This window comes from Arthrobacter sp. K5 (assembly GCF_040448525.1).
Taxonomy (GTDB): domain Bacteria; phylum Actinomycetota; class Actinomycetes; order Actinomycetales; family Micrococcaceae; genus Arthrobacter; species Arthrobacter globiformis.
The window spans coordinates 229,440-287,110 of sequence record NZ_CP159280.1; the positions used below are offsets into that span (position 1 = coordinate 229,440).

A 57,671-nucleotide genomic window follows, 5' to 3' on the forward strand; every position below is an offset into this window, starting at 1 on the left:
AAACAGGCTGCCGGGGGACAGGTCGCCGCGACTCCGGCGGCCCTACTGGAACAGGCCGCCCGGCTGGCGGGGGCGTGCTGGGCTGAGGCCTCCACTCTGGCCAACGAGCGGCATGCGGCCGCTGAAGCGGTCTGGGCGCAGGAGAAAAAGGACCTGAACACCGAGGTCGCCGAGCTCGTCGCCGACCTGGACAAGGCTGTCGCCGAGAAGGACGCTGCGGTCACCGAGCTCACGGCACGGATCACGGCCCTCGAACGCGAGGCCGCCGCCGCGGCTGAGCAGCTGGAACGCGCGCAGGCGGCCGAGCGCGAAGCGGCCGGGACGGCGGCCGCGGCGGCGACCAGGGCGGCGGCCGCCGAGGCCCGCGCCGGGGCCCTGCAGGAGGCCCACGACGCGTTGCTGCAGCGCATCACCCCGGAGGCGCCGCCCGAGGCCGGAACGGAAGGTCAGTCCGGTGCCTAGGAAGCCGGCGAGGATTGCCGCGTTCACGCCGTACTTCACGGAAGAGGAAGCGGACCAGGTCCGGGCCGCCTACCTGGTGGCGAAGGAACACGAGGACGGCGTGGCCAGCGCCTCGGACTTCATCGTCCGTGCCACCATGAGGGACGTCAAAAGGATCCAGCGCAAATACAACGGCGGCAAAAAACTCGACCCGGTTCCCGCCGGCGCGCTGCGCCGCGGGCAGCGCACCCGGGACGAACTCCAGCACAGGAACGAGGACAGCTGAGCATGGCCGGACAGGCAGAGAAGAACACCGCCGCGCCGGCCCAGGGGCCGGCCCGCTTCCCGAGGATGCTGACGCTGGAACAGGTCCAGGAGATCCTGAACGTGAAAAGTTCACTCGTGTACGCACTGGTCCGCAACGGTGAACTGCGGGCGGCCCAGTTCGGCGGCCGCGGCGTCTGGCGGGTACGGGAAGATGACCTCACGGCGTACATTGACGCCGCGTTCGACCGCACCGCCGAGCGCATCGCTTCGGGACAGATCCCGGACACCGAAGCCGCCGCCGACGACTGACCACCATCTGCACAAAAGCGAAGGGCCGGCACCTGAAAAAGGTGCCGGCCCTCACTGCGTCACGGTCCTTCACTGTGTCACGGGCGTTCGACGTGGGGCGCTCGAAGAACGGCTGGGATCCCCTTGGCCAGCCGGGGGAGGAAAGCGACCAGCCACGTTCACTGCCCGTGACAGGGGCGCGGCAGCGGACGCTCCACAAGACCACGGGGACGCCCCCCGGTTTCTTAGGCCTGGTTGCCCGTGCCGTTCGGGGATTCGGTGTGGCCGGCGGCTGGGTTGCCTGTGGAGTTGTCGGTGGAGGCGCTCCGGACGGCCGCTTTGCGGCGGCGGCCGGCGGCTGCTGGTTCGAGCCCGAGTTTCTTCAGTTCCTCGGCGCTCCAGCCGTCCCTGGTGGCGCGGACGTAGGCGCGTTTGTCGTCGCGTTCGGCGTCGGCGAGCTGTTCTTTGAGGTCGGCGATCCGTTGCCGGCTCTTGACGAGGGTGGTGACGGACTCGATGCGTGAGTCGAGGAGTGCTCGGGCCTGGTTACGTGTCTGTTCGATGTCGATGGTCGCCATGGTTTCAACCTTAATCGTGGGGGGATGACGTTCTCGTGTTTGACGCGGCCGGGACCGGTCAGTGATCCAATCCGATCCCGCGCGCGGGAGCGGCCAGGGTGTTCGTGGGCCGGTGCTCGGCCGGCAGTGCACCGGCCTCTGGAATGTGTTGTTGAGTGCTTCGCGCGGGTGCCGGGGGAAGTCCAGTGTGACGGTGTCCGGCGTCCGGTCCCGCACGGCCGGGTCTTTAGACCAGTAGTCGAGGTACGCACGGTGTTCTGCCTGGATTTCAGTGACGGAGGTGCGCTGGTAGGCGCGCAGCACGTCGGCCTGGGAGGGTATGTCCTGGGCGAGCAGGTGTGCGAGGTCGGTGGTGTATGGCTGGTACGCGGCGGGGGTGACCTGCCCGAGGGCGGCCGCCAGTTTGGGAAGCATGGCGGCCTGGGCTGCCGTCAGTTCCCGTTGCTGCCCGTCGGGCAGGTAGGGGTAGGGTCCGCCGTACATGGGCGGGAGCTCGGTCAGGGGTACGGGGGGCTGCAGGAGCACTTGGAAGCGCTGCGCATCGTCGGTGATTCTCCGGTGGTTCCGGTCCTCTCTTGAAGGTGCCTGAGGTCGACAGCGTCGAGGTGCCGGGGCAGGCTGTAGTCGCGGTCGGTGGTCTCTGCCTGGACGGCGTTGAGGAGGTGCACTCGCGGGGCGACCCGGTCCAGGGTGAGCTCGAGCTGCAGGAACCCCCGGGAGTCCCCACCGTCGTAGCTGATGGTCCGTAGCTGCATGATGTTCTCCTTCATTGTTTGAACCCGCTCCGGGGCACCCGGTTGGTGCCCCGAAGCGGGAGGTGCTGTCCGGTTCCGGTGCCGGCTGGAATGGTGCGGGGGGAGCAGCGCGGTGACCTCCCGGTTTGGTCCCCCTGCCCCGTTCCTTTCGGCGCGCTTTACAGCACTTGGCCGGTGAGGGAATTGGCCAGTCGGAGGCGCCGGTCCGTGGAATACCGGAGCGGAGCGAGGATATGCCGCGAAAGCCGGCGGCGCAGACTTGCCAAGGAAGGACCGGGCAGTAGCCTCACCAGCCGAAACGGAACGACGCAGTCGTTGTCAAAGACCCGGGCGCGAAGCGTCCTGCAGGGCAGTACCCGCCCCCAGACCAACCCGGAGGAACCCCTGCGACCATAAGCGGCGGAGTAAGGAAGGACCGGGCAGTAGCCTCACCAGCCGAAACGGAACGACGCAGTCGTTGTCAAAGACCCGGGCGCGAAGCGTCCTGCAGGGCAGTACCCGCCCCCAGACCAACCCGGAGGAACCCCTGCGCCATAAGCGGCGGAGCAAGCTATACATTTACACGGGTGTAAATGGTGTGTCGCTGCACGCCCGGTGGTTGTTTGCTTGGCACACTGGGTCGTGTGGGCCCCGGTTTCCGGGGTCGCTGCGCTGGGCTTTTTGGGTTTGGGTTCGGTTGCTTAGTCTGGGGGCGTTTGAGGGGATGGGGGTGTGCGTGCCGAAGGAAAATCTGTCGGGGGAGGGTGTTCCTGAGGGCAGTATTTCTGAGAAGAGTGTGCGGCGGTCCCGTCTTTCCAAACAGCGCCGTCCGAATTCACCGGCGGGGACGAAGAAGCGCCGCGAGGTGTGGGTGACCGCCGAGGAGGAAGCGGCCCTGATTGCCCGGGCTGCCAGGGAGAACCTCACGGTCCCGAACCTGCTGATCACCGCCGCCCTGTCCGAGGGGTCGGAGACGCCGACGCAGCGCAAGGCCGCGATGGCCGAACTGATGGCGCTCCATACACTGTTGGCGCGGGTGTCGAACAACGTGAACCAGATCGCCAGGCACGCAAACGCCGGCGACGACTTCCCGCAGGACGCCACGGCGGCACTGGCATATGTGCGCGAGGTCGCGAAGCGGATCGATGCGACGATCGAGGGGCTGATGTAACCGATGATTCCGAACATCACCCGCGGTTCCCGGATGGCCGGCCTGATGGTGTACCTGGCCTCGACGGATGCGGATAAGACGAAGAACGCGCACACGGACCCGCACCTGGTGGCGGGGGACGCGGCGATCATGGCCTGGTACGACGACGGAGTCCTGGACAAGGACGACGCGGTCGCGATCGCGAAGCATCTGGACCAGCCGCGCGAGGCGTTCGGCGTCGAGGTCCGGGTCAAAGACATGCGCTGGGATCCGGTGAAGAAAGAGCGTGTTTTCGCCGGGTACAAGGACGCCGGCGTCTGGCACTGCTCGCTGAGTCTGCGCGCCGAGGAAGGCGCCCTGACGGACCAGCAGTGGGGCGATATCGCCAACGACTTCGTGAACGCGATGGGCTTCACCGAAGCCAGCGGAAAAGCCCAGTGCCGGTGGGCCGCCGTGAACCACGGAACGAGTGAGAACGGCAACCACCACATCCACATCGCGGTGTCCCTGGTCCGCGAAGACGGCACCAAAGCCTCCACCCACGGCGACTACGGGAGGGCGCAGAAAACCTGCCGTGCCCTGGAGGCTAAGTACGGGCTGGAAGAGCTCTCCAGTGTGCACGCCAGCCGCGGCTACGACCGGGCCGAAAAGGCCACAGCGGCGCGGGATGAACGTGAAATGCACCGGGCATCCCTGGCCAGGAAAGTTCGTGCCAGCGCCACCGCATCCGGCAGTGAAGCGGCGTTCGTCCGCCGCGCCCGGGACACCGGACTGCTGGTCCGCCCCCGGTACGCGAAAAACACCACCGACGTCATCGTCGGCTACTCCGTGGCCGAACGGCCGACGCCGGGGGAGCGGCCCATCTGGTTCGGCGGCGGCACCCTCGCCAGCGACCTCCGCCTCGGCCAGCTTCGGAATGAATGGGCAGACACGCCACACGCCGCGACGGAGGCCGCGGCCGAATGGAACGCCGCCGCGAGGAACAAACGCAAGGCCAACACCCGCGGCCCAGAAACCGCGATGCCGGATCCCCAGTTGTGGGTGGATTACACCCGCACCGCGACCGAGCTGGCGGAGCGGCTGCGGGCGGTGCCGAAGGATGATCACGCCACGTGGGCGAAGGCCGCCCGAGACACCGCAGGAGCTTTCGCTGCCTGGTCCCACCGGCTTGAACCCACGCCCGGGCCGCTGGCCGCCACGGCCGCTGAACTGTCCCGCACCGCCCAGCTCCGCGCACCGAAGGACCACAGCAAACCGGTGCCGCTGCCATCCATCACCGGGGCAGCGATGCTGTTCCTGGCCGCGTCGGGCAAGGACAAAACGGCAGCCCAGGCCGCGCTCATGCTGCAGCTGGTCAACACCGCCTTCGCCATCCACGAGATGCACCAACAATCCGGACGAACCAGGGAAGCACAACGCATCCGCACCGTCGTCACCGAACAGCTCAAACCGTTCGCCGCGACCATGCCCACACCTGTCACCGCCGGCGCACCGGCCCGCACGGCAGCCGAACATGCACCCGTGCAGACCGCCGTCCCGAGACCGGTGGAACTGGGGCTTCGCGGCATGGCTCCCATCCGCCCCGGCTCACCTGTCCCGTCCACGCCAACACCGGCACGAACCCGCCAGCACACCGGCCCCGATTCCGGGCCCGGCATCGACCGCTAACGACCCGGCACCAACTGTAGAGGGGAACACCATGAGTGAATCAGACGGAATGGATGACGTCCTGGACAATGGGCTGCGGCAGTCGCTGCTGATCGCCTCCCGCATCGCCGAAACCCTCGCCCGGCACCGGCAGGAATCCCTGCGCCAGCGCGAACACCAGGACGCCCAGGCAACACACGAGAACCAGGCCCGTTACGAGGCCGAACGTGCAGCGATGCAGGGAACACTCGCCCCGGTCCACCGGGACCAGTGGTGGCACGAGGCACAGCCCACAGACATCAGCGCTGCGTACGCCCTGTCCGAAGCCTGGAAGGACCACGACCCCGCCGCCCTGGCCGCGGCCGACCGGATCCGCTCCGAGGTTCACCGCCGCTACGGCATCGACACCCGCAACATCGGCGCCGACGCCGCTTATCTGGAATCCGGTGTCGAAACAGTCAGCGCAGAACAGGCACGCCTCGCAGCCGTCCGGGAGCATGACAAGGGCATGGCGCTCATCGCCGCGGCACAGGCCGAAGACCTCCGCGCCACGGCCGAAAAGCTCGCCCCCGTCATGGAGCGGCACCAGGTCCCCGCCGGGTACCTGACCAACCAGGCACTGGTCGCGGCACTGCAGACAGCACAGGACGCCACGACCCCCGAGGCCATTGAAGCGGCCGACACCCTCGTGAAGGAACGCCTGTACCTGATCGGCAAAGACGGTCTCAACGGCCCCACCATCGACCAGCTCCGCGAAGAAACCACCGCCAACTTCAACGGCGCCGCCGCAGACCACTTTAAAGACGCCACCTTCGTGAACGCCGCCAAAGACTGGCACGAAGCCAAACTCCTCGCCGAAGCCGGCTTCACCGGCACCCACGACCAGCCCCTCGAGCAGCGCTACGAACGCACCGAATCCGAACTCTTCGCGCGCATCGAGGCCCTGGGGCGCGACATCGAAAACCGCGTCACCCGCGCCGACAGCCAACGACTTCAAAGCGAGGGTGACAGGGCCGAAAGCAGCCCAGCCGCTGAGTACGGCTCCGAAGCCCATCACCAGGCGTTCGCGGCGTCCCTTGCCGGCACGGCCACCGACGGGCAGATCAAGGGCAGGCTCGCGGCAGCACGCAGCGAAGGCACCCACCCCCGCGCAGCCTTGGCCAGCAAGGCGCCGGCCAAGGCGCGGAAGACAAGCACCGGCGCTGCGCTGGGCGCCCAGAAAACGAAGAACGGTCCCAGCCGCTAAGGCCTGTTTGCCTGGCATGGTGCCTGCCGTGCCAGGCAAGCCGTGATCGATAGGATCGAACCCATGGCTGACTCCCGCGACCTCGCCCTTCCCACCGGCTACACAGAACTCCTCGGTGAGCTCAAGAACCGGGTCAGGGCCGCCCGCACCCAGGCCATCCGCACCGTCAACACCCAACTCATTGCACTGTATTGGTCCATCGGCAAGACCATCCTGGAACGCCAGGCAACTGAAGGGTGGGGGAGTGGGGTCATCGGGAGGTTGGCCGAAGACCTTGGCGCTGAGTTCCCGGACATGAAGGGCCTATCACGGTCGAACCTGCAGTACATGCGTAGCTTCGCCGAGGCGTGGCCGGCGTTCGACGCAAATGTCCCACAGCCTGTGGGACATTTGCCGTGGGGCCATATCCGCACCATCCTCGACAAACGCCTCGAGCCGGAGGGGAGGGACTGGTATGCCGCCGCTGCCGTTCAGCACGGCTGGTCCCGCAACGTGCTCATGAACATGATCATGAACAAAACTCTGGAACGCACAGGTACCGCCCCATCAAACTTTGTGCAACACCTTATTGCACCAGATTCCGAACTTGCCCAGCAGATCGCCAAAGACCCCTACAACTTCGAATTCCTGGGACTCTCGGGCGAAGTAGCCGAACGCGATCTCGAGAGCGCCCTCACCAGCAGGATCACTGAGACCCTCCGCGAACTGGGCCCCGGATTCGCGTTCGTCGGCCGCCAAGTCCACTTCGACGTCGATGGAGACGACTTCTACGTCGACCTGCTCTTCTTCCACATCGAACAATCCCGCTACGTCGTCATCGAACTCAAGACAGGGAAATTCCAACCCGAATACGCCGGCAAACTCAACTTCTACGTCGCCCTCGTCGACGACGTCCTCCGGCGGGACCATCACCACGAAACCATCGGCATCCTCATCTGCGGCACCAAAAACGACCGCAGCGTCCGATACAGTCTCGGACGCTCCACCTCACCGATGGCCGTGGCCGCCTACACCTATGACAAGCTCCCTGCCGAGGAGCAGCGGGCGCTCCCGGATGAAACCCACCTGACGGCCGCCCTGGAGTGGGCCGAATCCCTCGACGAATAAAGTCGACGGTGAAGGGGGCAACAAGCGGCAATCGTGACCTCACTGCCAGTGGCCAGCCCCGCCAGACCGTTTCCGCGGAGGAACCTGGGACACACAGACTTGTGGACGGAGCAGGGCCATCGGCGGCCAGCTGCAGGCGTAGGCTGAATCAGGGATGTTTCCAACACCCAGGACGCCCCGCCAACATGTCTAAGGCAGCACGCCGGATAATTGTCCAAAGTTCTCTGGACTATTAGTCCGCAGGCTCTTCCCGACGAAGGGCACCTCGTAGCCGTCCTAGAATGGGCCGGACCCGACGGGAGGGCTGGGGTGGGCCGGGGAACGACCAAGGCTTGAGTGACATGCCACGCGTCCTGGTAGATGACGGGACTTGTCGCTGGCATGGGCCCAGGCTTTCAATACCTGGCGACGTAGGCGTATGGGGTCACCGGCCGGCCGCTGGTGTCCAGCAGTTGGTTGATCGGCAGTTCCAGTATTCCCACGGCCGGGTTCAGTGCGTTGACCATCTTTCCGTTGCCGGTGTAGATGCCGACGTGCCAGAAGTTGCCGGGGGTGCCAAAAAACACGAGGTCGCCAGGCTGGGCCTGGGCCAACGGGATCTTATTGGAGGTGCCTGCGTATTGCTGGGTGGCTGTCCGCGGCACCGAGATGCCTCCGGCGGCGAAGGAGAACTGGACGAGACCGGAGCAGTCGAAGCCGGTTGGACCCGTGCCACCCCAGACGTAGCTTCCGCCCGAAATTTTGCTGCGTGCAACGGCGATCGCAGTGGCCGCACCACCGGAAGGCGGGGGAACTGCTCCGGCGCCGGCGCCATCCGAACGCGTCCAGACGGCTTTGCCAGCCTGGTAAATCACCAGGTTACCGTCGGTCTGAACGTGGAGTTCCCCGCCTGGCAGACCCGCGGTGCGGCTGTCCCAGACGGGTTTGTTAGTGGCGGTGTAGACGACGAGGTTTCCGTCGCTTTGCATGATGGCCCAATTGCCTGCCCCCGTCGTGGCAGTGGCCCAAAGGGCGCCGTTCGGGCCGTACATAACGAGGTTTCCGTCTCCCTGCATGATGAGCCGGAAGCGCCGGTCAAGGGAGAGCCGCCACTGGTTGGCTGTCAGTGTCGTATTGGGTGCCAGCTTGAAATACAGCGCGCCCCCATGTCTGGCCCAGGTCGGGTAACCGGCGTGGTAGATCACAAGGTTCCCGTCGCTCTGCATGACCAGTGAGGACTCACCGAGCCCGTCTGTTCCGGAACCCCAGAGGGACTTCCCGGCCGCCGTGTAGACAACAAGATTTCCGTCGCCCTGCATGACAGCCCAGTTGCCCGCCCCACTGGTGGCGGTTGCCCATACAGCGCCCGTGGGGCCATAGGCGACCAAGTTTCCGTCGCCCTGCATGATGAGCCGGAACCGGCCGTCGGTGGAGAGCAAAGAGTTGTTGGCGCGCAGTACGGCGCCGGGCCCGAGCGTGTCCGTGGATGTGGCCAGAGCCGTGCTGGTCTTAGTGAGAGGGGCATAGCCGGCTTTGGCACCGGTGACCCTGACGCTGATGGATTTGCCCGCGTCGGCGCCAGTCAGCATGTACGACTGCCCGGTCGCTCCGCTAATCGGGGTCCCGGCCCGAAGCCATTGGTAGCTCAAGGTTATTGGCGCCGGACCCCAGGCCCCCGGGTTGGCTGTCAGCCGGAAACCTTCCCTTGCCGTGCCGGTCACTGTCGGTACCGTGCCCATGAGCGTCCCTGCAGCGACAAGTCCAGCCGTTCTGCTGGTGCGGGCAACGGTGCCGTAGCCGGTCTTTGATCCGGTGACCCGGACGGAGAGCGCCTTGCCGCTGTCCGCGGCCGTTTGCACGTAGCTTGCGCCGGTTGCCCCCGGGACAGCAGTGCCGGCGCGTAGCCATTGATACCGCAAAGTCACTGGCGCCGGTCCCCACGTGCCGGGCGAGGCCGTGAGCCGGGAGCCGACTTTGGCCGACCCGGTCACAGTTGGGACGGCGGCGGCTAGTGTCCCGGCTGCGACCGCAGCAGTGGCCCTGCTCGTCCGGGCCACACTGGTGTATCCCGTCTTGGACCCGGCAACGCGGACGGAGAGCAGTTTGCCGCGGTCTGCGGCCGTTCCGATGTAGCTGGCGCCGGTCGCCCCGGGAATCGCCAGACCGGATCGGAGCCACTGGTACCGCAGTGCTACGGGCGCCGGACCCCATGAACCTGGGACGGCCGTGAGCCGTGCGCCGACTTTGGCCGTGCCAGCCACGGAAGGCACCGGGGCGGTCAGAGTGCCGGCAGCTGTAGCACCCGGCAGCCCCACCAGCCCCATCATGATAGCCAGGGTGATGAAAAGGCCTACGACACGACCCAGGCGGCCAGTACCCACGAAGCTTCCCCCAAAATGTTCGACCAGTTGCTCCTGCCGAACCTATGGGGACGCCATGGTGCTGTCCATGGGACACGGCGGTGCTGTGTCAATGCTGCGCCAATCTTGATCGGCGGTATCACAGACGGAAAGTGCCGGAATCAGGAAGCCCGGAATAGGCTGCTGGGCGACCTAGGATCCCCGACATGGACGTGACATAGTTCTTTCAGTTGAAAGTCAAGGTACTTGAATAATTGGGGGACAGGTGCACGGGTCTATTCGTGCTGCAGGCACGTCACGCAGCCACCGTTTGGCGGGAAAGATCGCCAGAAGCGTCGCCGCAGTTCTTACGGTGGCCGTGCTGGCCTCGGGAGCCAGCATCACCGGAGTCCTCCTGGAAGCACAGCCTGCCTTAGCCGCGTCAACACAACCGGAAATCGATGCGGCAATAGCGCAGATCCTCCGCGAGACGAACGCGGAACGCGCCAAGGCGGGGTTGAATCCACTGGTCCTCACGCCGAAAATCAACGCTGTCGCTCAAAGCTGGAGCGAACAGATGGCTGCCAAGAAATCCATGACCCACAATCCTGGCTACTCTTCGGGCATACCGCAGCCGTGGCTTCGCGCGGGAGAAAATGTCGGCCACGGCTACACGACCAGCACCATTGTCGGGGCGTGGATGGCATCCGAAGGACACCGGAATAACATCCTTGGCGACTTCACTCATATCGGTCTCGGCTACTGGGTGGACGCGACGGGCCGTGCTTGGTTCACGCAGAATTTCGCCAAGTACGTAATTCCTGATCCCACGATGATTAACGATCCAGTGACCACGGTCGGGAAGGTCGATTTCACGTCAACGTGGCCTCTCAAGTGGTGGGAACCCAAGTATGACTATTACGTCGAGCTTCACTCGCCGGATGGGTCCCTGCTGCAGACGCAGACCGTAACGCAGCCCACCGTTTCATTCACCGGGCTCGCCGGGGATACAACCTACACCGTGGAAATCACTGCCCGTGCCGTCGACCCGCCAGGGCAGACATACCTTTCCCCTGTGAAAAGTTACAGCATCACAACCCTCAAGGACTGGCCGGACATTACGCCCCCAGCGGTCACCTTCAGGGACGCCGACGGCACCGAGGACGATACCTTCACCATCCCTGCGGTGGTCGGCGTTGACTATCTGGTGAACGGGACGATCACTCCGCCGGGAACCTACCCTGGCAAGGACAGTGTCACCGCGACTGTGAAGGCCCAACCGGGCTACGTGCTGACCCAGGACGCTGACACGACATGGTCAGCCACATTCAAGGTCACCCCGTACACGGCAATTCCCGCGGCGGTGACCTTTTGATTGTGTCAACGTGATCGGAGCCCACTAGGACGGCCCGAACGGTACCCACCCGTCGGACGTCCGGGGATGATGTTGTGAGGGTGTCTAGGGGTTCTTGGCGTGGTTTCTGGGTCTGTGAAAACACTGCCGCGGGTTGGGACGATACCCGGGGTCCCGGTTGTTGGAAGCTGGCGTCTGGCGGAGTAGTGCGTCAGAGGTAGCTGCAGATTTGTTCGGGATCGCAGCTTGCGTCGGTCCCGGACGCGGCAGTGGCGTGAAGGCCGGCGACGATGGATCGCAGCGCCATTAGTTCAGAAATCTGGTGGTCCAGTTCGGCCAGCTGGTTGGAGAGAAGGTCTTGGACGTGGGCGCAGGGGGCTTCTCCGGCGTCACGGAGGCTAAGAATTTCGCGTATTTGGGTCAGGGCGAGGCCTGCGGCCCGTCCGCGGCGGATGAATTCGAGCCTGGCCACGGAGTCGTCATGGTAGTCCCGGTAGCCGTTAGAGGATCTTTTCGCTGCCGGGAGAAGCCCGCTGTCCTCGTAGAAACGCAGCGTCTTGGTTGTCATCCCTGCCGCTGCCGCGGCCTCACCGATACGCATCATGAACTCATTTCTTAGCAGGCGGCCAGGACGGCGATTCCTTGACATTCCAGTGTAGGGGAAGGTTGAGAATGGGATGCAGAGCTGGTCTTCGGTTGAAGGCTGCACATGGCGGTCGGTTGAGCAACAGGTGTGCTGGCGGCTGCTTCCCTTCCATCTTCAGGAGTCCCTCGTGTCGGCAGCATCTTTCGATTATGACCTGGCCATTATCGGTTCCGGCGGGGCTGCTTTCGCTGCGGCCATCCGGGCAACCAGCCGTGGCAAGCGGGTGTTGATGGTGGAGCGCAGCACTGTGGGAGGCACGTGCGTGAACACGGGCTGCATCCCGTCCAAGGCCCTGCTGGCCGCCGCGGAAGCCCGCCATGTCGCCCTCGATGCTTCCGGACGGTTCCCCGGTATCAGCACCTCCGCAGAGCCGGTGGATATGCCCGAACTGGTCGCCGGGAAGCGCTCACTGGTCGAATCCATGCGGTCAGAGAAGTATGTGGATCTCGCCGCGGGCTATGGATGGAACCTGCAGCGGGGGACGGCGGTGTTCGCCGGAACCGCAGCCGCACCGGTTTTGAACATCACCGCCCCGGGCGGAACCACCGAGACAGTCAGCGCGGAACACTACCTGGTCGCGACCGGCTCCACCCCCTGGATCCCTGAAGTGCCGGGAATGGACGAGGTGGATTATCTGACGTCCACGAGTGCGATGGAGCTGCAGGACGTTCCCGCTTCGATGCTGGTGGTGGGCGGCGGGTATGTGGCGCTGGAGCAGGCGCAGCTTTTCGCCCGGCTCGGCACGGAGGTGACCATCCTGGTCCGGTCCAAGCTCGCCTCGGCCGAAGAGCCTGAAGCCGGGCATGCCCTCGCCGGTGTCTTCGCCGATGAGGGCATCCGGGTCGTCCGTCGAGCGACAGCGTCCTCGGTCCGGACCGATGAGGTGTCGGGGGACGTGGTCGTGGATGCTTCCGTCTCAGGAGGAAACGAGGAATTCAGGGCCGCGCGCCTGCTCATGGCAACAGGCCGGCGCCCGGTCACGGAGGATTTGAACCTTTGCATGGTCGGCGTTGAAACCGGGGACCGCGGGGAAGTCCTGGTCGACGGGAGCCTTCGCAGTACTAATCCGAGGATCTGGGCCGCGGGTGATGTGACGGGTCACCCGGAGTTCGTTTATGTCGCCGCCGCGCACGGGGCCCTGATGGTGGAGAACGCCTTTGAGGGTGCCGGGCGTGAGGTCGATTACCGGCACCTGCCCCGGGTCACGTTTACCAGCCCTGCCCTGGCCGCTGTCGGGATGACGGACAAGGAAGCGAACCAGGCAGGGATCCGGTGCATGTGCCGGGTTCTGCCGCTCAAATTTATCCCTCGCGCGCTGGTGAACCGTGATACCCGCGGCTTCATCAAGATCGTTGCCGACGCGGACACGGGTCGGATTGTAGGGATCACTGTCGTGGGTAAGGACGCCGGGGACATCGCCGCCGCAGGGATTTACATTCTGGAGGCCGGGATGACCGTTGATCAGGTCGCGAATCTCTGGAGCCCCTATCTGACCATGGCCGAAGGCATCAAGATAGCAGCCCAGTCCTTCACTACTGACGTCTCCAAACTGTCCTGTTGCGCGGCATGAAGTGGTCAACGACAACCTATGTGTTCGTGGGGCGGGCGGCCGCGGCTACCTTTTAGTGCGCGTTCCTTGTCAGGCTGTGGGCGAGGCGGTAGGAATCGGTGCCGGTTTCGATGATGGTGCCGTTGAACGTCAGCCGGTCAACGATCGCGGCGCAGAGGCGCGGGTCGGTGAATGTCTTGGTCCAGCCGGAGAACGACTCGTTGGAAGCGATGGCGATGGAGTTCTTCTCTTCGCGTTCGGTGAGGACCTGGAAGAGGAGTTCGGCGCCGCGCCGGTCCAGTTCCATATAGCCGAGCTCGTCAATGCAGAGCAGGTCCACTCGGCCGTATCTGGCGATGGTCTTGGCGAGGACTTTGTCGTCGGCGGCTTCGACGAGTTCGTTCACGAGCCGGGTGGCCAAAGTGTATTTGACCCGGTATCCCTTCTCCGCCGCGGCGGTGCCCAGCCCGATAAGCAGGTGGGATTTGCCGGTTCCGGAGTCCCCGATCAGGCATAGCGGTGCACCTTTTCGAATCCATTCGCCGGTAGCGAGGGTATGGATGGTAGCGGGGTTGATGTTCGTGTTCGCGTCGAAATCGAAATCACCGAGCCATTTATCCCGGGGAAAGTTCGCGGCTTTGACGCGTCGGATTGAGGAGCGACGGTCCCGGTCATCGCATTCGGCCAGCAGCAGCTCGGCCAGGAAGCCTTGGTAAGAGAGTTGTTCCTTCCCCGCGACGGTCAGAGCTTCGTCCAGAACCGCCCGGATGGTGGGCAGGCGCAATCGGCGGCATGCTTGGTCCACGGCCGCGACCGCGGCCTGCTCAGTCAGACCGCGGCGCCGTCGCAGGGTTGGGGTGATGGTGGTGGCCGGTGCGGTGGGGCTCATGAGATGTTTTCCTTCGACGCGGTTCCTGCGGAGTGTTCGGTGCGTTTGGCCAGCAGCTCGTCATAGGCGCTGATCGCCGGGAGCGGCCGCTTGTCTGGAGGGAGCCCGGCGATGACCGCCGCCGGGTCCATCAGCCGGCGCTGGGTCAGGCTGACAACTCGTTGCACTTTCGCTTCAGCATGAGCACCGCGATGACGGTCAGGACGGGACCCACCAGCAGGGATGCTGGAGGCATGTCGGCGGCCTTCAACCGCCACGACGTCGGCACTGACGGCACCTACTCCAAGGGCTGCGGTGATCCCTGCCTCGATGTCTTCGGCTTCCATCGATCGGTGCAGCAGCAGGACGTCAATCAGTTCACGGGTCCCCGCGGCATCACCGTTGACCCTGCGCGAGGCAGACCAGAAGGCGTCATGGGCGCTGGTGAAAGCACCCGACTCCCGCGCCCTGGCCAAAGCAGTGGAACCAGGCAAAGCGCCGGGCTTGGTCTTGAGGACCTCCAGATAATGGTCCAACTGGACCGACTGCCCGCCCTTGGCAATAATCCGCTGGTGCCGGGCCGCCACCGCGCGGCCGTCGAACACCACAACTTCGGATGCCCGCAATGAAACCCGGACCCGCCGACCGATGAACCGTGCTGGCACCGAGTACTTCACCATCCGCACGGTGATCATTGAGGACCGGTCCACTCTCGGGTTCAACACCAGACCGGGATCGAACTCGTCGGCCGGCAACGGTGCCAGGAACGGGCGCTCGGCGGCGAAGTCCTGGCCGATAGTGCGGATCCTGCCATCAATCCGCCGCTGATCGTCTTGAACCTCCCGGCTCCGGATCCAGTCGTTGAGCTCATCAAGGGACCTCGCCACGGGCATCGGGGTCAGCCGGTTCCGGCGGAACCAGCCCACCTCGCCCTCGACCCCGCCTTTCTCGTGAGCGCCGGCAAGACCTGGCTGGCAATAAAAGGCATCAAATCCATAGAACGAGCGAAACAACACCCACCGGTCATTCTCCAGGCGGTTCCGCCCCTGACCGAACACCACGGCCCTGACGGCACTGGTGAGGTTGTCATAGCGGATATGTTTGACCGGCACGCCGCCGATCTCGTTGAACGCCTCGACGTGGCCTTCCAGAAACGCTTCCTGGGCCTGGGTGGGGTAAATCCGGTGGATGGCTTTGCCGGAGTGAGAAAGCCGGAAGATGAACATGTGGCATTTCGTCTTTACCCCGTCCAGCACGATCCAGACTTCACCGAAGTCCACTTCCGCTTCCGCGCCCGGGGCGTGCTCCTGAGGAACAAATACCTCAACCCGGCGGCCGGCCTCCACATCGATCTGCGCCCGGCGGACCCGAACGTAGTCACGCACCGTCGAATACGACAACTCGTCCGCTCCATGCTCCTCGATGAGCCGGGCAAGAATCCTCCGGGCAGTGTGACGCTGCTTCCTCGGCGCCGTCGTGTCCTCGACGAGCATGGCGTCGATCGTCGGTTTATAAGGATCAAGCCGCGGCGAGGACCGTACAGGAGTTTTACGCTCTGGCGGGACCGGGGAACTTAACGCCTTACGCACGGTTTTCCGCGCCACCTGGTGCCTGCGGGCAAGCTCCCGGATTGACGCGCCCTCCACCCGGGCATCCCTCCGAATCTGCGCGAACAACTCCACTCTTGACCCCATCCCGGCCCTCCCGTCGTCGATCCAACACTGGATGGATCAACGTTCACAGGTGGGTACCATTCAAGCCGTCATTAGGTTCGGCATGTCCGGCTGGTGGGTACCGTTCGGGCCGTCCTAGTGGGCTCCGATCAGACTGTCATACTCACCTTTACAGACCCGGAGGGAACACAGCACGACACCTTCGCTATCCCTGCGGCCACCGGCATGGAATACCTGCTGGACGGGAACATCATTCAAGCGGGAACCTACGTTGGGGAGGGCACTGTCACGGTGACGGCCCGGGCGCAGCCGGGCTTCGTCCTGGCCCCGAACCTCCCCGCGTCCTGGTCCGCCACATTCAAGGCAACCCCCTACACGGCAGCGCCCCCGCCGGTCACGTTCACGGACCTGGACGGAATGCAGCACGACACTTTCACCATCCCCGCGATGGCCGGCGTGGAGTACCTGCTGGACAGCAACGTTGTCCCGGCTGGGACCTACCCTGGCGAAGGCACTGTCACGATCACGGCGCGGGCGAAAACAGACTTCGTCCTGGCCCCGAACGTACCCACGTACTGGTCCGCGACGTTTAAGGCAACGCCCTACACGGCAACACCCGTAGCCGTCACCTTCACGGACCTCGACGGCACTAACGGCGATGCGTTCACCATCCCATCGGTGCCCGGCATTGAGTACCTCAAGGACGGAAACGTCATTCCAGCCGGCACCTACCCCGCAACCGGCACGGTCACAGTTACAGCGCGGGCTGCGGTGGACTTCGTCCTGTCGACGGGCGCACCCTCGACGTGGTCTGCGACGTTCCGCGGTTCGTTGAGCGGTGCCACTCCCACAATCACCGGCACGGCGAAGGTCGGCTACATGCTCACTGCCATCCCCGGCACCTGGAACCCGGCCGCCGTCGCCTTCGGCTACCAGTGGTACCGGGCCGGGGTCGCCATCGACGGCGCCGCGGCCACCACCTATAGCCCCAACGCCTCTGACGTAACGAAAACCCTGACGGTCCGGGTCACCGGGTCCAAAGCCGGCTACGCAAGCATCACGCAAACCTCCGCTGCCACAACACCAGTCGCGAGCGGTTCACTTGCCGGGGCCGTCCCGAAGATCACCGGCACTGCCAAGGTCGGATACACGCTCACTGCCAGTCCCGGCACCTGGAGTCCGGCGCCCGTCACGCTCAGTTACCAGTGGTACAGGTCAGGCGTAGCCATTACAGGTGCTACCGCATCCAGCTACCGACCCGCTCCCGCCGACATCGCCAAGACCCTCACGGTGCGGGTGACAGGTGCCAGAATCGGCTACGGGAGCAACACCCAAACCTCCGCCGCAACGGCAGCAGTCGCAAGTGGCTCGCTGGTGGCAGCCTCTCCCCGGATCACTGGCACCGCCAAGGTCGGGTACACGCTCACGGGGACCCCGGGTATCTGGGGTCCGGTCCCGGTCACCCTTCGCTATCAGTGGTACCGGTCAGGAGTGCCCATCGCCGGTGCCACCGCCGCCACGTACAGGCCTGCCGCGGCCGACATCACCAAGACACTCACGGTCCGGGTAACAGGCTCCAAAGTCGGCTACACCAGCGTGGTCAAAGCCTCCCCCGGAACAACGGCCGTGGCCCGGGGCACGTTAGGCGCCCCGGCTCCCAGGATCACCGGCACCGCCCGCGTCGGATACATGCTCACCGTGGTCCCGGGCGCCTGGACGCCGGCCCCCGTCACGCTGCGCTACCAGTGGTACCGGTCCGGAGTGGCCATCGCCGGGGCTACCCGCTCCACTTACAAGCCCGCCGCCGCCGACCGTGGAAAGACCCTCACGGTCCGGGTGACAGGCGCCAAGGCGGGCTACGTGAGCATCACCAGAGGCTCGGCCCCCACGACCTCAACGTTGCGATAGCGGCAGGAAGCAGCGAGCAGATCGACCAGGCACATCAAGAAAGGTGACGGCGGCCTGGCGCCGGAACGGCGTCACGTCACTGACATTCGGATCCTGGCCTGCGGAACGAAGCAGGAGGCGTCGGCGCGGGCCCGAAATGGGGGCAGCACCTGACACCGCGGCGGACTTCCGGACGTACAGGTACACAGTCTCCCCGCTGATCCCGTAGTCCCGGGCCAACATGACTGGAAGCATGTGCCGTTGGCTTCTGCCGGCATGGGCCGTCCCTCGGGAGGCGTGCAGGGTCGCCATTCGAACATATGCGCTGTTATCGGCGTTAAGTTCCGCTGAAGCGACCTTGAGGAGATCTGACCCTAGTTCCAGCAGCCGACAACTGTGCGAGTAAGGCCAGGGAGTAGGCATGAAAGACGTTCCGCAATCCCCGGGCGTTTGAGGTGCAGGAGTAACGCCGTCCTCCTCTCAGCCCGACCGTCCCTTCAAGGGCTGCAATCCGGACGACGGACACCGCGCAAAACTAGCCGCACTGCCCTCCGAACGACCGCCAACAGGCCTGTTCTGACTCAGCCTCGATTAGAGCAGCTGCATTGTCTTCAGAGCCCTCAGCATTTCGCGAGCGAACTGAGTCTCAGGTGCGTGCGCACGCTCCTGCCTGCTTTTGACTGAATACCAACCGGCACGTCGAACGAGGCCAAGACATGGGACCCATGCTCACTTCAGTACAGCCAGGTTCCGGAGCTGCATTGCAGATAGACATGCGGCCGTCACATTTCCAGAAGGAAAGTTAGATTTTTAGTTGACTTGACTGACTGGAGCGCCACTTCGGTACGCGCAAGTGCATGGAGGGGATCTTCGCGTCGAAGGTGCGCAGCGACTGCAAGTCTGTCCAACAGAGCTCCAACCAGTGGCCCGGTAGTTCGTATGGTCGCGGAGAGGGCAACGGGCGTAACTCTCCGCCGTGCATTACGAGATTTCTATGACGATACAACCGACGAAGCGCTCCACCCATGTATCCTTCAACGCGGTTCAAGACAGCTTGGGGATTTTGCTTGAGCTCGGCAATTCTCTGCACCGCAGCTTGGTCCCCAGGGCTTAGATCTGGAGTGTTCGCGATTTGGTCCCAGTGCTGGAGCAGGAGAGCGCAACGAAGGACGTTATCATCGCCGAGTTCATCGAGCCCTGCTCGAATTTTGGTGTCGAGCGAGGGTGACTTTTGCAGACGGTAGCTCATACGAGTGAATTCTGCTCGAGGCCAGGCAGCGGCTAATATCTTGGCCGCCCGGGTTGCCACGATCACTCTCCCTCCCACAGCCTGGTCGGACTCCCCAGGGTCAATCAGAAGGGACTCCAGGGCGGCCCATGCATTGGAAACTGCCACTGGAGCGGGTGATCCGATCAGATGAGAAGCCAATTCGAAGGCATCGTCGATTCTGCCGTGTGCATCGCCAGCTAGACGGTCCTCATATAGCAGTCCCGACTTCGCCAGGGACATCGCATTGATGGCTGGACCACGGGCTCTGAGGGAAACAGCTTTCCCTTCTTTACGCCACCACTTAGGGACGTACGATAGCGGCTTCGGCACTCGGAGAAAGCGGGTCCTACTCAGCAGTCTCTCTAATTGGGCCCTCACCTCTTCAGCCGCGGCAATTTCGTCCCTTGCGCAGACTTCGAACCAAAGCCCCCTGACTGATTTCGAGGTGGTTGCTCGCCAATGCTGCGCATGAGTCGAGCCATCTCCGTCGGATCGATCCACGAGGATCGTTGTTCCATCAGCTCCCGTTCAGGTACATCCAACAGGAGGACCCAGCCTTTGAACGTTGCGGCCGGACGGGCAGCCAAACGTCGGAGCTCCTCGATCAGTTCCTCTTCGGTCGCCTCGGAGTGTCTGGCAATGACCTTCCGTAAGTATTCAGGGTGGAATCCCAAGTCAAGCGCGTAAGACGCCATGTAGCGGGAGCCCCGCTCAAGATGAACTGATCCTTTCTTCGCCGCCTCCAGCCAACCGTCGAGATAATGCCCGGCCACGTACTCGGTAATTCGCTCAAGTTGTCGTCGTCGCTGGCTGGCGTAGCTCAGTGGATGCTTTAGCACTGTCTCAAGCTGCGTTCGGATCGCCGGGTTTGCTAAACCATGGTCACGTCCTAGCTCTGGCAAGAGGCTAGAACGCAACCACTGCACGGCTGAGTCAGAGAGCGCACCCCTTACGGACCAACTGGATGCCTCTACGAGCTCTTGCAGGGCCAGTACTGTTCCCGTGTGCCATACACGCCGATCCCATGGCGTCCACGCCTCTATCTGCTCCACCACACGTGCCTGCAGCAGGTTTACCACCATTGCACCCCTCAAACTTTGATATGGCCTCTAACGCGCGCTACTATCGTGTCAGGTCCAAAGGACCGAAAGCTAAGGCCGGGGAGCCGCGTCCAACGACGCCGCTCCCCATGCCTCTTTAAACGCCCCCAAGCGCGCTAACGACGCTGTAGGCCGAGAGCCAAATACCGGGTGGCCGGTAGTTCGCCTTCTCCTCGAACATAGCCAGCGTTGGCTACCGGAGAGGCCGGGGCTGGAAAACTGATGAAGGGAAACGTTGGCACGTATGACCCGCAAGGCACGGGAACAAGAGGGTGGCAAGGTTGGAAACATTAAGGGTAGCTGGATATCGGAGCGACCCCTGTTGTTCGTCTCATTGCTGGCGGTCGTCATAGGGACGGTTTACGTTGGCGGTTTTGCCGGATGTCGTACTCCTGCCCTCAGCGAAGTGACCTTGTGTAAGAACTCGTTGACGCAACCTTGGGCGACCCTCATTGCAGGAACCCTGGTTCTGCTAGGTGCCATCCTTACCTACCTTTCAACGGAAAAGACACGCGGTCTCACTCGTCAAGAGTTGAACCACACCCAGGATGAAGCTGAGCGTGTTCACCAGCGACAGATGGAGTCCGCACTAAATGACAGGTTCGTAACGGCAGTAGAGCAATTGGGCAATAAGGAACAGGATCCGGTCAAGCTGGGAGGAGTCTATTCACTCATGGCTCTGGCTGAGGACTGGGTGGCCTTCGGCGAACAATCGAATCTCCGAGAACGCGCTAGAAAGCAAGCGCAAGTGTGCGTGGACGTCCTGTGTTCATATGTGAAGTCCAACACCCACGTGCGTGCAAATCCAAACGGGGCCGGCATAGTTGCGGGTGCCAAACTGAAGTCCGTGTCGAGGCCGGAGTCGGACCTGAGGGCCGTGATATTCAGGGTCCTGATGTCCACACGCCAGCACGTCCGTCCTCGAACGATCCCGCACCCTCTTAGTTGGACACGTCTGAACTTCGACGGCGCCGATATGACTGACGTAAATATGAGCTCCGTTCAGGGCGAAAACATTTCCCTCATTGGCGCGAACCTCTCGCGAGCAGACTTGAGCCACTCCATGTGGTTCTTCGGTAACTTTCAACGCACTCAACTGCGTCGAACGAACATGTCGCAGACTGACCTGAGTGGTGCCTGCATGGAGTGGGCCGACTTTGAAGGCGTGGATCTCATGCACGCCAAGGTTGAGGGTGCCCATTTCCATCATGCGCACCTAAGGGGAGCTGACTTCTCCAAGGCGGTGGGCTTAACACATGAACAAATTGAAGAAGCTCATTGCTGGGACGATACGACTTCTTGGCCCGAAGGATTCCGGCCCTCGTGGGCGATAAAACGGCCTGAGGATGAATGTCGCTGACGGCGGTATTGGAGGCGACAGCGCCTTGATCTTCCAGCGGGTAAGCGCCCGATGGTTTGAACGGAATGCTAAAGTGCGTCCTCGCAGAATCAGATCGATACTGTTGGGTGGCTCGCTGTTGCTAGGTTGCGAAAGTGGCAATCAAATTGAACGGTCAGTGGGGCGTGTACGGTCTCAATGTAGTTGGTAACGCCTACATGGGCTTTCGCCAACTCCGTCAGATAGATCCGGCGTCCGGCGTCTCACTCAAGGCTGCGATTTCGTAAATGTTTGGCGTCGGGTCGGGCCGAGACTTGGCAGTCTATGGATCAACGCCATCCGTCTGACTGAAGTTGGCGTCTCCGGATCTATAACTGACCCGGAACCGTGGGCTTAGTAGTCATCTAACTTGCCCGCCATAGGCTTCGGTTAGTGGCATCCAGTTCGAAGTTGGGGTGCACGTCCCTACATCCTTCTGCAGCGCTCCCGGGCCCGGTGTGGGACAGGGGCACGTCTGGGCAGCTCCTCCCCGAGGGCGGGTTTCCTTGCTAGGGCTCGTGGGTACCTTTGAGAAGATGCCGCTGGCAAGTAACACTCCCGCTGCAGCCATGGAGAGTCCGCCAATACTCAAGACCCCAGAGCCGGTGTTATGCAAGGTGCTGGCCCCAGCGATCAACAGATCCTTGTCCTCAATTTCTACTCCGTACGGCCAATTGGGCCGTTGCCGCAGTAGTTCAGCACATCCGGGCGGGCCGGACGGAATGCACTCGGTATTGTATGTGACACGAGAAAGCCATTTTCCCGCCTCTTCATAGGCAAGGTAGGCGCTGAAGAAGCAGAGGCATCCGATGAGGAAGGCGACTGTGGCTGCGGCGCCGAAGGTCCGACGGAGGATTCTCTTCATAAAGAGGCCTTCAGCCCCGGCCTGTTGCAAGCTTGAATATTGTCTTCTCGACCTGGACGGGGTTCGTCCATATGGCTTCCCCCAATCGTTCAGTGTTTCCAGATACTCGGCGTATGAAGCGGACTTATTGGGATTCAGGTCGATAAGGGCGTGTTCGCGAAACCAACGGGCTATTTGTTTATCAAGGATCGGGGCAGCGGTAGCGTCGTCAGGCCCTTGCAATGATGAACAGAAATACAGCCATTTCGTGAAGTACGACGGACCCAGATGTTTAATTTTCCCGTCGTTATTCATGAGCCTGAAGGCATCTAAGGGCCCCTTCTTACGCACTATCAGCGAACCAGCCTCCATGCGCTCGGCGACTGACGTTTGAACTGATAGACGGAAGGCGGGTGCACTCCTATCGTTGGTTTGGGTCAGCACCCACCGGGTGCGGAGTGGACCTAAAGCGGTCGTGCCCCATCCCCAGACCATGGCCGGGACGAAGGCAGACAGCACACGCCCCCGAGCAAGTTCGTGCAACACAACGTCGCGCGTGGACTGGCGGTCAACTCGATCCGGAAGTTCATCCAAGGTCTCGAGCACCTCAGGTAGGTCATGTAGTTCCTGCCTCCACTTGTCGCGAAGCCAGGGAAAGGACTCTTGCGGCTTTGGTTCTTCTGTCAGTAGTTCATCAAGGACAGAGGGAACATCAGGACTCATGGTGACAGTTTTGCGTACAGTGACCATGGACCCGAAGAGCGCCACGGCAGAAGGCTAGACGTTCTGGCTAGAAGCCGGGGCGTTTCTTGTTATCCGCTGAGTGTCGCGATGAGGCACCGCCAGCGAGCAGTATCTCGGGCAGGGCGTGTGCACACCGAGAGGACAGCATGCCCACGAAAAGCTGCCGCCAAGGATCCACTCGAAAAGCGTCGCGATGAAGGACCGTCATAGGGCTGGATGTGTCAGGTTGAGATCTAGGACCTTCGCCGGGCTGCGTCAGATAATGCGAAATCTGACCCTACTCTGACACCTTTTAGGCAGTTGCCTGATGTCAGGTTGGGTGTATGCCAAGCCGACAAGAAAGGGCAACGTGTGCCGAGGGGTGGCGATCCAACGTCGTGGGGGTTTAGGGCGGGCATGGACACGGACGCGGCGGGGCCTTCGCCCGTTAGGCGGCCGCGGCCGCGGTCTGCTCTGCCGTGTTGAGGTGGTCCTTGAGTTCGGTGATGAAGGCTTTGAGGTTCGCGGACCGGCAGTCTCGCCGCCACATCAGCCACGTTTCCGCTGTGCCGAGGCTGCCTTCTATCTCATGCACCTGAACGCGGCTTGCTCCGGGCAGCGTCTCGAGGAGGGATTTGGGAATCATGCAGATACCGCCGCCGGCCGCGACGCACGCAAGCATGCTGTAGTACGAGGAGATTTCGACGATTCGTCCCGGGACCATTCCCTGAGACTCGAGCCAGTCCTCAAAGCGCTGGCGGTAGGAGCAGATCGTGCCGAACATGAATGCGGTCGGGTGGGATGCCTTGAAGTCGTCGTTGATCTCTGTGACCGTCTGCGGGGTGAGGATTACGAGATCCTCCGCGAAGGCCCTAATGCCGGTGAGTGAAGGTACAGCTGGCTTTCCATCAGAGAATGCTGCTGTGAGTTGACCATTCAGCAAATGGTCGAACAGCACTCCTGAGGAGCCTGCTTCGAGTTCGACGTCGACCGCGGGGTAGCGGAGATGGAAGCTGGCTAGGATCGGTGGTATTCGGACGGCCGCCGTGCTTTCTAGGGCGCCGAGACGGAACTTGCCGCGGGGTTCGCCTTGGGCCGTGAAGGCTTTGGCGTCGTTGCACATGTCGATGATCTTTTGGGCATGCTCGCGAAAGACCTCCCCATCGGCTGAGAGGGAGCTTTGCCGCTTGTCCCGGACCAGGAGTTTGACACCAAGTTCTCGCTCCAGCTGCTGAATCCGCGTCGAAACGTTCGACGGAGCGCGTAGAAGTTTGTTTGCGGCTTTGGTGATGCTGCCTGTCTCCGCCACGGCAAGAAAGATTTCCAGCTGTGAGATCTCCATTGTCCTCGTTCTCTCTGAGTGAAGTGATCATGTTGAAACATCACGTTTAGAGAATGATGACAGCCTCTGCGCGTCATTACAACCGCCCGGACACGCCTCCCCGGTCTGCGGGTCACGACGCGTCTCACCGGGCAAGGAAGGAGGCGGGGAGAACCCAGCCATCCTTCGATCGTTCTGTTTTTGAGAAGTGAAGCTTCGGGAACTTCATATTTATAAAGGTGACAGCGGCTTCTAGAGTCATTGTTAGCCCCATCACAAACGAACTTGAAGGAACACCATTATGGGCACCATCGAAGTTGCCGTCGCGAAGTCGACGAACCCGGCTACCGGCGAGGAAGTCGCGGCCTACCCCTACCTGGATGAGCGGGGCGTAGCGGGCATTGTCCAGACCGCCGCCGAAGGTTTCGCCGTCTGGCGCGACACCACCCCTGCAGCGAGGGCCGAGGTTTTCCGCCGGCTTGCCGGGCTGCTGCGCCGCGACACGGCCAAGGTTGCCAGTGTGATCACCGCCGAAATGGGCAAACCCGTCACGCAGGCCCAGGCGGAGGTTACCAAGTGCGCAAACATGCTTGACTGGTACGCCGAACATGGGCCGGCCATGCTGGAAGACACGGCGACGACCATCGGTCCGGAAGCCTACGTCTCCTACCTGCCCACGGGTACAGTGTTGGCGATCATGCCGTGGAACTTCCCGGTTTGGCAGATCTTCAGGGGCGCAGCCCCCATCATCCTCGGGGGCAATGGCTACCTCTTGAAGCCCGCCTCGAACGTGGTCGGCTGCGCTTTGGCGCTGGAGTCGCTGTGGGAGGAAGCAGGGCTTCCGAAGGGCACCTTCACGGTTGTGAACTGCGACCGCCACCAGGTCCCGGCGATCATCCACGATCCAGCCATTACCGGCGTCGCCGTTACCGGCGGGACCGTCGCGGGGCAGAGCGTGGCGGCGGAGGCCGGCCGTGCGCTGAAGAAGGTCATTCTGGAACTCGGCGGCTCGGACCCGTTCATCGTTCTTGCCGACGCCGACCTGGACAAAGCCGTTGACGCTGCGGCCACCGGGCGGATGGTGAACGCGGGCCAGGTGTGCATCTCGGCCAAGCGGATCATCGTCGAGCGCCCCGTCTATGCCGAGTTCACCGCCAAGCTCGCCCGACGGGTCGAAAGCCTCAAAGTCGGGGACCCCACCGACCCCGAAACCTTCGTCGGCCCGATGGCCAAGGAAGAAGGCCTGCTTGACGTTGATGACCAGGTCAAGCGCTCCGTTGCCGAAGGAGCGGAGCTTCTGACCGGTGGCCACCGCATCCCCGGGCCCGGCTCGTTCTACGCCCCGACCGTCCTGGCCGGCGTCACCGAAGCCATGACCGCCTTCAAAGAGGAGATCTTCGGACCTGTCGCGACCGTCATCGCCGCCGAGGACGCAGAGGACGCACTGGCCAAGGCCAACAACTCCGAGTTCGGACTCAGTGCCGCTATCTGGACTGCCGACAGTGCGAAGGCCCGCGCCATGGCCCGGAAAATCGACGCCGGCGGGGTCTTCATCAACGGACTCTCCGTCTCGGACCCCCGGATCCCGATCGGCGGGGTGAAGAAGAGCGGTTTCGGCCGGGAACTTTCCTACCTGGGCGTGCACGAATTCACCAACATCCAGGCGGTGTGGGACCAGACCCCACTCAACGCGGCCAAGGAAGCAGCACAAGGAGTAGCGCAATGAGCACCACGACCATCAACCAGGAACTGTTCGACAAGGGCCTTGCCACCCGCCGTGATGTCCTCGGCAACGAGTACGTCCAGCGCAGCCTGGACAGCGCGGACGAGTTTTCCATGTCGATGCAGGAACTCGTCACCCAGTACTGCTGGGGCGATGTCTGGAACCGCCCGGGCCTGGAACGCGCCCAGCGCAGCCTGATCAACCTGGCCATGATTAGCGCCCTGAACCGGCCGCACGAACTGAAGGTCCATGTCCGCGGTGCGGTCCGCAACGGTGTCACCAAGGAGCAGATCAAGGAAGTCTTCCTCCAGGTCGCTATCTACTGCGGAGCCCCGGCCGCTTTGGAAAGCTTCCGCCTCGCCCGTGAAGTCTTCAAGGAAATGGAGGCCGAAGCATGAGCACCATCGGCTTCATCGGCCTGGGCAACATGGGCTTCCCGATGGCCTCGCGGCTCGCCGACGCGAACCACACCCTCATCGTGGACGACCGGGACAAGGGCGCAGTCCAGCGATTCCAGGACCAGCACCCCACGTCCCGGACGGCCACGGACGCCAAGGCCTGGCAGGACGCGGACATCATCATCACGATGCTTCCCAACTCCGACATCGTCGAAGCCGTACTCGCCGGGGGAGTGGCCGCGGCCGCCTCGTTGAACACCCTGTTCATCGACATGTCCTCCTCCGAACCTATTCGCTCCCGCGACCTCGGCGCACGGCTCGAACTACAAGGAATGCGGTACCTGGACGCCCCCGTCTCCGGCGGGGTACGCGGAGCCCAAAACGGGCAGCTCGCCATCATGGTCGGAGGCCGCTGGCAGGACCTGGACCAGGCCAAGGACATTTTCGACGTGCTGGGCAAATCCGTCATCCACGTCGGCGACGCCGGCTCCGGACACGCAGCCAAGGCCCTGAACAACCTGGTCTCCGCGGCTTCGGTCGCTGCCACCGTCGAAGCCCTCCGCGTCGGGGAACGCTTCGGCATCGACCCGGCAACCCTGACCCAGGTCCTGAACGCCTCCTCCGGGCGGAGCAACACCTCCGAGAACAAGGTCGCACAGTACATGCTCTCGGGCACCTTCGGCTCCGGTTTCCCGATCGGGCTGATGACCAAAGACATCAAGATCGCCACCGCCCTAGCCGATTCGCTGGGCGTCGAAGCCCCGTTCAGCCACGACTGCGAAACTATTTGGCAATTCACCCTCGACTCCGGCCACGGCGCCGAGGACCACACGAGGATGTACGAATATCTCGCCACCCCAACCACCACTCCGGCTTTCAAGGATGAAAGGCAAATCCATGCATGACTTCGCACTGGTGCTGCAGACCGCGGCCGAGGACTTCGAGTTCAACCGCGAGATGCGCTACTACACGGGCAAACTCTCCGTCGCCGTCGGCGACAACAAGGAGATCCTCGATGTCTGACGCCGCTTACGGCCGCGTTGCCGTCATGACCAGCCCCCGCGAACTCGACTACGCCGAGTACCCCCTTCCCGCCCCGGGACCCGGAGCGATTCTGATGAAAGTGACCAGGGCCAACGTATGCGGCTCGGAACTCCACATCTGGAACGGCAAACACCCTGTCAAGAAAAGCGGCGGGCTCGGCCACGAAATGGTCGGCACCGTCGCGGCCCTGGGTGAGGGTCGGCCCACCGATAACGCCGGTCAGCCGCTCAACCCCGGCGACCGCATCGTCGCCACGTACTTCCAGACCTGCGACCGGTGCGCCCGCTGCCTTGGCGGACAACCGAACCTCTGCGACAACGCTTACGAATTCTTCGGCAAACAGCCCGCCGAGGCACCCCACTTCCACGCCGCCTTCGGCACCCACTACTACATCCACCCACGCCAGCACGTCTACAAGGTCCCGGACGAAATCCCCGATTCCGTAGCGGCCAGCGCCAACTGCGCCCTCTCCCAGGTCACCTTCGGCATTGACCAGATCGGTCTGCAATACGGCGAAACCCTGCTTATCCAGGGTGCCGGGGGACTGGGCCTGAACGCCGTCGCCGTCGCCAAGGAACGCGGCGCCACCGTAATCGTCATCGATCCCTCCGGACCCCGGCTCGAACAGGCCCAGCGCTTCGGGGCCGACCACGCCATCAACATGGCAGACATCCCGGACCTCGAGGACAGGATCGCCGCCCTCCAGCAGCTCACCGGAGGTCAAGGCCCCGACGTCGCCATCGAACTAACCGGCGTCCCCGACGCCTTTGCCGAAGGACTGCGGCAGATCCGGCGCGGCGGCCGCTACCTGGTCATGGGCAACCTTTCCCTGGCAGGACGGTGCCGTTCGACCCAGGCTACGTCACCCGCAAAGCCATGACCATCAAGCACGTGGACCGCTACGAAGGCCGCTACCTCTACAAGTCCCTAACCTTCCTAGCTGAGCATCAGGACAAGTACCCCTTTGACGCCATGATCGACGCGACCTTCACCCTCGACGGCGTCCAAGAGGCCCTCGAAAAGTCCCTCGCCCGCGAAGTCACCCGCGCCGCGATCCTCATGGACAACACAAGCGCCTGAGCCGGCGACAAATCCACCCCCGCATCCTGAAAAGAAACGCCATGACAACAGCACACCTCGCCGGCCTGACCCCTGATCAGGTCCGCCGCAAAAGCCTTATCTCCGGCACCGTCGGAGCAATCATCGAATGGTACGAATACACCGTCTACGGAACGGCCGCCGCCCTCGTCTTCGGCACCCTGTTCTTCCCCTCCACCGAACCGGGTGTATCGCAGATCGCGGCCCTGGCCAGTTTCGGCGTCGGCTTCCTCGCCCGACCCGTCGGAGCTTTCGTCTCCGGCCACCTCGGTGATCGGATCGGACGCAAGTCCACCCTCATCCTGACTTTCCTCATCATGAGCATCTCCACAGCAGCCATTGGCTTGCTCCCCACCTACCAGAGCGTCGGGTTCTGGGCTCCGGTACTGCTGTGCGTCCTTCGCCTCACCCAGGGCTTCGCCGTCGGCGGCGAGTGGGGCGGTGCTGCTATCATTGCCGTCGAAAACGCCCCGAAGGGACGCCGCGGATTCTTCGGGGCCTGGCCGCAAATCGGCGTCTCCTGCGGGCTGCTGCTTGGCACCGGGGCCGTAGCCATCTCCCAGGCCATCTCCGGGGACCAGTTCATCGTCTGGGGCTGGCGCCTGCCCTTCCTCGTCAGCGTGGTGCTGGCAGCCGTGGGTCTCTACATTCGCCTCAACGCCAGCGAAAGCCCAGCCTTCCTAGCCGCCAAGGCCGAAGCGGAACGGAAACAGGAAAAACAAAAAGCGCCGATCCCGGTCGTTTTCAAAGAGCACCGCAGGTCCCTGATCATCGCTCTGTTCTCACGCTTCGCCGAAGCAGGAAACTACTACCTCTTCACCGTGTTCCTGCTCTCCTACGTCGCGACGACCCTAAAGCTCCCGGCCAGCTACGGACTGGTCGCCGTCATGATCGGATCTGCTCTAAACATCGCCATGATCCCTGTCTTCGGTGCCATCTCGGATAAAATCGGCCGAAAAAACACGTTCTTCTTCGGCGCGGCCGTCATCACCGTCAGTGCTTGGCCCATCTTCGCCATGATCCAAACCGGCAACCCGTTCGCGATCATCGCCGGCGTAACCATCTTCCTCACCCTCGGCCACGCCGCCGTCTACTCCGTACTCCCCGCCTTCTACTGCGAACTGTTCCCCACCGAAGTCCGCTACACCGGCATCTCCGTCGGGTACCAGACGGCAGCCATCCTCCTGGCCGGATTTACCCCGGTCATCGCCAGCGCCCTCGTCCTCTGGTCTGGAGGCACCTGGCCCCTGGTCGCCATCATCGTCGTCACCACCCTCATCGCGGTAGCCGCCGTCGCAGCCGCCAAAGAATCAAAGGACCTCGACCTGGACACCATCGGAAAGACACCAGCAACCCTTAACGGCGAGCCCAAACCAAGGACCCGTACCCGCTGACCTCCAACAATCTGGACCGGGCAAAAACCCGGGCAGACGACGGGTCCACGGCTAACGGTGGGCCCGTCGTCTTCCGGAGGGCGCGGGGGCGTGGTCAGGGGCAGTGCCCAGTCACGCGACGCACCTCCACTCAGGCGGCGGCCCGGAAGGCGGCCCCCACTGGTACACCGTTTGCCTGCTGATGCCGTAATCACTGGCGAGGACGGCTTTGGGGATTCCGGCGGCCGCCCGCTGCACCAGCCCGGCCGCCCGTTCCGGGGTGAGGGTCTTTTTCCTTCCGCGGTAGGCTCCCCGCTGCTTAGCCAGCGATGCCTTCCCGCTGCCGCTCCCTGGTCAGCCAGCGTTCGAATTCGGCGAAGGCGAGGGCTGGAATGACCACGACCCCGCCGCCCTGGCCGCGGCCGACCGGATCCGTCACGAGGTTCACCGCCGCTACGGCATCAACACCCGCGACGTCGGCAGTGACGCCGGATACCTGGCATCAGGCGTCGAAACAGTCAGCGCTGAACAGGCCCGCCTCCAAGGCGTCCGGGAGCACGACAAGGCAATGGCACTCATTGTCGCGGCGCAGGCCGAAGACCTTTGGGCCAAGGCCGAAATGCTTGCACCCGTCATGGAGAAGCACCAGGTCCCCGCCGAGTACCTGACCAACCAGGCCCTTGTCGCGGCACTGCAGGCATCACAGGACGCCACGACTCCCGAGGCCCTCGAGGCTGCCGACACCATCGTGAAGGAACGCCTGTACCTGATCGGCAAAGACGGCATCAACGGCCCCACCATCGACCAGCTCCGCGAAGAAACCACAGCGAACTTCAACGGCGCCGGCGACAACCACTTCACGGACGCCTCCTTCGTGAACGCCGCCAAAGACTGGCACGAAGCCAAACTCCTCGCCGAAGGCGGCTTCACCGGCACCCCCGACCAGCCGCTCGAGCAGCGCTACGAACGCACCGAAGCCGAACTCTTCGCCCGTATCGAGGCCATGGGCCGCGAGATCGAGAACAGCGTCACCGGCACCAACAGCCAACGGCCTGAAAGTGAAGGCGCAAAGACCGAAAACGGTCCGGCAGCCGAGTACGGTTCCGAAGCCCATCATCAGGCGTTCGCGGCATCCCTTGCCGGGACGGCCACAGACGAGCAGGTAAAGGGCAGGCTCGCAGCAGCACGCAGCGAAGGCACCCACCCCAGGAAGCACTGGCAGCCAATGCGCCCGCCAAGGCACGGAAGGCAAGCCCGGGCGCCGCGCTCGGCGCGCAGAAAACGAAGAACGGTCCAGCCGCTAAGGCCTGTTGCCCGGCACGAAGCTCGCCGTGCCGGGCATGCCTTGATCGATATGATCACACGCCTGAGTGCCGTCAGTGGCTCGTATTTGTCCAGATGGTGTCTGGATAATTAGCCCACGCCCGGGTCCGCCGGGCCGTGACGCCGTGACAGGGTTTCGAGATCCGGCACGGATTTCTTCCCCTGCTGCACGTTGGTGCCGTCAGGACGGAAGATTCTTCAGAAGGTACTGCCGGAGGCCGGGAATGGCGAAGGTGACCTTTCCGTGACCGGCTGACTCAATGAGCCCAGCGGCAAGGAGCCTGGTTCGGTACTTGGCCACAAGCGTTGGCTTGGACCCGGTCCGTTGAACTATATCGCCGGCTGTTGAGGTGTCCTCATCAACGGCCATGGCTTGAAGAAATTCGAGGTCTTTGTTGGAGGCCGTCACCAAGGCAGCTTCGATCACCACGCGCTCGTTGCGACGAATGGCGGCGGCTACGGCTCTGTCGACTGCGGCAGGTGAGAGGAAGCCTCGTGAATCTCAGCTTCTCTCCAAAGGAAGTAGCCGACGAGTTGGATAAGGAAGGGGTAGCCCCCTGTGGCCGTAGCTGCCCTGCTTACCAGGTCGGGGGTGATGCTGATCCCGGCGCTGCTGAATGTTTCCGCGAATGATGTTTCGACATCACGAACCGCGGCTGCGTGAAGGTCGATCTTGTCTGCCCTGCGAAGGAACGTCGCGACGCCCTCGTTTAAGAGGTCCGATACCGCAGACGGCAGACCGGCGAAGATTAACGCGATGGGCAGCCGGTCCTGGATGAAGTGCTGGACGTTCGCGGCCAGTTGGGACAGCTCCGTCCGGTCGGCGGCGTGGATCTCATCTACGGTAATGAGGAGCCCGGTTCCGCGTTGGTCCAGAAGCGTGAGAAGATCCTCCCCAAGCTCACGCCAGTCCACCTGGCGTTCCGGTGACAGCTGTGTCGTGACGCCGAACCCGGCGACCGTAACGGCCGTGATACGTCGTCGCGATTCAGGTCCGTCTCCGAGCTCTTGGCTTAGGCGGCGCATTTTTTCGCCGATCCGGCCCATGAATGTCCCGGTCGCGGTCTCTGAAACCACAGCCCATCCGTGTTCCCGGGCAACGTCATGGGCGGCTCCAAGCATTACCGTCTTGCCGATGCCCCGTGCTCCGGTAAAGATGGACAGCAGACCAGGTGCCCCGGAGCCGAGTCGAAGACCGTACTCGAATTCATCTAGAAGCCCGGCCCTGCCTATGACCTCCGGTGGTGTAGCCCCGGCCGTTGGACGGAAGGGATTCTCTATGTCTAACATGCGCTCAGCCTACAGGTGAATTCTGGTGAATTTGGTGAATTTGCCGTGGGGGGTGAATTTGGTGAACTTGGAAGCCCGATCCAAATCGCACCGATAGCAGGGACCGTACAGTAGTCACAGCCGTGCATACCCCTGTGGGCGTAAACGATGCCGCGGAAATCCACCTGGGGGAAGCATGGGCCTTCGGTTCCAACTCGTGGATGCCAGGGCCTTTGGTGGACCAGGAAGCCGCGGGAACAGGTGAACTCGTTCTCTGCCGAGGTGACCTGAACTACGGGTTCCTGAGCGACGACCTAAGGCCCGGCGCCTTCAGCGCCAGGCCATCGGATTCGTGGCCCGCAAGGCCAGGACGCGCGCGCTCAAGACGGCTGACATCCCTCCTCCTTCAGCCAAGATGAATGGCTAGGCATTGAAGATGTTAAGTGCAGTGGAGTCATGGTGCAGTTCTGGTCGCTTCAACTCGCCTTCGGCGTGCAATTCCAAGGCCAGGGACAGGTGTTCAGTTGACCATTTGACTCCTTGGAGGAGCTCTAGGCCGTGGTTATTGGTTGAGGCGAGTTTTTCGATCCTTCTTAGGCCGCCCAAGTATCCGCAATCGTTGGTCAATCCGCCGTTGTTGTTAGGGTTGCTCAGGCCGCGTTTGACTCTGATGGCTATGTCCACGGCTGCAGGCTGCCCGATGTGCTGTTGCAAGCCTGCTGCGATAGTGAGGATTCCGCTCGTCTGTGCTTGATCTACGGCAATGACGCGTGCGGCGTAGGTGCGGAGTGCGGAGGTGTCCAGCCGTTGCATTTTGGTCTCGGCCCACAATGCCAACCCTTCTTCGGTTGCCACGGCTGACCCTAGGGCCACGAAGGCAAGTGGTTGGTGTTGGCGAGAGGCGTTGGCCCAGTGCAGGACGTGTCCGCCCACCTCCTGCACCAGGAGTCGGTTGGCTTCGCATGCTGTGAAGGTCGCGTCTGCGCGGATGCGCATGCGTTTGAGGGGTCCATTAACGCTCGCCCTTGAGGACATGTCGAGGCTGACTTGTACGTTCCAGTCGGGGAGGTCGTAATTGGCCAGTGCCGTTCTGAATCGCTGTGCCAGGTCTTCGGCCGTTACCGTTGCGGAGGACGGTTCTGCTGGAGGTGGTGTGCGTCGAAGCAGGGAAGTGGCTTCATCAATTAGTGCGTGGCTGGGGAGTCCATCCATTGTGACGGCCATTTCCCGGTACTGGTCATCGTTGGCGGATGCGAGGGCCACGCCCCGGGCGCGGCATGTTTGAAGATGCTCGTGCAGGGCGTCCCGGAGACTGCCGGACAGGTCCACAGGCACCATCTCGCTGATCTCGTTGAGTGCAGAGAGGTAGCCGGTCAGGTTGATTTCCGGGTACTGAAAGCGGTGGGGTAGCTGGAGAGCTCGTCACTGACGGCTCGGGCGATCTCCTTGCGATGCTTTGCCGCGTCGAGTGGGTGGGCCCAGGTGCTTGTACGAAAGTGCTTGGCCGAGTCGCGGAGTGCCGTGACACGCTCCGGGCGCGGAGGCTAAGGTCGATTTCGGTGACGTGTGGGTGGATCTGGACGGGGTGCGGACCCGGTGTTACATGTTCGCTTTCCGGCTAAGTCATTCTGGAAAGTCCGTCCATCGCATATACCCGACCTGTGTGCAGGAGGCCTTCCTGGAGGGTCATATCGACGCGTTCCAGGTCTTGGGTGGTGTCCCGACTGAACACATCCGCTACGACAACCTCACTTCAGCCGTGACGAAGGTTGTCTATGGTGCCGGGCGGCAGCGGGTGGAGAACGAGCGTTGGGTCCTATTCAAATCGCACTTTGGCTTCGATGCCTTTTACTGTGAGCCTGGGATCGCCGGCGCCCATGAAAAGGGTGGGATCGAAGGCGAAGTTGGCAGGTTCCGGCGGAATTTCCTGACTCCCGTGCCGGTGGTGAAGACCTTGGCTGAGCTCAATGACAGGCTCAGGGTCTGGGACGCGGAAGAGGACGCCCGGAGGATCGCACAAAGGCTCCGCACCATTGGGGACGATTTCGCTGTGGAACAGCCTCTGCTTGCACCCCTGCCGGTGGGGGGCTTTGATCCTGGCCTGGTGTTGACGCCTCGGGTCGATCGATCGTCGCTGGTCTCGTTCCGTTCGATGAAGTACTCGGTTCCGGCGCGGTTTGTCAATCGGAAAGTCCGGGTGTCCCTGCAGGCGACGCAGGTGAAGATCTTTGACGGCCGGACGCCGATCGCGACCCACCCACGGACCGTGGGCAGGGTCCGGCAATGCGTGCAGCTGGACCACTACCTTGAAGTACTCCGGATAAAGCCTGGCGCGCTTCCGGGCTCCACTGCGTTGGCGCAGGCCCGTGAATCAGGAGTGTTCACTCCGGCTCATGACGCGTTCTGGGCTGCCGCCCGGAAAACCGACGGTGACACCAAAGCGATCCTGGAACTCATCGATGTGTTGCTCTTACTCAGGGTCATGGACGCTACCGAAGTCATTGCCGGGATCGCCGCTGCCCTATCGGTGGGCGCGGTCAGCGCCGACGTTGTCGCTGTCGAGGCCAAGCGCGTGGCCGCTGAACGCAGCGCGCACTGGGTGGGTCCAGCCCGATTGCGATTCCGGCGAGAAAGAAGAAATCGTCGAGCACCGGATTGTCAGTCTCACCCAGCGCCGTCTTGCCGACCCGGCAGCTGTGATCGCTGGTCTGCCACCGGAGAAGCGACCTGTCCCCACGGTTGCTGGGTATGACCAGCTACTGGCCAAACGTGCCACCGCATCCGGACCGGCAACCAATTCCAAGGAGCAGATCTCATGAGCCCAACCACGCCTGTTGTCGTGTCCCAGGCCCTGCGGCGACGCCGTGGACTGACCGAGCAAGCCGCCGTCGCTGCGGTGGACCAGGCTTGCCGGAGGCTCCGGTTGCCCACGATCAGGGCGGTCCTGGACGAAGCACTCCATGTCGCTGGCAAGGAACAGCTCTCATATCAGGGCTTCCTCGCGGGAGCTACTTCTGGCGGAGTGTGATGACCGTGACCGGCGTTCCTCGACACGAAGGGTCAAGTCAGCTGGCTTCCCGAGGGATAAGTGGCTTGGGGATTTGGATTTTGAAGCGAACACGAACATCAACCCGGCAACGATCCACACCTTGGCCAGCGGAGATTGGATACGCAAGGGGCAGCCCCTATGCCTTATCGGTGACTCCGGCACCGGCAAGTCCCACCTGCTCATTGGGCTCGGCACGGCCGCGGCGGAGAAGGGCTTCCGGGTTAAATACACCCTCGCTACGAGGCTCGTGAACGAGCTCGTGGAGGCCGAGAATGATAAAGCCCTGGCCAAAACCATCGCACGCTACGGGCCGCGTGGACCTGCTCTGCATTGACGAGCTGGGTTACATGGAGTTGGACAAGCGAGGCGCCGAGCTTCTGTTCCAGGTCCTCACCGAACGCGAGGAAAAAGCGTCCGTTGCCATCGCCACCAACGAATCCTTCTGTGGGTGGACCAAAACCTTCACCGACCCACGCCTTTGCGCGGCCATAGTGGACCGGCTCACCTTCAACGGCACCATCATCGAAACCGGAACAGACTCCTACCGACTCGCCCACACACTAGCCCAACAAGCCGCCGACTAGACCGCGTTAGTTGATCCGGAACGATTGAGGGGTCGGTCGCTATAGCCAACGCCACGGGTATGACGCAGCAGTGCCTCTGGGAATTACCCGCGGGCACTGCTGCGTCCGCTTGCTAGCGCCCTAGTCTCTAGGGCAACACCTGTCGCGTACGTACAAGCGGCCACGCCACGTTCAGAAAATCTGGGTCGGTTCCTACGTGCCCCTATTGAAGCAAACGCGTTCGGGCTTTCGCCCAAGCGTTGGCTGCGGAGACGTTCGGTTAGAGGGTTCCGGGCAGTACGAGCAGTCCCACCAGAGCAACGGGGCCGATGATCACCATGCTCATGCCCCAACGCATCAGTCTGGATGTCATGCGGGCCCGTTCTGATTCTGGAGCGGTGGCGATGACTGTTGCGCCGACTGTCGAGTATGGAGAGAGGTCCACGAGTGCGGAGCAGATGGCGAGTGCTGTGATGATTGCCCAGCCGGGGATGCCTCCGGTTGCGACGAGGGGAAGAGACAGTGGAATGATCGCGGCGAGCATGCCGGTGGTTGAGGCGAAGGCGGAGATCAGCCCGGCGGCAACGCACAGTGCGAAGGCGCTGAGGAGGGGGGTTCCGGCGGCCTCGGCGAAATGGCCGATGAGTTCGATGGCTCCCATGTGTTCCAAGACGCCCACGTACGTGATGACGCCGCCGACCAGCAGGATGGTTGGCCAATCAATTTTGGTGATTGCGGTCTTGCTGGTGGCCGGGTCGAGAAGGGTGAGGACAGCACCGAACGCGAAGCACAGAATTCCCACATCGGGGTTCCCGCCGGTCAGAGCAAGCCAGATTAAGGAGATGAGGAGCCCGGCTATGCAGGTGATGGTTGCGATCTGCGCCGTCGTAAGCCGTGCTGCTTTGGTCTTGGTGTCGACTGGCGCATCAACGCTGGTGGCCACGGTCCCTGGGCTGGAAGGGCGGTTTTCCTGAAGGGGAGATGAATATCCAGAGGTTTCGATGTCATGGGGGGTTTGGGTCCGCTGGCTGCGCGGCAGCCGGGTGCCGCCGAACATGAGGAACGCGGCAACCAAGAGGACGAGGTTGGTCACGATGGCTACGGTGAAGAGCACGAGTGGGTTTAGGTCAATGCCAGCTTCTCTGGCAGTTCCGTAGCTGATGATTCCGAAGAGGCTGGTTGGGGCAAAGGCTCCGGCTGTCAGTCCGGTACCTATGGCCAGGCCCATGAGCATGGGGTCGATCATGTATTTCTTTGCCAGAGGCATTGCTATCGGTGCGAGTGCCAGGGCGGCCAGGGACGACCCCATGGCTGCTACCCCGCACGAAAGGGCAAAGAACAGGATGGGGAAAAGAGCGGCCCGGTCTCCGACTTTTGCTATGGACCGATCGATGAGTTGGTCGATTGTGCCGTTGGCCTGGGCTATGCCGAAGAAGAACGTCACCCCGGCCAGCAGGATCATGATGCCGACAGGGAAACCCCCGATGATGTCTTTGAGGGACATCGAGGCCAGCGAGAGTCCGACGCCGCAGGCAGCGGCGAGGGATAGCACGCCGATGTGCCCTTTGCGGATCGAACCGGCCGCGAATACTGCTATGAAGATGACCAGTGCTGTGAGCTGAGCAACCATACCAAGCCTTTCATGAGTCAGCCGCAGGCACGGGGTCGGGCATCGTTGCCCTGTGGTGCCAGCGAAGTAGAGGATACGAAAGAGACTGCCTGGCGTGGCTAGGCGGCGGAGTTCTAGGTCCGCACACAGCGCTACATGGTTGTCGGTGTTGGTTTTGACAACTATGGGTGTTTCATATTGTGGAACACCGTCTCTCTGCGTGGAATGAGATTAGTCACAGTATCCCGTCTGGTCAAGCAACCTCGGATCATTCGCCCGATATGGTGGACCGGCGGCCACGTGTGCAGGCCTGAGATCATTCGCTGGTACGTCGCAGCACTAGAGGAAAAGAGCGTGGCTGCCGTGGTGATGACCGCCATTTCATTGAGGTTTACCGATGCCGGCCCTGGGGCTTGGTCGATGACGTCGCGGTCTTGCGGATCGCGGGGAGGCTCGCAGCACGCTGCTTGGGGCACCGCCCGGGGCTGGTCTGATCAGGCACGCACCGGCGCCTTTCGACATTTTTCGGGTCTCGGGGCCGGAATTCAACTCCGGATTGTCCAGCATCATGTCCGTTTCTGGCGTCCACTTTTCTACCGGGACCTTCCAGTGTTCGTTGAGCTTGGCGTTGGCCGAGTTTCTCATGTCACGTTCCGTATCGGCTTCCGGATTCACGGGTCACTCAATGACCTGGACTACGCGACGGGCATGACTGAAATAGTCCTGGCCCGCAATGGGCGGGCGATTAGGCTTCCTCCGAAAGTCACAGCAGATTTGCAGCGCCTGGCTGCAGTCGATGCTCAGGGAACCGGCTGAGCTATCCGTTTTGACCGAGCTTCATGGCGGCGCTGATTTCCGCGGCAGCTTCCCGGACCATCGCCCCCAGAATGCCCTCATCCTCCGGCATGCGGTACGTCGGCATAAATGCCGACAATGACGCGACCGGGTTGCTGCGGCCGCCAAAGATGGGGGCAGCAAGGGAGCAGATGTCCTCCCGGAGCTCACCGCGGACGATGGCGAACCCGCGCTCACGCACCTGGGCAAGATCCGCCTCAAATTCCTCGGCAGAGGAGATTGTGTCCGGGGTGAACACCTCAAAGGACTCAGGATAAAGGTTTGCCCGCTGCTGCCCCCCTGAGAACGCCAGGATCGCCTTGCCGTTGGCACTGGCATGGACAGGGGAATGCTGGCCAACGGGCCAGTGGATCCGTACCGGCTGGGTGGATTCAACCTGGTCAATGACCACCACTTCACCCGATTGCGGTACGGCCAGATGTACCGCCTCGGTGCAGGCATTTCGCAACCGTTCCATGACGGGTTTGGCGGCGGTCCGCAGGTTGCTGTCTGCGGCCACGCGCTGCGCCAGGATGGCCGGGGCTGCACTCAGCACCCACTGCCCACCTTGGCTTCCTGACTTTCGGGCAACCCAGCCAACGGTTTCGAGGGTCGTCAGGAACCGGTGAGCTGTCGACTTGGGGAGGTCCAGCCGACGGGCCAAATCGCTGACACCCACAGGCTGTGTTTCAGCGACCTCCTGAAGAACCCGAAATGCCTGGATGACAGATTTCATGCTTGACCTCCATGATCATTGTGACTAACATCATTCCGCCTTGTAGAACACTGTTCCACATTATGGGACGAAAGGAATTACGATGTCAACCCATCTGAGCCCCAGCGATGCGGCCGTCAGCACGACTCTGCCAATGGAGGGCATGCGCGTCGTCGACTTCACGACCGCCTTGTCCGGACCTTTCGCCACTCAGACTTTCGGTGATCTCGGTGCAGACGTGATCAAAGTTGAACGACCCAGCGGCGATGATTCGCGCAGCTGGGGCCCGCCCTTCGTGGGAGAGGCAGCTTCCTACTTTCTGTCCATCAACCGGAACAAGCGCAGCATTGCCCTTGACCTTAAAAAAGAAGAGGACCGCAGTGTCGCCCTCGAGCTGATCAAGTCCGCTGATGTTGTGATCGAGAATTACCGGCCAGGGGTCGCTGACCGTTTGGGCATCGGCTACGCTGCCGTGCGGGAGCTGAACCCCTCAGTTGTCTACTGCTCGATTTCCGGCTACGGCGCGGACCAGCCGCCCAAGCCCGGCTACGATCAGGTCGTTCAGGCGACGTCGGGGTGGATGAGCCTGACAGGCATGCCGGATTCAGAGCCTCTGCGCACCGGCGTTCCGGTCGGTGATGTCGCCTCCGGCATGAACGCCGTCCAGACAGTCCTGGCCGCGCTACTGCGCCGGGAGCGCACCGGTAAAGGGGCCTTGGTTGATATAGCCATGCAAGACACCCTGGTTTCCATGCTCGCCTATCAGGCCGGCCGCTACTTCGCTACCGGAATCGCCCCCGGGCGAAGCGGCAACCACCACCCCACCGTCGCCCCCTACGGCTGCTACCGAACACTGGATGGAAACGTCGTGATAGCGGTGGGCAACAACACCCAGTTCGCCCGGCTTTGCGAAACTCTTGACCTCCCCGGACTGCTCAGCGACGCTGACTTCCGGAACAACGTAGACCGCTGCAACAACCGCGACAAGCTGGACAGCGTGCTCAACGCCCGTACCGCGGCCATGACAAGCCCCGAACTTGTACAGGCGCTCGAAGAGGCGGAGTGCCGGGCGGTCCCATCCGGGACCTCAAGGAAGTCTTCGAGGATCCAGCCACGGCATCCCGCGGCCTCGTTCTGACCTTCCCGGGACCTTCGGGCGAGAACTTCAGCGTTCCTGGGGGCTCCTGGCACCTGGACGGACAACACGCCACCGTGCACAGGCCACCTCCGGCCCTTGGGGAGCACGACGCGGAAATCCGGGCCGAACTCCTCCAGCTCACTTTCCCCCAACCATAGGCCTCGCCCCACCCCGTTCAAAGGAGAACGCCATGGCATCCACCCGCACCAAACCCCAACAATCCGGCACGACAGGCACGACCAGCATGCGGCGCCTCATCGCGGCCAGCCTGGTCGGCACCACCATCGAGTGGTACGACTTCTTCATCTACGGGTCGCTGGCCGCACTCGTATTCAACAAGCTGTTTTTCCCCGACAGCGACCCTCTCGTAGGCACGATGCTGGCTCTCGGCTCCTACGCCGTCGGGTTCGCCGCCCGGCCGCTTGGAGGGATCGTCTTCGGTCACTTTGGAGACAAACTGGGCCGCAAGAAACTGTTGATTGTCAGCATGCTCATGATGGGCGGATCCACGGTCCTCATCGGCTTACTGCCCACTTATGCGGCCATCGGAATCATGGCACCAGTACTCTTGACGCTGCTGCGCGTCGTCCAGGGCGTCGCACTCGGCGGTGAATGGGGCGGTGCTGTCCTGATCCTGGCAGAACAGGCAAAGCCCGGTCGGCGCGGCTTCGCTGCCAGCTGGCCGCAGGTCGGCGCGCCGCTGGGTAACGTCCTGGCCGCCGGTGTGCTGGCATTGTTTGCAGCCACCTTGCCTGATGAGCAGTTCCTGTCTTGGGGATGGCGTGTGCCCTTCCTCCTCTCTGCCCTCCTGTTGGGTATCGGTTACTGGGTCCGGATCTCGGTATCCGAGCCCAAGGTCTTCGAGGCCTCCAAGGCAGCAGATGAAGCCAGCGGCCATCAAAAGGTACCGGTCAAGGAAGTGTTAACAAAGCATCCCAAAGCCTTGCTCCAGGCTCTGGGCGGCCACTTCGCCGTGAACGTTCTCTACTACACCGTGACAGCCTTTGCGCTCGTCTATGTCACCCAGCTTGGATCCAACCGTGAAACGGCCCTCGTCGCCCTGATGATCGCCAGTGGAATTCAAACAGTGCTCATCCCGCTGTTCGGCGCCTGGTCAGACAAAGTCGGACGCAAGGTCCCGTACCTGATCGGAGCCTCAGGCATGCTGATCTTCGCCTTCGCGCTGTTCCCAATGCTCGGAACAGGCTCCTTCCTGGTGATTGTGGCCGCGATGTCCATCGGCCTGATCCTTCACGGCCTCATGTACGGTCCGCAAGCGGCCTTCTACGCAGAACTCTTCCCAACCCGGGTCCGCTACACCGGCATCTCGGTCGGAGTCCAGCTGGCCAGCGTATTCGCCGGGTCAATGGCACCCATCATCGCCACGGCACTGCTTGCCCAATTCAACTCATGGATTCCCGTCGCGATCTACCTGGCTATCTGCGCAGTGATCACCATGGCCGCGGTCGCCTGGGCCCCTGAAACCTACAAGCGTTCCCTGACCGATGTTGACTCCACCAACTCCTGAACCAGAAAGAGAAAAAATGAATCGCGACGAACTGTACATTGACGGCAAGTGGACTCCCGCTGCCGGAACCCGAAAGAACGTGTTCTCCCCGGTTACCCTCGAGGCTGTCGGTCAGGTTCCCGAAGCCACCGCCGGGGAAGTTGACGCTGCAGTCCAGGCCGCGGCCGGGGCTTTCACCGGCTGGTCCCAGTCCGCTCCTGCCGAGCGCGCAGCACTGCTGCGCCGTGTCGCCGAGATCCTCGAAGAGCGCCGGGAGTCGTTCATCGACACCATCACCGCTGAACTGGGAGCACCCCGACAGCTGGCAGAACGGGTGCACCTGCAGCTTCCCATCACGGTCCTGCGGACCACCGCGGACCTCCTCGAGCAGTACAGCTTTGAAGAGTCAGTCGGAAACAGCACGATCTACCGGGAACCTGTCGGCGTGGTCGCTGCGATCACCCCTTGGAACTATCCCCTCCATCAGATCACCGCAAAGATCGTCCCGGCACTGGCCGCAGGCTGCACCATCGTTCTCAAACCGGCCGATCTGACCCCTCTCACCGCCTACGCCTTCGCCGACGCGATGCACGACGCGGGATTCCCTGCAGGCGTCTTCAACCTGGTGTCCGGACCTGGCTCCCTAATCGGCGAGCAGCTGTCCCTGCACCCGGACGTGGACATGGTGTCCTTCACGGGATCGGTCAACGTCGGGCGGATCGTTGCCCGGGATGCGGCGAGCACCATCAAGAAGGTGTCGTTGGAGCTGGGCGGGAAGTCCGCCAGCCTGATTGCCGAAGACGTGGAGGGCGCGCTGCTGGCAACGGCGGTGAAGGTCTCCGTCGCCAACAGCTTCCTGAACTCCGGCCAGACCTGCAGCGCGTGGACACGGCTCCTCGTCCCTGAGGCGCGGTACGAGGAAGTCAAGGCCCTGGCCGCGGAAGCCGCTCGCAAATACGTGCCCGGCGAACGTGTCGGCCCGATGATTTCCGAGGCTCAGAAGACCCGCGTGCTTGACTTCATGCGCCAAGCAGAAGCCGATGGTTTCGAAACCATCCACGGCGGAAGCGATGCCACAGACCTTCCCGAACAAGGCTGGTACGTCCAGCCATCCATCTACGGCAAAGTCACCCCAACTCCCGCCTCGCCCAAGAGGAAGTGTTCGGCCCCGTGCTTGCGGTGATCACCTACCGCGACGAAGACGAAGCCATCGAGATCGCCAACGGAACAGTCTTCGGACTCTCCGGCGCGGTCTGGGCTGCCGATGAGTCCCACGCGGTTGCCCTGGCCAAGCGGGTCCGGACCGGCCAGATCGACATCAACGGCGGAAGATACAACCCCCTGGCGCCCTTCGGCGGCTACAAGCAGTCCGGCCACGGACGCGAGCTCGGCAAGGCCGGGCTTGAAGAATTCTGCGAATTTAAGGCGGTACAGCGATGAGCACCAATCAGCCACTGACTCCCGAGGACGTCTACGCCGAGGCAATCCTCGCCTTTGTGCACCGCAAACCCGGTGAACAGGGCCAAGTCGAAAAAATCAGGCTCAGGAAAACCGGACCCGACGACGTCCGCGTCAGGATCGACTCCGTCGGAGTATGCCACTCAGACCTCTCCCTCTCCAACGGGACCCTGGGGCAAAAGATGCCCGCAGTACTCGGCCACGAGGCCAGCGGAACCGTACTGGAAGTCGGCCAGGACGTCACAACGGTAAAAGCAGGCGATACCGTAATCCTGCTGTGGAACCCGTCCTGTGGCGAATGCTGGTTCTGCAAAGCCGGAGACAAGCACCTGTGCGAGCATGCAGCCGATAACACCCAGCGGCCCCTGGCACTTGACGCTGAAGACAACACCGTCTGGGCCGGGCTCGGAGTCGCCGGTTTCGCCGAGCAAACAGTCGTTCCTGCACGTTCGGTAATGCCCATCGAAGGAATCGATCCAGACCAAGCCGCCATGCTCGGTTGCGCCAGCACAACCGGCGTTGGCGCCGTTGTGAACTCCGCCAAAGTAGTCCCTGGCCAGTCAGTGGCCGTAGTGGGACTTGGAGGCGTCGGCCTAAGCGCCGTCCAAGGGGCGCTCCTCAGTGGTGCATCCCAGGTCATCGCCATCGACCGCAGCCAAGAGCGCCTAGCAATCGCCGAAACCACGGGGCAGTCGCCGTCGAAGCCGGCGAGGACATAGCAAAGCGCGTCCGGAAGCTCACGGGTAACCGCGGCGCCGATGCAGTCATCGATTGTGTGGGTGCAGGAGCAACCATCCGCCAGAGCTGGCAGATGACGCGCCGCGGCGGCACGACGGTCGTCGTGGGCATCGGCAGCAAGGACGACCAGGTCACGTTCAGCCCGCTCGAACTGTTCTACTTCTCCCGCTCGCTTGTTGGTTGCGTCGCAGGAGGTGGGGATCCCGGCACCGACTATCCCCGCCTCATTGAATGGGTCAAGTCCGGCCAGCTCGTCACGGACGGCCTAATCACCGAAAGACTGGCCTTGGACAGCGTCGAAGACGCATTCGACCGCATGAAGGCTGGATCCGGAGGACGCACCGTGATTCATCCATCGGCAGGACCCCTGTCATGACCCGCCTCAGCACAAGTGCGGACGGAACCGCGATCGCCTACCGGGTGGACGGTGAGGGCATACCGGTGCTCTTCATCCACGAATTCGCCGGAGACATGGACAGCTGGGACGCGCAAGTCCAAGAGCTGTCCGCCGATTTCAAGTGCATCCGGTATGCGGCACGTGGATATCACCCCTCCGATATTCCAGGTCCCGGCTCGTATTCCCAGCAGCACGCCGTCCAGGACGTGCTGGCCGTCCTGGACGCCGAAGGCATCGATGCAGCCCACATTGTCGGTCTCTCGATGGGAGGCTATACGACGGCCAACATCACCGCATTGCATCCGCATCGCGTCCTCTCTGCGACGGTGGCCGGCTGCGGTTGGGGCTCAGACCCCGACACCCGCGAGAAGTTCGTTGCTGAGTCGATGGGCCTCGCCGGGCGGCTTCGTGAAAGTGGCTGGTCCACCTTGGCCGGCCCGTACGCCGAGGGTCCCACCCGCATCCAGCTCAGGACCAAGGACGACAAGGCCTGGCAATTGTTCCGAGACGGGCTTGCCCGCCATTCAAGCGAAGGCTCTGCCCGCACCATGGAAGGAGTCCAGAGCAAACGTCCTTCCCTGGACGAGCTCATTCCAGGTCTGCGCGAGGCACAAAAACCGATCCTCATCCTGACCGGTGACGAGGACGACGGCTGCATTGAAGCCAACTTCAGACTCAAAAAAGCACTGCCAACAGCGGCATGGAGAGTGTTCCCCAACACCGGACACACGATCAACCTTGAAGAACCGGAAGAGTTCAACCGCTCCGTCCGGTCCTTTGTCCTCTCAGTTCACAGCGGACGCTGGAACAGACGCCACCCCGCAGCCATGACCTTCTCCTCGACGGGACTTCCGCAATGAGCGAAACCAGCACCGTGGTGACGCTCAAAATCCTCGAAGGCATCAACCTGCCGGCCGGGATTGCCGTCGAGTTGCAGGGAAGGGTCCTGCATGTCATATTCGACCGTCCCGAACGCAAAAACGCCATGAACCTGCAAATGTGGCAGGTCCTGCCCCGCATCATTCATCTTGCTGAAGGCAACGACCAGGTACGGGCGATTGCCTTCTCCGGCAGGACCGCGGATTCCTTTTCGGCCGGCGCGGACATCAGCGAATTCAGCACCGTCAGGTCCGGGGCAGCGAACTCGCGTCACTACTCCGCTGCCGTGCAGGAAGCCGAACTCGCCATCATCGAATGCACCAAACCGACCCTTGCCCTGGTGCGGGGTTGGTGCGTAGGAGGCGGGTGCGAGCTGGCCCTCGCCTGCGACATCAGAATCGGTGACACCACGGCAAAAATGGGCATCACTCCGGCCAAACTCGGCATCGTCTACAGCCAGACCTCCACGACGCGACTGGTCGAAGAAGTTGGTGCCGCCTGGGCGCGACTGCTGCTGCTCACCGGCGAAATCGTCAAAGCAGATACAGCCCTGCGCATTTCCCTCCTCCATGAGGTCCACCTGACCGAAGACGTGGAAGCCCGCTGGAATGCCGTCCTCGGTCGAGTCACCGGAGGAGCCCCCGTCACCCTGGCCGGCGCCAAGGTCCTGGTCGGCCGTGCAGCAGCAGGTCAAGGGCAGGAAGACGCCGTGGCGAATTCCTGGTACGAGCGCTCATACGCAAGCGATGAGTACCGGATTGGCGTGACCAGCTTCCTCGCCCGGGAGAAACCGGATTTTTCGGCCGTCCCCTGGCCAACCGCCATATCGGCCGGCGACCAGACCATACCCGAATAAGACCATCGAGAGGAAAAGCAGATGGACCTGTCCATACGTGGGAAAGTCGCCCTCGTAACCGGAGCGTCCCAAGGCATCGGCCTGGAAACGGCCCGGGTACTGGCCGGCGAAGGATGCGCCCTCATTCTGGTCAGCCGTGACAAAGGCCGGCTTGAAACCGAAGCGGCCAACATCCGCCGGCATTACGAGGTTCCCGTCCGAGTAGAAGCCGCGGACCTATCCTCAGCCGCCGAACACACAAGACTCAGCGCCAACGTCGACGGGATCGACATTCTGGTCAACAACGCGGGGGCCATTCCTCCCGGAACCCTACAAGAGATCGACGATCAGCAGTGGAGGGATGCCTGGGACCTCAAGGTCTTTGGCTACATCGGCCTCACCCGTGCCCTCTACACCAACCTCGCTAAGTCGAAGGGCGTTATCATCAACATCATCGGCGTAGCAGGGGAACTCTACCGGCCGGACTACATCGCCGGATCGACCGGCAACGCCGCGCTCATGGCATTCACCCGAGCCCTGGGAAAGGCCGCAAGTAGTGACGGGATGCGCGTCATCGGCATCAACCCCGGACCGGTTTCCACCTCCAGAAACGAAATGATGCTCAAGGCAAAAGCCCAGACCGAACTGGGCGACGCGAATCGCTGGCCGGAACTCAACGCCTCCCTGCCCTACGCCCGCTCGGCCACCGCCTTGGAAATAGCCAGCGCGGCGGCATTTCTCGCGTCGCCTCGCTCGGGCTACACCAACGGGACAATCCTGACTATCGACGGGGGCGGCCAATCCACATAAACAGGTCTTCACGTCGTGACACAACTCGTTGAAAAATGGGCACAACGAACTCTTCCTCAACCCGGACGCTTGAACATGAACACGTCAAGACGAGGAAACCGGCAATCCAAGCTGTGACTTAGCCGCCAAATGAAGGGTTCTTGCACGACTGCAACCCGCAGTCCGAGCGCGTGAACGCACTGTCGCACGGGTCCGGGACGATATCCGCACCGTCCCGTCCACCTGCTTCGCCAGAGCCTTGTCCAGGCATGGGAACACCGCAGCGACCCTCTGTCACCGTTCACGAACTTCCTGCCAGAGCCACATGACGCTTAGCTGATATTCACAGGGTGCGAGCGGCCGCGCCAGTTATCAGTGTCCGGGGGCCTGCCGCGGCTATCCGGGGTGGTCTCCGATTAGGCTGCGATCCCAAGGCGGAGTGGGTTCAAATCAGATTGACATTCTCAGTCAACCGTGGTTACTGCGTGGCCTTTACCGCCAACGTCCGCCCCTGGGCCAGCCAAGGCATGCTCGGATGGCGCTGCCGCTAAACCCTGAATCACATGCTGCGGCTCCCTGGGTTTCCCCAGGGAGCCGCAGCATTTTCTTGTCTTGCCACTTAAGTCTTGCTGCCTAAGTGGCAAGACAACCTCTGAGTCCCGAAAGTGCCCGCCCGCTGCCACGCGGGATTCTTGGCCACCCTCAATACAGGTTCATGCGACTTGGGCAGTCCGGCTGGGTAGGGGCGGTACAAATGGGGCTCGAGATGTTCGAGGCGGCCTACCTCGGCGCGGAGTCCGGATTGAATCGTTCCGCCAAGGGCCGGAGGTCGGAGACAATCATGCACACCAGGTGCGCCGCATTACGCCTCGTACCCTAGACCGTCCTTTCTTCCAGCAGCGACGGCTGTTTATGCGACCAGGGCCGGGCGCTTTCGAAAGCTGCTGCAGCCCGCAACACTTTCGCGTCAGCGTGGAATCCGCCCGAAATCTGCAGCCCAACAGGGAGCCCCTCCGACGTGAACCCTGCCGGCACTGTAATAGATGGAGTTGTCATCATGTTGAATGGGTATGTGAGTAGCCATCCAAGGATCTGCTCGCGCAGGGGCTTGCCCTCGAGCCAGCTCGGAGCGAACTGTTCGAGAGGGAAAGCCGCGGAAGTTAATGTGGGTGACACGAGCAGGTCGAAGCCTGACATGAACTCCCGAAATGTATTCCACATTTGACCCCGGTAAAGATCAGCCCGGCCCTTGTCGTCTCCGTTGAGTGTCCTGCACTGCCTCATGATCTCCAGAAGGTTTTCATCCACTTGCCCCTCCATGGCGGGCCAGTCAAGCAGATCTGTCTGACCGGCAAAACCCGGCAGCCAAACACCATTCCACATCGCTTCCTCTGCACCGTCCCATGCGGGGTGGCCTGCTGGACAACGGCCCCAAGTTCTTCGAAAGCATCCATGGCGGATCGACAAATTGCTGCAACTTCGGGGTCGACGTAACCGAGGCCAAGGTCCGGGGACCACGCAATCCGCCAGCCACCAATCGGCTTCTTGATCTCCTCCGTGAAGTCGACATCTATTTTGGGCAGACTGGTCGGGTCCTCGTCATCCGGACCTGCCATGACATTGAGCATAAGCGCGGCATCAGCCACCGTCCGGGCAATCGGGCCATGGTAGATCCAGGTGTAGTACCGTCCTCCGAGAACTGTCTGGGGGATAAGGCCGTGCGTAGGCTTCATTCCAACAACGCCACACATTGACGCTGGGATCCGAACCGACCCTGCGCCGTCACTTCCTTCGGCAAGGGGGCCCAGTCCTGCTGCAACAGCCGCAGCGGCACCACCGCTCGAACCGCCTGCCGAATATCCATGCTTCCAAGGATTATGTGTGGCGCCATAAAGGTGACCGTCAGTTCCACCGTAGTAGCCACCCTCGGGCATGTTGGTCTTTCCCAAGAAAAGGCCCCCTGCTGCTTTGAGCCGTCTAACTACGGCAGCTTCGTGTTTTGCAAAGGTTCCCTTTAGTGGCAGATAACCATACGTTGCCGGTAGGCCCTTCATGGCGGTCAGTTCCTTGACGGAGAATGGCACACCGTGAAGTGGCCCCAGCTGCTGCGCTTCTGAATCAGCCATCTCTTCGAGGCGAAGGGCGTCCTTATGGATTTGTTCTTCGTCGAAAGTCACGTAGGCATTCAGCTCGGGATTCAGTGCTTTGACACGTTGAGTCATGGATGCGGCGATATCAACGGGCGACAACTCCTGATGACGCACCCTCTCACTCATTTGGGTTGCGCTCATCCACGGGATGTCAGCAACGACGTCCAGTTCCATGGGATCTCCTAAGTTTATGATTTGTTGCCGTGAATAGCGGCCGAATTGATGAGGGTCATTTGGTCCGCTGTACCCAGAAGCGAACAGCTTCGAGGCCGGCGGCCAGTACCAGGACACTTCCAGTTACTATCCCGGCGATTTCCGGACCCAGATTCAGCAGCGTCAGCCCGTTTTTAGAACTGCGATGAGCCACACACCGAGAACGACCCTTAATACGCTTCCTCGTCCGCCGTTGAAGGGTATGCCGCCAAGCAGCACGGCGGTTAGGACGGTCACTTCGAATCCGACGCCCAGGGTGCCTGAAGGTGCACTGTCCAAGCGAGCTACCTGTAGGACGCCGGCGAGCCCGGCGGCAAGCCCGACCACAATGTAAAGGAGGACGGAGATGCGCTTCACAGGGATCCCCACCAGGTAGGAGGCTCGGGAGTTCACGCCTATGGCGACAATCCTGCGTCCAATCGGGAGGCGATTCATAGCGACCAGGGCTATCCCGATGACCAACAGGGCGGCGATCCCGAGATAGGACACCCCAAGGACTGAGCCGTTACCCAAGACATTCACGTCCGCCGGAAAACCGTACAGTGAATCGGGGGCGAGAAACTGCGCAACGCCCCTAGTAGCTGCGAGCATTCCGAGTGTTACTACCAATGGCGATAGGTTGAGCCAGCCAATGAGAACCCCATTAATTGCACCTATCACCGTCCCTACTAGGATCCCGACGATGAGCCCGGGAATGATGCCAGCGCTAAGGAACGTCAACCCTGAGCAGACCCCGCGAGGGCCAAAGTTGAGCCCACCGAAAGATCAACGTACCCGGCCATCAGCAGGACCGCCGCGACGACGGCAACAATGAAGGTGGGGCCATTTTGGGTTAGGACCGCGAGCAGATTGCCGCCTGTGAGGAACGACTTCGTGACGACCGAGAAATGCACCATGAGACCGATGGTCGCTGCTGGCATGAACCAGTTGATGCCCCGTAGGACAAGTCTCTTGGTCGTCATACTTGGTTCCACTGGAGCACTGTTTGGCGCGCTAACGGTGGTCGATTCCAACGCTGTCACTTTGTCCTTCCTTCCACTCCATCAAAGCTGCCGTGGGCAGCTGACAGTAGGTGACTTTCGGTGATGTCCTCGGTAGCAATTTCGGTGGGGACACCGTCCACCAGAATGAAGACCCTGTCTGCGAGGGCAAGAAGTTCCTCGGGTTCGCTCGATGCGAAGATCACGCAGCGATGAGAATTAGAGGCAAACGCGCGGAGTAATTCGTAGATCTCGTGGCGCGAGCCGATGTCAACGCCCTGGGTTGGTTCGTCAAGGAGCAGAACGGATGTGTTTCCAAGGTCAGCAGCCCACCGTCCGACGACCAACTTTTGTGCATTTCCGCCCGAGAACGAGTCCGCGGGACTTTTCGGGGCCACCGGGTGGAGCCGGATCTTTCTTGCGATGCTGTGAAACGAGGCCCGCTCCCGAGACGGGCTGCGAAAGCCTTTGGAAAGCTGAGGATAGTGTGGGAGCAGCACATTTTCCTCTGCGGTCATACTGCCAAAAAGTGACTGCACCTTTCGATCGGCAGCAACCAGGGAGACGCCGGCGGCCGCAGCCTTCGCCAGTGAACCAGCTTCGAGGTGAGCGCCTGAGAGGCTGACAGTTCCTTCTACCTGTCGTCTCACGCCTGCGATGGACTCGAGGAGGTTCGTCCTTCCCGAACCAAGGAGTCCGAACAAGCCCACGATCTCGCCTGCGTGGACGGTTGTGGTGAGCGGTCCGGTAAACGTGCACTGGAGATTAGTCAATTGCAGTATCGGCTCGCCTGGGGTGCAGTCACGTTTAGCTCCGGTGAGGGCACTTCCAGGGGAGATACCATCCACCAGGTCCTGCATTTCGAGGTCCTGCCGGGCGCGCGTCCAATAGACCTGGCCGTCCCGGAGCACGGTCACGGCATCAGCAACCTGTAGTACCTCGTTCAAGAGGTGTGTCACGTAAATTACGGTGAGTCCTTGTGTCGTGGCCAGCCGCCTCACGAGTCGGATCAGCGCAGTGACCTCATGCGGCCCTAGCGCCGCTGTCGGCTCATCCAAGATCAGCAGATCCGGTTTCCTGCGAAGCGCCCGGGCGATTTCGACGATCTGTTGCTCTCCTACTGACAGCGACCCGACCAGTGCGCGAGGACTAATGTCTACCCCCAGAGACTCAAGAATGTTCGCCGCTTCCCGCTCCTGCCGGCGCGCATCTACTGCTCCGACAGCGTTCCGGCGTTCTTGGCCAAGAAATATGTTATCCGCGACATTGAGTGAGTCGATCAATTGAAAATGCTGGTAGATGATTGCGCATCCGGCTTCGAAGGCCTGGGTTGGGGTTAGGCCGCTGTATGAACGTCCTCCAATGACAATCTCGCCGTCGTCAGGATGCGTGGCACCGCTAAGACACCCTAGGAGAGTGGACTTCCCGGCACCATTTGCACCAAGTAGGGCATGTACGGTGCCAGCGGTGATTTTCATGTCGATGCCCCGGAGGACGTTATTCATCCCGTAGGACTTTCGAATGCCAGACAGCTGTAGGCCGTACGGCCCAACAGCCTCATGCACGTCAGTATCCCGTATCACGTCGCTAGTCCTTGCGCTCAAAGTTCTTGAGGAGGTCCGCGACAACCTGCGGATTGTCGGCCTTGGCCAAAACGGTTGGCGTCACGAGGTTGGCTTCACCCTTGCCTGTGACGGCGGCCAAGGCGGCATCGACTATAGAGGCTGCAAGGTCATCCATCGGAATCGCGGAGCTTGCCCTGTACATGCCGCCCTGCTGAACGGCAGCCAGCCCTTCGGGAGATCCGTCCTGTCCCGCTATGTAGACAAGCGCTGGATCGATTCCAGCGTTTTTGAAGGCCTTCATTGCACCGATAGCAGACTCGTCGCTGAGACCGACGAAGATACGGAGATCGGGGTGTTCGCGAAGTGCGTCTTCGGCAATCTGCAGACCGCATGCTTGGTCCGTACAGTTTTGTTCGGAAACCACCTTGATCCCGGCCGCTTCGATCGCATTGATCGGGATTTCGTACCGGGGTCGGGACGGCGGAAGCGTCGTCAGCGTTGTGACCGCAGCGGTTGCCCCGCCGTTGGGGTAGTTCTTCTTGATCCAAGCTGTCACGTCTTCTGCAATCTGCTCGCCTTGGAGCTTGTTGTCAAAACCGACGCTGCCATCTTGACCGTCCATGCTGGTCAGATAGGTCAGCCATTTGGTGCCTTGACTTTGGGCTTGCCGTTGGAGGCCAGCGAATGCCGTCGAGTCCACAGGCCATAGCACGATTGCGTCAACCCGCTGCGTTACCCAGCTTTCGATGGTTGCGCGCTGGCTTTCCAGCTTCATTCCTGTGGTGTTGTCGAGGAGCAGCTCGACGCAACTAACTTTGGTGGAGTAGTCCTTGGCGAGCGACTTAAGGGCTTTGATTACTTCGGCTTCGCCGATCGGGTGGCTGAAGCCGACGGTGTACGTTTTCGGGCACTCCGCGCTGGTTGCGCTCGAAGACGGCGTGCTGCATCCCGAAAGCGTAACTGTGGACGCTAGCGCCAACGTCACAGCACATGCGGTGAGGGCTGGTTTGAATCGCATAAAGCTCCTATAAGACTGGAATTGAGGTCCAAAGGGTGGGGGATCCCTGCGGAATAGAGCCAGCTTAGAAACCTGAAGTTCTATCAGGTATCGGGTATTTGACGTATATTTGGTGTACTCGGCGTCACACGCAGCCCCGTGATGCAAAGATTGACGCCAACAACGCGACTCATTGCTGTCCTGCCCGAACCTGGCAGGGCAATGAAACACTTTTCGAGACAACACCGTGGGGGCAGCGTGGACTTCGACTCTCGGGTGCTCTTGCTCCAAGACCTTCAAAGCGCCGAAACAGCGCGTCGGCGCGCGGCTTACTTCGATCTTGTGCGCCACGAAAGCGGGGCAGGAGCCATCCTGCTCACATACATGGATCCGCTTTCACGGGCCCATGTTCCGGTTGGGAGCGCGGGCTACCGCGAAGCCATAGTTGACTACATCGTGCGAGATCTGCTGATAAATGATGGCGGTGCGCGACGCGCGTTGCTTGACGAGTCCACTATTTATGACTGGGACAACCTGCCGGGGTTCCGCGCCTCAGCGCCAGCGCTGATGCATTTTGGGCCGGAAGGATTCAACAACGGGGTCACGATGCCCTTGACAGGCAAAGCGGGGTTAATCGGGACTTGCAACCTGAGCACGGAACATCCCTCGTGGCGGGAGCCCACCACATCGATGCTGGCGGCGCTCCGCCCAGTTCTCGCAGAGATGGTCGAGCGCGTCCAGCAGAGCCGCAGTCTGGGTCTAACGCCCCGCGAACTCGAAATCCTGCGTTTGGTAAAGGACGGGCTCACGGACAATCAAATTGCCACCGAGCTGTTTCTCTCTCCTCGAACGGTTTCGACACATATGGAAAACGTGCGGACCAAGCTCGCAACCTCGACGAGGACGCGTGCCGTCATCCTCGCCATGAATCTTGGCCTGATCTAGCTGTTCTGCCCAGGGACGCGGTTGGGTGAATGTGATGACTCGCTGGAGTCGTTGACTCATGGGTGAGGACCTCCTGCGCGCAGTGGAGTTGTTTGAACAACCGCTGACGCGACCAGGAGGTCCTCAATGTCCCACGCTAATGCCGCTTTGACTCCACCCCAACGGTTACGCGTTGCGCGGCTCGTCGTTGATCACGGCTGGCCGGTGTCCCGGGCTGCCGAACAGTTCAATTGCTCCCGGCCGACGGCCAAACGGTGGGCAGCCAGGTATGCCTCGATGGGCGCAGCTGGCATGTCCGACCGATCCTCAAGCCCGCACCGGGTGGCGAACCGGACTCCGCCGCACCTGGTTCGCAAGGTCGTGCACCTGCGCTGGAAGCACAGGCTGGGCCCTGTCGCGATTGGAGCGAAGCTGGCCATGCCTGCCTCCACGTCCACGCGGTCCTGGTCCGGTGCTGGCTAAACCGGTTGCATTACGTGGATAAGCGCACCGGAGAAGTCATCCGCCGCTACGAACACGACAAACCGGGGGCGATGATCCACGTCGATGTGAAGAAGCTCGGCAACATCCCGGACGGTGGCGGCTGGCGCTACGTTGGCCGGCAGGAAGGCAAGAAGAACCGCACTCTGACCCCGGCAAAGCCGCGAAACAACCACCACAACCCGCTGATCGGCACCGCCTACGTGCACACAGTCGTGGACGACCACTCACGCGTTGCCTACGCCGAGATCCATGATGACGAAACAGCGGCCACCGCAGCCTCCGTGTTGAAAAGGGCAGTGTCCCGGTTCGCCGCCCGCGGCGTCACCGTCGAGCGAGTCCTTTCACAACGGATCAGCATACAAATCGAACCTCTGGCGGGACACCTGCCGGGACCTGAACATCAAGGCCAAAAAGACGCGACCTTACCGTCCACAAACCAACGGCAAGATCGAACGGTACCACCGCACACTGGCCGACGGATGGGCCTTCAAACGCTTCTACGCCACCGAATCAGCCCGTTGGGTCTTGTGATTATTGTTTTTCTCGTGTCCTGTTGTTGACCCGTGCTTTGGTGATGGGCGCCTAGGCGGCTACTGCGGATCTGCCGGATGGCGTACGGGCTTCGAGTTGGTGAGTAAGTCGCTGCTGCTATTTGCGGCAGGAGACCACTTCCACCCTACTTTGACGGGTCGGCCGGAAACGAGAATGCGAGGTAGGGTCAACGGAGCCAATCAATCATGCGGAGTCCTGTACTGAGGCAGGCTATGCGGGTGTGATGATCACGCCTTCGCGGTAGTCGAACGCCCTGCGCACATGCATCCGCTCGGTTTCGACCCAAACCACGCCGCTGTCGTCGGTCTTTACGTCGATGACGGCCTGATAGGGCTCTCCAACGGGCTCGGTCACGGTTACATGCTGACCGGCCGACAGGCCGGACCAGTTTTGGCTGACGGTCACCTCTGTGAGGCGCTGTGCTGTTTTCATCTCAGCTCCGATCTTTGTCGTGGAGGGTTCCAGCCGCAGCGGCGTAGGACAGGTGGCTCCTGGCGCAGTCATTGCGCCGGGAACCCCCTGGCTGTTTGGGTCATGCCGGACGGAACTGGTTCTTAGAGTTGGAAGCCGGTGTATTTGGTTTCCTGGTAGGCCTCGAGGCCTTCGGTGCCGCCTTCGCGGTGGAGTCCGGATTGGTTGGTTCTGCCGAAGGGGGGCGGCGGGGTTGGAGACGAGTCCGCGGTTGAGGACGGTAATGTCGGCGACCACGCGGAGGGGAGGCCCGCAACATGCGAGCCTCCCCTCCGTACAAGCCTTGGCCTAGGCCTCGTACTGGTGGTACACCTTGGCGATGATCTTCCACTCGCCGTCCTGCTTCAGCAGGGTGTGGAAGTCGGTGTAGTCGGCGCCAATGGCGTCGTTTTCCATGTCGACCTTCACGACGGCGGTGGTCTGGGTGATGCCGATGATGTCCACGCGCGTCTTGACGTCGGGAGCGGTTCCGTTCTCGGCGACGAAGTCGTAGAGGTTCTTGATGGGGCCACCCAGAAGCTGGCCGTTGGTGAAGCCGTACATGGTGGCGTCCTGGTGGAAGGCCTCGGCTACGCCTTCGGGGCTGCCGACCCGCAGGCCTTCGACGTATTTCTGGACGGTCGCGACGATCTGGTCGTATTCGTCAGTCGGAACTACTTTGAGGTTCTTGGGCATGATTTCTCCTTGGCTGGCCGGGTGTCTGCAGACATCCGGTTGGGGTTTTCTTGGGGGAAGGTCTGGCTAGCGTTTGCGGATCACAACGGTCTTGTTGTTCGTATGTGAGGCGAGGCCTTCGTCGCCGTGTTCGACGCTGAGTCCGGACTGCTTATGGCCGCCGAACGGGGCGTGGTCCGGGTGGCTTTGTCCCTGGTTGATCCACACGTTGCCGGAGTCAATGCGGTCTGCCACTGCCAGGGCCCGTTCCTCGTCGCGGCCCCATACGGTGGCGCCGAGGCCGAACACGGTGGCGTTGGCGCGCGCGATGACGTCATCAATATCGTCGTACACGAGGACCGGCACGATCGGACCAAACGGCTCCTCCTGCACGATGCGGCTGTCTTCCGGAGGGTTGTTCACGATCGTGACGGGCACAAAGTTGCCGTCCAGTGACTCGTCGATCGTGCCGCCCAGCGGAACGTCGTATCCATTGCGGCGGGTGTCCTCGAAGAGGTCGCGCAGCTTGTTGTACTGCATCCGGTTGTTGATGGGGCCCAGGTCGCTGGTGGGATCCATGCCGTCGCCAACCTTCTGCGTCCTGGCGTAGGCCACGAATGCTTTGACAAAGTCTTCGTGGAAAGAGCGGTGCACGTAGATGCGCTTGGCCGCGATGCACCACTGGCCCGAGTTTCCGAACGCCGCATTGAACACCTTGGGCACGGCATCCTGCCAGTCTGCGTCCGGGAGCAGAATGGCGGGATCGTTTCCGCCGAGTTCCAGGGTCACTCGCTTGATCGTGCCGGCGGCAGACGCCATGATCTTGGTGCCCGTTTCCGTGGAGCCGGTGAAGGTGATCATTCCGACGTCCGGGCTTTCAGTAAGGATCTGTCCGAGCTCGTTGCCACCCGTGACGATGTTGAAAACGCCCGGCGGGAAGACCTGTGCGGCCAGTTCCCCGATCCGCAGTGCGCAGAGCGGGGTGTAGGGAGACGGCTTGAGGACAACGGTGTTGCCGGTGATGAGCGCGGGGACCGTCTTCCACAGGACGTGGAGGTAGGGGTAGTTCCACGGGATGATGGCCCCGACGACACCGAGCGGGGAGCGGCGCAACTCGACGCGGTGCGCGTCATCTTCCACCAGAACCTTGGTTTCGAGCCTGGACTTGGCGGTGTTCGGGATCCAGGGGTTGGCAAGGTTCACTTCGAAGGTGGCCTGGTTGTGCCGGGGCTTGCCCTGCTCAAGGGAGAGCAAGGTAATGAAGTCGTCCTTCTGGGCTTCGAGCGCCTCGAAGAATTCGACAATGATCGCTTCTCGTTCGTCGGCCGTGAGGGCTGCCCAGGCGGGGAAGGCCCGTTTCGCGGCTCCAATGGCACGTTCCATGTGTTCCCGGGTGCCCTGCGGTGCGCTGGCGATGACCGAGTTGTCGGCTGGGTTGAAGACTTCGAAGCCCTCGTCGGTCGTGACGATGTCGCCGTCAATGAGCAGTCCGTATGGCGCGTTGAAGTCTGCGGGCTTGATCGCGTTCTTACC

Annotated in this window: 47 protein-coding genes and 7 pseudogenes (2 of these 54 cut by a window edge); 31 read left to right on the top strand and 23 right to left on the bottom strand. The window is 62.2% G+C overall.

Annotation, left to right across the window (positions count from 1 at the left end):
• The 3 genes in view from ABRP34_RS23440 to ABRP34_RS23450 are tightly spaced (at most 2 nt apart) and all read left to right on the top strand, a layout consistent with a single transcriptional unit that may run on beyond the window.
• A protein-coding gene (locus ABRP34_RS23440; RefSeq protein WP_353713513.1) for a DNA-binding protein crosses the window boundary here: on the top strand, nt 1-462 show its 3' portion. The gene continues 144 nt to the left of window position 1, outside the view; 462 of the gene's 606 nt are visible here — the last part of the coding sequence; the start codon falls outside the window, past its left edge; it ends in the stop codon at nt 460-462.
• Nucleotides 455-727 (top strand): hypothetical protein, encoded by a 273-nt coding sequence (locus ABRP34_RS23445; RefSeq protein WP_353713514.1) that lies wholly within the window; start codon nt 455-457, stop codon nt 725-727. The genes ABRP34_RS23440 and ABRP34_RS23445 overlap by 8 nt, the downstream gene beginning before the upstream one ends.
• A 2-nt stretch (nt 728-729) precedes the next feature.
• Complete coding sequence (locus ABRP34_RS23450) at nt 730-1,017, top strand: helix-turn-helix domain-containing protein (protein WP_353713515.1); 288 nt, start codon at nt 730-732, stop codon at nt 1,015-1,017.
• 224 nt (nt 1,018-1,241) lie between these two features.
• Here ABRP34_RS23450 and ABRP34_RS23455 read toward each other — a convergent pair whose 3' ends face one another.
• Both ABRP34_RS23455 and ABRP34_RS23460 read right to left on the bottom strand, forming a co-directional pair.
• The gene (locus ABRP34_RS23455; protein ID WP_353713680.1) at nt 1,242-1,574 is read right to left on the bottom strand and encodes a hypothetical protein; all 333 of its coding nucleotides are present in this window, start codon (nt 1,572-1,574) and stop codon (nt 1,242-1,244) included.
• A gap of 497 nt (nt 1,575-2,071) precedes the next feature.
• Nucleotides 2,072-2,329: a hypothetical protein gene (locus ABRP34_RS23460; RefSeq protein ID WP_353713516.1), complete on the bottom strand. Its 258-nt coding sequence runs from the start codon at nt 2,327-2,329 to the stop codon at nt 2,072-2,074.
• Between the two features lie 715 nt (nt 2,330-3,044).
• Here ABRP34_RS23460 and ABRP34_RS23465 point away from each other — a divergent pair.
• The 4 genes from ABRP34_RS23465 to ABRP34_RS23480 all read left to right on the top strand — a co-directional run bounded on the left by ABRP34_RS23465 (nt 3,045) and on the right by ABRP34_RS23480 (nt 7,458).
• Nucleotides 3,045-3,479: a MobC family plasmid mobilization relaxosome protein gene (locus ABRP34_RS23465; protein ID WP_353713517.1), complete on the top strand. Its 435-nt coding sequence runs from the start codon at nt 3,045-3,047 to the stop codon at nt 3,477-3,479.
• Between the two features lie 3 nt (nt 3,480-3,482).
• Nucleotides 3,483-5,126 (top strand): relaxase/mobilization nuclease domain-containing protein, encoded by a 1,644-nt coding sequence (locus ABRP34_RS23470; RefSeq protein ID WP_353713518.1) that lies wholly within the window; start codon nt 3,483-3,485, stop codon nt 5,124-5,126.
• Between the two features lie 31 nt (nt 5,127-5,157).
• Nucleotides 5,158-6,351 carry a hypothetical protein gene (locus tag ABRP34_RS23475; protein WP_353713519.1) on the top strand — a complete coding sequence of 398 codons (1,194 nt, stop codon included), beginning with the start codon at nt 5,158-5,160 and terminating at the stop codon, nt 6,349-6,351.
• A gap of 63 nt (nt 6,352-6,414) precedes the next feature.
• Nucleotides 6,415-7,458 carry a PDDEXK nuclease domain-containing protein gene (locus ABRP34_RS23480; RefSeq protein WP_353713520.1) on the top strand — a complete coding sequence of 348 codons (1,044 nt, stop codon included), beginning with the start codon at nt 6,415-6,417 and terminating at the stop codon, nt 7,456-7,458.
• 395 nt (nt 7,459-7,853) lie between these two features.
• On the opposite strand, the gene ABRP34_RS23485 is transcribed toward ABRP34_RS23480, so the two are convergent.
• The gene (locus ABRP34_RS23485; RefSeq protein ID WP_353713521.1) at nt 7,854-9,818 is read right to left on the bottom strand and encodes an NlpC/P60 family protein; all 1,965 of its coding nucleotides are present in this window, start codon (nt 9,816-9,818) and stop codon (nt 7,854-7,856) included.
• Nucleotides 9,819-10,107: 289 nt separating this feature from the next.
• Here ABRP34_RS23485 and ABRP34_RS23490 point away from each other — a divergent pair, with 289 nt between their 5' ends.
• Nucleotides 10,108-11,151 (top strand): CAP domain-containing protein, encoded by a 1,044-nt coding sequence (locus ABRP34_RS23490; protein ID WP_353713522.1) that lies wholly within the window; start codon nt 10,108-10,110, stop codon nt 11,149-11,151.
• Between the two features lie 190 nt (nt 11,152-11,341).
• Here the strand turns inward: ABRP34_RS23490 and ABRP34_RS23495 are convergent, their stop codons facing one another.
• Nucleotides 11,342-11,731: a heavy metal-responsive transcriptional regulator gene (locus tag ABRP34_RS23495; RefSeq protein ID WP_031216440.1), complete on the bottom strand. Its 390-nt coding sequence runs from the start codon at nt 11,729-11,731 to the stop codon at nt 11,342-11,344.
• Between the two features lie 172 nt (nt 11,732-11,903).
• Between ABRP34_RS23495 and merA the strand changes: the two genes are divergently transcribed.
• Nucleotides 11,904-13,346, top strand: a complete 1,443-nt coding sequence (gene merA / locus ABRP34_RS23500; RefSeq protein ID WP_011691634.1) for a mercury(II) reductase — start codon at nt 11,904-11,906, stop codon at nt 13,344-13,346.
• A 52-nt stretch (nt 13,347-13,398) separates the two neighbouring features.
• On the opposite strand, the gene istB (ABRP34_RS23505) is transcribed toward merA, so the two are convergent.
• Both istB (ABRP34_RS23505) and istA read right to left on the bottom strand, forming a co-directional pair.
• On the bottom strand, nt 13,399-14,214 hold the full coding sequence (gene istB, locus ABRP34_RS23505) for an IS21-like element helper ATPase IstB (RefSeq protein ID WP_011691635.1): 816 nt from the start codon (nt 14,212-14,214) through the stop codon (nt 13,399-13,401).
• On the bottom strand, nt 14,211-15,887 hold the full coding sequence (istA, locus tag ABRP34_RS23510) for an IS21 family transposase (RefSeq protein ID WP_011691636.1): 1,677 nt from the start codon (nt 15,885-15,887) through the stop codon (nt 14,211-14,213). The genes istB (ABRP34_RS23505) and istA overlap by 4 nt, the downstream gene beginning before the upstream one ends.
• Before the next feature lie 117 nt (nt 15,888-16,004).
• Between istA and ABRP34_RS23515 the strand changes: the two genes are divergently transcribed.
• Complete coding sequence (locus ABRP34_RS23515) at nt 16,005-17,774, top strand: hypothetical protein (protein ID WP_353713523.1); 1,770 nt, start codon at nt 16,005-16,007, stop codon at nt 17,772-17,774.
• 1,623 nt (nt 17,775-19,397) lie between these two features.
• Here ABRP34_RS23515 and ABRP34_RS23520 read toward each other — a convergent pair.
• Nucleotides 19,398-20,105, bottom strand: a complete 708-nt coding sequence (locus ABRP34_RS23520) for a hypothetical protein (RefSeq protein ID WP_353713524.1) — start codon at nt 20,103-20,105, stop codon at nt 19,398-19,400.
• A 262-nt stretch (nt 20,106-20,367) separates the two neighbouring features.
• Here ABRP34_RS23520 and ABRP34_RS23525 point away from each other — a divergent pair, with 262 nt between their 5' ends.
• Nucleotides 20,368-21,483, top strand: coding sequence for a pentapeptide repeat-containing protein (locus ABRP34_RS23525; protein WP_353713525.1), 1,116 nt, complete (start codon nt 20,368-20,370; stop codon nt 21,481-21,483).
• A 379-nt stretch (nt 21,484-21,862) separates the two neighbouring features.
• Here the strand turns inward: ABRP34_RS23525 and ABRP34_RS23530 are convergent, their stop codons facing one another.
• Both ABRP34_RS23530 and ABRP34_RS23535 read right to left on the bottom strand, forming a co-directional pair.
• Nucleotides 21,863-23,095, bottom strand: coding sequence for a hypothetical protein (locus tag ABRP34_RS23530; protein WP_353713526.1), 1,233 nt, complete (start codon nt 23,093-23,095; stop codon nt 21,863-21,865).
• Nucleotides 23,096-23,516: 421 nt separating this feature from the next.
• Nucleotides 23,517-24,410, bottom strand: coding sequence for a LysR family transcriptional regulator (locus ABRP34_RS23535; RefSeq protein ID WP_353713527.1), 894 nt, complete (start codon nt 24,408-24,410; stop codon nt 23,517-23,519).
• Nucleotides 24,411-24,690: 280 nt separating this feature from the next.
• On the opposite strand from ABRP34_RS23535, the gene ABRP34_RS23540 reads away from it, so the two are divergent.
• Genes ABRP34_RS23540 through ABRP34_RS23570 form a run of 7 tightly spaced genes read left to right on the top strand, consistent with a single transcriptional unit; the run spans nt 24,691 to nt 30,046 of the window.
• A complete protein-coding gene (locus ABRP34_RS23540) occupies nt 24,691-26,115 on the top strand; it encodes an NAD-dependent succinate-semialdehyde dehydrogenase (protein WP_353713528.1) in 1,425 nt (474 codons plus the stop codon).
• Complete coding sequence (locus ABRP34_RS23545; RefSeq protein ID WP_353713529.1) at nt 26,112-26,510, top strand: carboxymuconolactone decarboxylase family protein; 399 nt, start codon at nt 26,112-26,114, stop codon at nt 26,508-26,510. The genes ABRP34_RS23540 and ABRP34_RS23545 overlap by 4 nt, the downstream gene beginning before the upstream one ends.
• Entirely contained in the window at nt 26,507-27,415 is a 909-nt protein-coding gene (locus tag ABRP34_RS23550) for an NAD(P)-dependent oxidoreductase (protein WP_353713530.1), read from the top strand. The genes ABRP34_RS23545 and ABRP34_RS23550 overlap by 4 nt, the downstream gene beginning before the upstream one ends.
• Nucleotides 27,408-27,533 carry a hypothetical protein gene (locus ABRP34_RS23555; RefSeq protein WP_353713531.1) on the top strand — a complete coding sequence of 42 codons (126 nt, stop codon included), beginning with the start codon at nt 27,408-27,410 and terminating at the stop codon, nt 27,531-27,533. The genes ABRP34_RS23550 and ABRP34_RS23555 overlap by 8 nt, the downstream gene beginning before the upstream one ends.
• Nucleotides 27,526-28,434, top strand: coding sequence for a zinc-binding dehydrogenase (locus ABRP34_RS23560; RefSeq protein WP_353713532.1), 909 nt, complete (start codon nt 27,526-27,528; stop codon nt 28,432-28,434). Before ABRP34_RS23555 ends, ABRP34_RS23560 begins: the two co-directional genes overlap by 8 nt.
• Nucleotides 28,395-28,634 carry a hypothetical protein gene (locus ABRP34_RS23565; protein ID WP_353713533.1) on the top strand — a complete coding sequence of 80 codons (240 nt, stop codon included), beginning with the start codon at nt 28,395-28,397 and terminating at the stop codon, nt 28,632-28,634. Before ABRP34_RS23560 ends, ABRP34_RS23565 begins: the two co-directional genes overlap by 40 nt.
• 41 nt (nt 28,635-28,675) lie before the next feature.
• Entirely contained in the window at nt 28,676-30,046 is a 1,371-nt protein-coding gene (locus tag ABRP34_RS23570) for an MFS transporter (protein ID WP_353713534.1), read from the top strand.
• A gap of 111 nt (nt 30,047-30,157) precedes the next feature.
• Here ABRP34_RS23570 and ABRP34_RS23575 read toward each other — a convergent pair.
• A pseudogene (locus ABRP34_RS23575) lies at nt 30,158-30,407 on the bottom strand (helix-turn-helix domain-containing protein); the annotation flags it as partial.
• Nucleotides 30,408-30,593: 186 nt separating this feature from the next.
• Between ABRP34_RS23575 and ABRP34_RS23580 the strand changes: the two are divergent.
• Nucleotides 30,594-31,442 carry a hypothetical protein gene (locus tag ABRP34_RS23580; protein WP_353713535.1) on the top strand — a complete coding sequence of 283 codons (849 nt, stop codon included), beginning with the start codon at nt 30,594-30,596 and terminating at the stop codon, nt 31,440-31,442.
• A gap of 87 nt (nt 31,443-31,529) precedes the next feature.
• On the opposite strand, the gene ABRP34_RS23585 is transcribed toward ABRP34_RS23580, so the two are convergent.
• From ABRP34_RS23585 to ABRP34_RS23595, 3 genes are all read right to left on the bottom strand, one after another.
• Complete coding sequence (locus ABRP34_RS23585; RefSeq protein ID WP_353713536.1) at nt 31,530-31,775, bottom strand: hypothetical protein; 246 nt, start codon at nt 31,773-31,775, stop codon at nt 31,530-31,532.
• A gap of 29 nt (nt 31,776-31,804) precedes the next feature.
• The gene (locus tag ABRP34_RS23590; RefSeq protein WP_353713537.1) at nt 31,805-32,638 is read right to left on the bottom strand and encodes an ATP-binding protein; all 834 of its coding nucleotides are present in this window, start codon (nt 32,636-32,638) and stop codon (nt 31,805-31,807) included.
• Between the two features lie 402 nt (nt 32,639-33,040).
• Nucleotides 33,041-34,000, bottom strand: a complete 960-nt coding sequence (locus ABRP34_RS23595) for a tyrosine/phenylalanine carboxypeptidase domain-containing protein (protein ID WP_353713668.1) — start codon at nt 33,998-34,000, stop codon at nt 33,041-33,043.
• 142 nt (nt 34,001-34,142) lie between these two features.
• On the opposite strand from ABRP34_RS23595, the pseudogene ABRP34_RS23600 reads away from it, so the two are divergent.
• A pseudogene (locus ABRP34_RS23600) lies at nt 34,143-35,436 on the top strand (IS21 family transposase); the annotation flags it as partial.
• Nucleotides 35,433-36,250: pseudogene (istB, locus tag ABRP34_RS23605) on the top strand (IS21-like element helper ATPase IstB). The pseudogenes ABRP34_RS23600 and istB (ABRP34_RS23605), both read left to right, overlap by 4 nt.
• 259 nt (nt 36,251-36,509) lie before the next feature.
• Here the strand turns inward: istB (ABRP34_RS23605) and ABRP34_RS23610 are convergent.
• Both ABRP34_RS23610 and ABRP34_RS23615 read right to left on the bottom strand, forming a co-directional pair.
• The gene (locus ABRP34_RS23610) at nt 36,510-37,859 is read right to left on the bottom strand and encodes an SLC13 family permease (RefSeq protein WP_353713538.1); all 1,350 of its coding nucleotides are present in this window, start codon (nt 37,857-37,859) and stop codon (nt 36,510-36,512) included.
• 796 nt (nt 37,860-38,655) lie between these two features.
• A complete protein-coding gene (locus ABRP34_RS23615) occupies nt 38,656-39,408 on the bottom strand; it encodes an IclR family transcriptional regulator (protein WP_353713539.1) in 753 nt (250 codons plus the stop codon).
• A gap of 142 nt (nt 39,409-39,550) precedes the next feature.
• On the opposite strand from ABRP34_RS23615, the pseudogene ABRP34_RS23620 reads away from it, so the two are divergent.
• The 8 genes and pseudogenes from ABRP34_RS23620 to ABRP34_RS23655 all read left to right on the top strand — a co-directional run bounded on the left by ABRP34_RS23620 (nt 39,551) and on the right by ABRP34_RS23655 (nt 47,149).
• A pseudogene (locus ABRP34_RS23620) lies at nt 39,551-40,683 on the top strand (CoA transferase).
• Between the two features lie 32 nt (nt 40,684-40,715).
• Nucleotides 40,716-42,053, top strand: coding sequence for an MFS transporter (locus ABRP34_RS23625; protein WP_353713540.1), 1,338 nt, complete (start codon nt 40,716-40,718; stop codon nt 42,051-42,053).
• Between the two features lie 16 nt (nt 42,054-42,069).
• Nucleotides 42,070-43,472 (top strand): annotated as a pseudogene (locus ABRP34_RS23630) (aldehyde dehydrogenase family protein).
• Nucleotides 43,469-44,209: an alcohol dehydrogenase catalytic domain-containing protein gene (locus ABRP34_RS23635; RefSeq protein ID WP_353713541.1), complete on the top strand. Its 741-nt coding sequence runs from the start codon at nt 43,469-43,471 to the stop codon at nt 44,207-44,209. Before ABRP34_RS23630 ends, ABRP34_RS23635 begins: the two are co-directional and overlap by 4 nt.
• A complete protein-coding gene (locus ABRP34_RS23640; RefSeq protein WP_353713681.1) occupies nt 44,206-44,604 on the top strand; it encodes a zinc-binding dehydrogenase in 399 nt (132 codons plus the stop codon). Before ABRP34_RS23635 ends, ABRP34_RS23640 begins: the two co-directional genes overlap by 4 nt.
• Nucleotides 44,601-45,485, top strand: a complete 885-nt coding sequence (locus tag ABRP34_RS23645) for an alpha/beta hydrolase (RefSeq protein WP_353713542.1) — start codon at nt 44,601-44,603, stop codon at nt 45,483-45,485. Before ABRP34_RS23640 ends, ABRP34_RS23645 begins: the two co-directional genes overlap by 4 nt.
• A complete protein-coding gene (locus tag ABRP34_RS23650) occupies nt 45,482-46,360 on the top strand; it encodes an enoyl-CoA hydratase-related protein (RefSeq protein ID WP_353713543.1) in 879 nt (292 codons plus the stop codon). Before ABRP34_RS23645 ends, ABRP34_RS23650 begins: the two co-directional genes overlap by 4 nt.
• Before the next feature lie 21 nt (nt 46,361-46,381).
• Nucleotides 46,382-47,149, top strand: coding sequence for a short-chain dehydrogenase/reductase (locus tag ABRP34_RS23655; protein ID WP_353713544.1), 768 nt, complete (start codon nt 46,382-46,384; stop codon nt 47,147-47,149).
• Nucleotides 47,150-48,004: 855 nt separating this feature from the next.
• Here the strand turns inward: ABRP34_RS23655 and ABRP34_RS23660 are convergent.
• The 5 genes and pseudogenes from ABRP34_RS23660 to ABRP34_RS23680 all read right to left on the bottom strand — a co-directional run bounded on the left by ABRP34_RS23660 (nt 48,005) and on the right by ABRP34_RS23680 (nt 53,054).
• Nucleotides 48,005-49,452, bottom strand: a pseudogene (locus ABRP34_RS23660) (amidase family protein).
• Nucleotides 49,453-49,614: 162 nt separating this feature from the next.
• Nucleotides 49,615-50,211: an ABC transporter permease gene (locus tag ABRP34_RS23665; RefSeq protein WP_353713545.1), complete on the bottom strand. Its 597-nt coding sequence runs from the start codon at nt 50,209-50,211 to the stop codon at nt 49,615-49,617.
• Nucleotides 50,208-50,453, bottom strand: coding sequence for a hypothetical protein (locus tag ABRP34_RS23670; RefSeq protein WP_353713546.1), 246 nt, complete (start codon nt 50,451-50,453; stop codon nt 50,208-50,210). The genes ABRP34_RS23665 and ABRP34_RS23670 overlap by 4 nt, the downstream gene beginning before the upstream one ends.
• Before the next feature lie 56 nt (nt 50,454-50,509).
• A complete protein-coding gene (locus ABRP34_RS23675; RefSeq protein WP_353713547.1) occupies nt 50,510-52,036 on the bottom strand; it encodes a sugar ABC transporter ATP-binding protein in 1,527 nt (508 codons plus the stop codon).
• A gap of 22 nt (nt 52,037-52,058) precedes the next feature.
• Nucleotides 52,059-53,054, bottom strand: a complete 996-nt coding sequence (locus ABRP34_RS23680; RefSeq protein WP_353713548.1) for a sugar ABC transporter substrate-binding protein — start codon at nt 53,052-53,054, stop codon at nt 52,059-52,061.
• Nucleotides 53,055-53,291: 237 nt separating this feature from the next.
• Between ABRP34_RS23680 and ABRP34_RS23685 the strand changes: the two genes are divergently transcribed.
• Both ABRP34_RS23685 and ABRP34_RS23690 read left to right on the top strand, forming a co-directional pair.
• Nucleotides 53,292-53,978, top strand: coding sequence for a LuxR C-terminal-related transcriptional regulator (locus tag ABRP34_RS23685; RefSeq protein ID WP_353713549.1), 687 nt, complete (start codon nt 53,292-53,294; stop codon nt 53,976-53,978).
• 126 nt (nt 53,979-54,104) lie between these two features.
• A pseudogene (locus tag ABRP34_RS23690) lies at nt 54,105-54,980 on the top strand (IS481 family transposase); the annotation flags it as partial.
• Between the two features lie 243 nt (nt 54,981-55,223).
• Here the strand turns inward: ABRP34_RS23690 and ABRP34_RS23695 are convergent.
• From ABRP34_RS23695 to ABRP34_RS23705, 3 genes are all read right to left on the bottom strand, one after another.
• The gene (locus ABRP34_RS23695; RefSeq protein WP_353713550.1) at nt 55,224-55,445 is read right to left on the bottom strand and encodes a hypothetical protein; all 222 of its coding nucleotides are present in this window, start codon (nt 55,443-55,445) and stop codon (nt 55,224-55,226) included.
• 327 nt (nt 55,446-55,772) lie between these two features.
• Entirely contained in the window at nt 55,773-56,159 is a 387-nt protein-coding gene (locus ABRP34_RS23700; protein WP_353713551.1) for a nuclear transport factor 2 family protein, read from the bottom strand.
• 66 nt (nt 56,160-56,225) lie between these two features.
• Nucleotides 56,226-57,671, bottom strand: partial view of an aldehyde dehydrogenase family protein gene (locus ABRP34_RS23705; protein WP_353713552.1) — the 3' portion only. It continues 21 nt past the right edge of the window; 1,446 of the gene's 1,467 nt are visible here — the last part of the coding sequence; its start codon lies off the right edge, out of view — the gene reads right to left on this strand; its stop codon occupies nt 56,226-56,228.

Coding starts and splice junctions, on each gene's coding strand:
- ABRP34_RS23615 (WP_353713539.1), bottom strand. CDS start 39,408: ATGAAATCTGTCATCCAGGCATTTCGGGTTCTTCAGGAGGTCGCTGAA.
- ABRP34_RS23695 (WP_353713550.1), bottom strand. CDS start 55,445: ATGAAAACAGCACAGCGCCTCACAGAGGTGACCGTCAGCCAAAACTGG.
- ABRP34_RS23625 (WP_353713540.1), top strand. CDS start 40,716: ATGGCATCCACCCGCACCAAACCCCAACAATCCGGCACGACAGGCACG.
- ABRP34_RS23670 (WP_353713546.1), bottom strand. CDS start 50,453: ATGACGACCAAGAGACTTGTCCTACGGGGCATCAACTGGTTCATGCCA.
- ABRP34_RS23450 (WP_353713515.1), top strand. CDS start 730: ATGGCCGGACAGGCAGAGAAGAACACCGCCGCGCCGGCCCAGGGGCCG.
- ABRP34_RS23460 (WP_353713516.1), bottom strand. CDS start 2,329: ATGCAGCTACGGACCATCAGCTACGACGGTGGGGACTCCCGGGGGTTC.
- ABRP34_RS23520 (WP_353713524.1), bottom strand. CDS start 20,105: ATGGTGGTAAACCTGCTGCAGGCACGTGTGGTGGAGCAGATAGAGGCG.
- ABRP34_RS23645 (WP_353713542.1), top strand. CDS start 44,601: ATGACCCGCCTCAGCACAAGTGCGGACGGAACCGCGATCGCCTACCGG.
- ABRP34_RS23530 (WP_353713526.1), bottom strand. CDS start 23,095: ATGGTCACTGTACGCAAAACTGTCACCATGAGTCCTGATGTTCCCTCT.
- ABRP34_RS23550 (WP_353713530.1), top strand. CDS start 26,507: ATGAGCACCATCGGCTTCATCGGCCTGGGCAACATGGGCTTCCCGATG.
- ABRP34_RS23475 (WP_353713519.1), top strand. CDS start 5,158: ATGAGTGAATCAGACGGAATGGATGACGTCCTGGACAATGGGCTGCGG.
- ABRP34_RS23545 (WP_353713529.1), top strand. CDS start 26,112: ATGAGCACCACGACCATCAACCAGGAACTGTTCGACAAGGGCCTTGCC.
- ABRP34_RS23635 (WP_353713541.1), top strand. CDS start 43,469: ATGAGCACCAATCAGCCACTGACTCCCGAGGACGTCTACGCCGAGGCA.
- ABRP34_RS23535 (WP_353713527.1), bottom strand. CDS start 24,410: ATGGAGATCTCACAGCTGGAAATCTTTCTTGCCGTGGCGGAGACAGGC.
- ABRP34_RS23560 (WP_353713532.1), top strand. CDS start 27,526: ATGTCTGACGCCGCTTACGGCCGCGTTGCCGTCATGACCAGCCCCCGC.
- ABRP34_RS23680 (WP_353713548.1), bottom strand. CDS start 53,054: ATGCGATTCAAACCAGCCCTCACCGCATGTGCTGTGACGTTGGCGCTA.
- ABRP34_RS23455 (WP_353713680.1), bottom strand. CDS start 1,574: ATGGCGACCATCGACATCGAACAGACACGTAACCAGGCCCGAGCACTC.
- ABRP34_RS23540 (WP_353713528.1), top strand. CDS start 24,691: ATGGGCACCATCGAAGTTGCCGTCGCGAAGTCGACGAACCCGGCTACC.
- ABRP34_RS23610 (WP_353713538.1), bottom strand. CDS start 37,859: ATGGTTGCTCAGCTCACAGCACTGGTCATCTTCATAGCAGTATTCGCG.
- ABRP34_RS23655 (WP_353713544.1), top strand. CDS start 46,382: ATGGACCTGTCCATACGTGGGAAAGTCGCCCTCGTAACCGGAGCGTCC.
- ABRP34_RS23495 (WP_031216440.1), bottom strand. CDS start 11,731: ATGCGTATCGGTGAGGCCGCGGCAGCGGCAGGGATGACAACCAAGACG.
- ABRP34_RS23525 (WP_353713525.1), top strand. CDS start 20,368: ATGACCCGCAAGGCACGGGAACAAGAGGGTGGCAAGGTTGGAAACATT.
- ABRP34_RS23700 (WP_353713551.1), bottom strand. CDS start 56,159: ATGCCCAAGAACCTCAAAGTAGTTCCGACTGACGAATACGACCAGATC.
- istB (WP_011691635.1), bottom strand. CDS start 14,214: ATGAGCCCCACCGCACCGGCCACCACCATCACCCCAACCCTGCGACGG.
- ABRP34_RS23480 (WP_353713520.1), top strand. CDS start 6,415: ATGGCTGACTCCCGCGACCTCGCCCTTCCCACCGGCTACACAGAACTC.
- istA (WP_011691636.1), bottom strand. CDS start 15,887: ATGGGGTCAAGAGTGGAGTTGTTCGCGCAGATTCGGAGGGATGCCCGG.
- ABRP34_RS23650 (WP_353713543.1), top strand. CDS start 45,482: ATGAGCGAAACCAGCACCGTGGTGACGCTCAAAATCCTCGAAGGCATC.
- ABRP34_RS23590 (WP_353713537.1), bottom strand. CDS start 32,638: ATGTTAGACATAGAGAATCCCTTCCGTCCAACGGCCGGGGCTACACCA.
- ABRP34_RS23555 (WP_353713531.1), top strand. CDS start 27,408: ATGCATGACTTCGCACTGGTGCTGCAGACCGCGGCCGAGGACTTCGAG.
- ABRP34_RS23580 (WP_353713535.1), top strand. CDS start 30,594: ATGGCACTCATTGTCGCGGCGCAGGCCGAAGACCTTTGGGCCAAGGCC.
- ABRP34_RS23570 (WP_353713534.1), top strand. CDS start 28,676: ATGACAACAGCACACCTCGCCGGCCTGACCCCTGATCAGGTCCGCCGC.
- ABRP34_RS23470 (WP_353713518.1), top strand. CDS start 3,483: ATGATTCCGAACATCACCCGCGGTTCCCGGATGGCCGGCCTGATGGTG.